The following is a 48,561-nucleotide window of genomic DNA, read 5'->3' as shown; positions in this document are numbered from 1 at the left end:
TGGGGTTGATAGGCCGGGTATGGAAGCACAGTAATGTGTGGAGTTGACTGGTACTAATACACCGATCACTCACTCAACCTTCTTTTTTGTGGGGGTTGGTGCGTGTGTCTTGATCATTCTTTTGTGGTGATGTTGAGAAAAGTGTTGTGCTGCCCCTCTTTTGTGTGGGTGGTGTGTTGCATGATTGTGTTGGTGTTCGCGTTCGCTGTGCGGTTCTTGGACCACTACCGCCTATAAACCCCTTTTTTGTGGGGTTGTGGTGGTGGTTTGTTGGTTTTGCGGTGGTGATAGTGGTGGGGAAACGCCCGGTTAACCGTTCCGATCCCGGTAGCTAAGCCCATTCGCGCTGATGGTACTGCAACTTGGTGGTTGTGGGAGAGTAGGTGACTGCCGCAATAATTTGTTGGAAGAGGGGGCATCCTGTTTGGGATGTCCCCTCTTTTTGTATTCACATTCGTGGCGTCCACATTCTGATCATTGACCCCACGTTCGTATGATCGCCGGCGTGGGTACCTGAATGGCACCAACCCCCGATTGCCGTGGATCAGCCCGCGGCGTCGCCGACCGCCTCGAGCGCGGCAGAGACGACGAGAGCGCCGAGCTCGGCGAACCTCTCATGCGGGATCCGCTCCTGTGGCCCCCAGATGCTGATCACCCCGATAGGGGAGCGCTGCCGGTCACGAATGGCCGCGGAGACGCCATGCACGCCCTGCTCGAGTTCGCCCGCTGCGATGCTGTAGCCGGATTCGCGTATCTCCTCGAGCTCGGCTTCGAGCTCATCCGTCTCCGTATGAGTGGCCTCGGTATGACCGGTCAGCGGTGCTGACAGCACCGAGCGGACTTCACTGTACGGCAGCCACGCCAACATCGCTTTGCCTGCGGAAGTCGCATGGAGTGAGACCTTGCGTCCGATCCACCGGACGGTCATGAGACTGGGCGGGACCACCTCGTCGACATAGGTGAGCCCGAGCTCGCGGGGAACGGCGAGACTGGCGGTCTCCCCGGTCTCCTGACTCAAGCGCGTGAGGATCGGGTGACACCGATTGATGAGGCGATCGATGCCGGCGCTCCTCGCAAGTCGATTGACGGCGAACCCGATCGTATAGCGGTTCGTGAAGGGATCCTTCTCCACGTAATGACTGTGCTCAAGGGTCGCCAGCAGCCGCCATGCGGTCGCACGGTTGATCCCGCAGGCATCGGCCGCCTCGGCGACGGTGGAGCCCTGTTCGGGGCCGGAGGCGATGGCCTCCATGAGCGCGATCGCCCGTTCCACGGACTGGATGCGGCCGGCAGATCCCGCGGCTTCGATGTCCGGTTGCTGAGCCATTCACACTCCCTCACGTCCAGGCGCGGCCCGCGCTCTAGCACCGTATCAGGGATGCGCTCGGACAGCGGGCATTGACAGCCCGCACGGCTGCTTCGCATAATGTGTAGTCAGATTGCAGAGTGTGCGTAAAGGAGAGCGAAACGTGACCGACGGTGCTGGGCGGATCAGAACCCCCTTCGAAGGAACGGGAAGCATGGAATGGCAGAGCGGACGTGAACTGCCTGCCCCGCTCGTGCTCTACCGGACAGACGTGCCCGGGTCCTGGGTCGACTACAACGACCACATGAGCGAATCGAGCTACCTTCTGGCATTCGGCCACAGCGCCGACGCGTTCTTCCGCTTCATCGGCATCGACGAGGACTACCGGGCTGCCGGCCATTCCCTCTTCACCGTCGAAACGCACATCCACAACATCGCGCAGGCCCGCCGAGGCGACCAGCTCGAACTCTCTTTGGCCGTCCTCGACCTCGACGCCAAACGGGTGCATATCCTGCACACCATGGACAACTGCGAAACCGGAGAGACCGTTGCCGCCGGAGAGCAGCTGCTCGTGCACGTCGACACCGGAATCGGCCGCTCGGCCGCAATGCCCGACTGGCTGGGGCGCCGACTCGAGGAGCTGTCGAAAGCCCACGCCCACCTCGAGCGCCCCGCCTTCGTCGGCCGCCCCATGGGTATCCGCCGCCGCTGAACCTGCCTCACCGACACCGCCAGGAGGACACCGGAATGGACTTCTCACTCGATATCGAACAGCAAGCGGTGGCTGACACCGTCCGACAGTTCGTCGAACGCGAACTCATGCCCTATGAAGACGAGGTCGAACGACTCGACGAACTGCCCGAAGGACTTGCCGAACAGATCCGCACCCGGGCATTGGACGCCGGACTCTATGCCGCGAACATGCCCGAGGAGATCGGCGGCGGCGGCCTCGACCCCATCAGCCTGACACTGGCCGAGCGCGAGTTCGGCAAGACGAGCTTCGCCCTGCAGATGCTCGTGGCCCGACCGAGCAATATCCTCGAAGCCTGTAAAGGCGAACAGCGCGAACGCTACCTGCTGCCGACAGTCCGCGGCGAACGCCATGACTGTCTGGCCATGACTGAACCGGGCGCGGGATCGGACGTGCGCTCTATGAGCACGCGCGCCGTCCGCGACGGCGATGACTACATCATCAACGGCACCAAGCACTTCATCAGCCACGCCGACGCCGCCGACTTCGTCATCCTCTTCGCCGCCACCGGCACTGAGGAGACCCCGCGAGGGACGCGCAACCTCATCACCGCGTTCCTCGTCGACATGGACACCCCCGGATTCGAAGTCACCCGTGGTTCGGCGAGCGTGTCCCATCGCGGATACCACCAGTGCGAGCTCTCCTTCGTCGACTGCCGCATCCCGGCGACTCAGCGGCTCGGCGAGGAGGGGCACGGCTTCGACCTCATGGACGAATGGCTGGGAGCCAGCCGGCTCAGCGTCGCGGCCACCAGCGTCGGTCGCAGCCGCCGGGTGCTCGACATGGCCACCCGTTGGGCGGCCGAACGCGAACAGTTCGGCCAGTCGATCGGACGGTTCCAAGGTGTGGGATTCCAACTGGCCGACATGGCCACCGACGTCGAAGCCGCAGAGCTGCTGACGCTGCAGGCCGCCAGCCGCCTCCAGCACGACCGCATGTCGAACCGCGACGCCGCCATGGCCAAGCTCTTCGCCTCCGAAGCCTTGGGCCGGATCACCGACCAGGCGGTGCAGATCTTCGGCGGCATGGGTCTGATGAGCGAACTGCCCATCGAACGCTTCTGGCGCGATGCGCGCGTCGAACGCATCTGGGACGGCACCAGTGAGATCCAGCGGCACATCATCTCCCGGTCCCTGCTGAGACCCCTGGGCGCATGATGGTCGACCGGACACGACTCGAACGCTGCCTCAAACCGCGCACCATCGCCGTCATCGGCGGCGCAACCGCCGCCAAAGCGATCGAACAGAGCCTGCAGATCGGTTTCGACGGACCGATCTGGCCGGTCAACCCGGGCAGGCAGACCCTCGGCGGACTTCCCTGCTATCCGTCCGTGGCGGAACTGCCCGGCACCCCGGACGCCGCTCTGGTCGCCGTGCCCGCCTCGGCGGCCCCGGGAATCGTCGCCGAACTCGCCGAGGCTGACGTCGGAGGCGCGATCTGCCACGCCTCCGGATTCGCCGAGGACGACGAGGCCGGCGCTCAGCTGCAGGCCGATCTCGTCGCCGCGGCGGGGGACATGCCGCTGATCGGACCGAACTGCATCGGCATCATCGACTACCTCGACGGAGCCGCTCTGTGGCCGGACGAACACGGTGGACGCCGCGTCGAGACCGGGGTCGCCGTGATCACGCAGAGCGGCAACATCGCACAGAACATCAGCATGCAGCGACGGGGACTGCCGCTGGCATTCCTGGCCACCCTGGGCAACAGCGCGGCGCTGTCGGCGCCCGACCTGGCCACAGGCCTACTCGCCGATGACCGGATCAGCGCCATCGGCCTGCACCTCGAAGCTCTGGGCGACATCCATGAACTCGAAGCACTGGCGATGCAGGCCCGTGAGCGCAATGTGCCGATCATCGCGCTCAAATCCGGCACCTCGGCCCTCGGCGAACAGGCGAACCTCAGCCACACGAACTCCTTCGGCAGCCCCGATGTGCTCGTCGATGCGCTCTTCGCCCGCCTCGGGATCGGTCGAGGCCCCGACCTGCCGACCTTCATCGAAACCCTCATGCTCCTCCACGTCCACGGCCCCCTGAACGCACCGACGCTGACCTCGGCCAGCTGTTCAGGAGGGGAAGCGGCGCTGCTGGCCGATGCCGCCGAGGCCGCCGGAGTGAGCATGCCCGAACTGCCTGAGAGCACCGCCCGGGGCCTGCGAGAGACTCTGGGACCGCGCGTGCACGTCCGCAACCCCTTGGACTACCAGACCTTCATCTGGGGCGACGAAGAAGCACAGCAGCGCTGCTTCGCCCACCTGCTCACGGCCGGCTCGGACCTGCACGCTCTGGCCGTGGACGTTCCCCGGCACGACCGCGCCGACCCGCAGATCTGGCGCGGGACGCTGCGCGCGTTCATCGCCGCTCACGCGCAGCGCCCCGCGCCCGCGGCCGTGATCACCTCGCTGCCCGAAGGTCTGCCGGACGAAGAGGCAGTCGAACTCATCGACCACGGCATCGCACCCCTGCACGGCGTCCGGGAGGCCATGACCGCCATTCGCATCGCAGCGGGCATCTCCGCCGCGCGTGCCAGACCCGTGCTGCCCTTGCTTCCTGCCCACCCGTCCGGTGCCTCCACCGCCGAGGCCGCCCGCCAGTCGGCGCGACATGCTCAGACCGATGAGGACAGCGCGAAGCGGATGCTCGCCGCATCCGGGGTGCCGGTTCCCGTCGGCCGGGTCGTCGACAGTGCGCGCGACGCCGCTGACGCAGCCGGCGCCCTCGGCTTCCCTGTCGCTGCGAAGGTCGTCCAGCCGGTCATGGCGCACAAATCCGACCACGGCGGCGTGCGCGTGGGCCTGATGAACGAAGACGAGGTCATCAAGGCGGTCACCGCGATGGAGGGCATCGGCACTCGGTTCCTCATCGAGCACATGGTCGCCGACGGGGTGGCCGAACTCGTCGTCGGGCTGCGCACGGACCCGATATTCGGTCCGGTGCTCACCCTCGGCGTGGGCGGCACTCTCGTCGAAGTGGTCCGCGACTTCGTCTCCCTGCTGCTGCCCGTGCGAGCAGAGGAGATCCATGCGGCCCTCCGCGCTCTGCGGCTGTGGCCCGTGCTCGACGGCGCCCGCGGCAGACCGCGAGCCGATGTCGATGCCGCCGTGCGCGCGATCACTGCCATCGTCGACTGGGCGCTGGCAGACGGCACGGTGTCCGAGCTCGAGATCAATCCGCTCATCCTCCGCGCCGCCTCAGCCGGAACCGCTGGCGCCGAAAGCCCTGAGGCCGCCAGCACCGCCGCGGCCGAGACCGCCGGCGCCGAACGAGCCGAGGCCTCCGGCGACGGAGCGGTGGCCGTCGACGTGCTCCTGCGATATGCGGGAGCCGCACAGAGACCAACCGACGAACCAGTGAGGGAACTGAGATGACAGAAGCAGTGAACATGGAGACCATCGGCACGACGGCGCTCATCACGCTCGACCGGCCGAAGGCCAACGCCGTCGATGTGGCCACCAGCCGAGCGCTGTTTGCGGCCTTCTCCGAATTCGAATCCGATCCCGAGCTGCGAGTGGCAGTGCTCACCGGCGCCGGCGGCCGCTTCTTCAGCGCCGGCTGGGATCTCAAAGCCGCAGCCGAGGGCGAAGCCGTCGACGCCGACCATGGACCGGGGGGCTTCGCGGGACTCACCGAATACTTCGATCGGACGAAGCCGATCATCGCCGCGGTCAACGGTCTGGCACTCGGCGGCGGTTTCGAACTCGCCCTGGCCGCGGACCTGATCGTCGCCTCATCGGAGGCGGAATTCGCTCTGCCCGAGGTGCAGCTGGGCATGATCGCCGACTCCGGGGGAGTCCTGCGCCTGCCCCAGCTGCTGCCGCAGGCCGTGGCCATGGAGATGCTCATGTCGGGACGCCGAATGACCGCCGCCGAGGCCGAACGCTGGGGCCTGACCAACCGCACAGTCGAGCCGGCGGAGGTCGTCAGCGCCGCTCTCGAGCTTGCCGAGCAGATCGGCCGCGGCGCGCCCCTGGCCCTGCGCGCGATCAAGGAAGTCGTATCGGCGACACAGACCCTCAGCGTCGCCGACGGCTTCGCCCTCATGCGCTCGGGCCAGCTGGACGGCTACCGGGCGATGCTGGAATCGGACGATTCGCTCGAAGGATCACGGGCCTTCGCGGAGAAGCGCGAGCCGATCTGGCAGGGGCGCTGAGGAAGCACCTCTGCTGGCCAGACACCATGTTTCTTCGCAGAGATCGCACTAATCCGCGTTGCTCATGGGTATGGTGGGCGGAACATCACTACGGAAGGTTCCGCAAATGCTTGATCGACTGCACGATGCGCTGAGACTTCGCACGAACCCGGCCATCTTCTTCTCCTCCGCCGCCGTGATCGTCCTCTTCGTCCTCGGAACGATCTTCTTCACAGATGTGCTCGACGCCGGCGTCTCTGTGGCCTCGGACTGGCTGCTGACGAACCTCGGATGGTTCTACATCCTCGGCGTCACGGTGTTCCTCGGCTTCCTCATCTACATCGCGGCCTCCCGGTACGGTCGGGCGAAGCTCGGGCCCGACGACGAACCGCCGGAGCACTCGAACGGCGCCTGGTTCGCGATGCTCTTCGCCGCCGGCATCGGCTCGATCCTCATGTTCTGGGGCGTCGCCGAACCCGTCAGCCACTTCGGAGACCCACCACGGGGCTCCCTCGGCATCGAGGCGGGCACCCCGGCCGCCGCGGTCGACGCCATGAACTTCACCTACTACCACTTCACCCTGCACACGTGGACGATCTTCACGCTGCCCGCCCTGTGCTTCGCCTACTTCATCCACAAACGGAACCTGCCCCCGCGGGTGAGCTCGATCTTCCAGCCCATCCTCGGCGAGCGGATCCACGGCCCCATCGGCAAGTTCATCGACGTCGTCGCCATCATCGGCACAGTCTTCGGCATCGCCGTCTCCATCGGACTCGGCACCCTGCAGATCAACGGCGGTCTGGCCCAGGTGATCGGGATCCCGGAGAACGCCCTGTGGCAGCTGATCATCATCGGAGTCGTCTGCGGCCTGGCCACGATCTCGGTGTCGCTGGGACTGGACAAGGGCATCAAGGTTCTCTCGAACATCAACATCGTCATGGCGGTGCTGCTGCTCATCTTCATCGTCGTCTTCGGCCCCACCCTGTTCATGGCCAAGGGCGTCTTCGAATCGCTCGGCACCTACATCCAGCAGCTGCCCGAACTGGCGCTGTGGAACGACACCTTCGCCAACACGGGCTGGCAGAACACCTGGACGGTCTTCTACTGGGCCTGGACGATCACCTGGTCGCCGTTCGTCGGCATCTTCATCGCCCGCATCTCCCGCGGCAGGACCATCCGCCAGTTCGTCATCGGCGTCCTCGCGGTCCCCTCGGCGTTCTCGATCCTGTGGTTCGGCATCTTCGGATACGCCTCGTTCGACATCGAGCTCAACAAGGGCGGAGGACTGGTCGACCGCGTCGTCAAGGAAGGTGACATCCCGGGAGCGCTCTTCGCGTTCCTCGACCACTATCCTCTGGCAGGGCCGATGTCGGTGATCGCGATCGTCCTCGTCATCATCTTCTTCGTCACCTCGGTCGACTCCGCGGCGCTGGTCGTCGACACGATGAACAACGGGCATGAGGACTTCAACCCGCTGCCGCAGAGGATCTTCTGGGCTCTGGCCGTCGCGGTCGTCACCGCCACGCTGCTGGTCTTCTCCGGAACCGGTGGACTCGAAGCGCTCCAGTCGACGATCATCCTCGTCGGTCTGCCGTTCTTCATCATCGCCTACTTCCAGATCTACGCGCTCATGCGAGCCCTGCGCGAAGATGCGGGCGTGCTGCCACGCGTGCGGATGCGCCGCTGGAAGAAGGTGCTCCCGCCCGAGGAGGTCGAGCGCCGCAGCGCCGACGATGACGACTTCAGCCACGAATACGACGAAGACGAGGAAGTCGTCACCCGCCCGCAGGCCGAGGAACCGGCGCCGGAGTTCCGCGACCCCTATATCGAGGTGCCCCGCCACCGGAGCAAGCGGCACGGCACGCTGGCCAGCCGCACCGGCAGCAGAAGCTACGCCGAGGACGACTCCGCCGGCTGACCGGCACAGAAACGCCGTAGGGGCTGATGCGAAACTCACATCAGCCCCTACGGCGTTTTCCAGGCGGCCGCCCCGGGCCAGCTCGTGTCAGGAGAGCCGCCCCGAGGCGAAGCCGTCACTGACCAGACTTGATCATCTCCGCGCACTTCTCGCCCATCATCATCACGGTGATGTTCGGGTTGACGGTGGTGATCTCCGGCATCGCCGAGGCGTCGACGACGCGCAGACGGTTCACGCCCTTGACCTTGAGCTGCGGATCCAGCGGCGACATCCTGTCCTCGGGCGCACCCATGCGGGTCGTGCCCACCGGGTGGTAGACGGTGTTGTGGGTGCGCTTGACGTAGTCGGCGATCTGCTCATCGGACTGGACGTCCTTGCCGGGGAACAGCTCCTCACCGGCCCACTCGGACATCGCGTCCTGGGAGATGATCTCGCGGGCCTTCTTGATGCCGGCGACCATGACGCGGATGTCGTGGCCTTCGGGATCGGTGAAGTAGCGGGGATCGACCTTCGGCTTGTCGCGGAAGTCCTTCGAGCGCAGACGCACGGTGCCACGCGACTTCGCATGCGTGACGTTCGGGGTCAGGCAGAACGAGTTCTCGGAGGTCTTGTATCCCTGGCGCAGCGTGTGCATGTCGAAGGGCACCGAACCGTAGTGCATCATCAGGTCCGGGCGATCGAGTCCCTCCTCGGTGGGGGAGAAGATGCCGATCTCCCACCACTGGGTCGACTCCTCGACCATCGGCTTCTTGGCCTCCCAGGAGATCACGGCCTCCGGGTGGTCGCCGAGGTGCTCGCCGACTCCCGGCGAATCCACGCGAGTGTCGATGCCCACCTCGGCGAGGTGGTCGGCCGGGCCGATCCCTGAGAGCATGAGCAGCTGCGGGGTGTTGATGGCACCGGCGGAGACGATGACTTCCCGCTTCGCCTCGATGCGGGTGGTCTTGCCGAAGGCGTTGTTGACCACGTGCACGCCCGTGCAGTTGTCGTCCTCGTCGAACTCGAGCTCCTTGGCCTGAGTGTCGGTGAGGATGGTGAGGTTCTCACGGTCGAGGATCGGGTGCAGGTAGGACACCGAGGACGACGAACGGGTGCCGTCGTCCTTGCGGTTGACCTGGAAGAAGTTCGCACCGTTGATGACGGTCTCGCCCTCGTTGAACTGCACACGGGGGATGCCCGCCTGCTCACAGGCGTCGAGGAGCGCGATGCCGCAGGGGTCGACCGCGGGCACGTTCATCAGGCGCACCGGGCCGTCGTGGCCGTGGTGGTCGCCGGGTAGCTCGTTGTTCTCGAGCTTCTTGTACAGGCCGAAGGTGTCCTTCGAACCCCAGCCGGCGGCGCCGTGCTCGGTCTCCCACTCGTCGAGGTCCTCCTTCGGCGCCCAGAAGGCGATGCAGGAGTTGTGCGAGGAGCAGCCGCCGAGGACCTTGGCCCGCGCGTGGCGCATGAACGAGTTGCCCTGCTCCTGCTCCTCGATCGGGTAGTCCCAGTCGAATCCGGATTCGAGGAGCTCCATCCAGCGGTTGAGCCGGAGGATGACGTCCTCGCCGACATCGGTGGGTCCGGCTTCGAGCAGTCCGACGCTGACCTCGGGGTCCTCGCTCAGCCGTGCGGCCACTGCGGCTCCGGCGGAGCCGCCGCCCACGACGACGTAGTCAAAGCTGTGAGTGGTCTTCACTGTCATTTCTCCTTAATTCTCGATGTGCGTCTGCGGGATCCCTCTGTCACTTCGAGTGGTCGGGGAACCAGCCGGTGACGGCCGGTTCGAGGTTCTGGTAGATGTGCTTGGCCTCCTGGTACTCGGCCAGACCGGTGGGCCCGAGTTCGCGGCCGAATCCGGACTGCTTGTAGCCGCCCCATTCGGCCTGCGGCAGGTAGGGGTGGAAGTCGTTGATCCAGATGGTGCCGTGGCGCAGGCGCTGGGCGACCAGCTGCGACTTGCCCGCATCCTGGCTCCACACGGCGCCGGCGAGTCCGTAGTAGGTGTCGTTGGCGATCTCGACCGCCTCGTCGACGGTGGAGAAGGTCTCGACGGTGACGACGGGACCGAAGGCCTCGTCGGAGACCACGGACATGCCGCGCTTGACCTGGTCGAGCACGGTCGGCAGGTAGTAGAAGCCGTCGGCCAGATCGCCCTCACCGAATTTGCCGCCGCAGCGTACGCGTGCGCCTTCGGCCACGCCCTTCTCGACATAGGCGGCGACCTTCTCGCGGTGGGCCGCGGAGATGAGCGGACCGGTCTCGGCATTCTCATCGAAGGGACCGCCGAGGCGGATCTGCTCGGCGCGTTCGACGAGGCGGTCGACGAATTCCTCGGCGATCGATTCCTCGACGATGAGCCGGGCACCGGCCGAGCACACCTGTCCGGAATGGACGAAGGCGGCGTTGAGCGCGTTGTCGAGCGCGGCGTCGAAGTCAGCATCGGCGAAGACGACATTGGGGTTCTTCCCGCCGAGCTCGAGGGCGATCTTCTTGACCGTCGCCGAGGCGTTCTTCGCCAGCAGGCGGCCGGTGACCAGACCGCCGGTGAAGGAGACCATGTCGATGTCCTCGTGCGTCGACAGGGGCGCACCCGCATCGGCACCGGCTCCGAGGATGAGGTTGCCGACGCCGGCGGGCAGACCGAGTTCCTCGAGCACCTGCATGGTCAGGATCGCGGTGTGCGGGGTGAGTTCGGCCGGTTTGAGGACGAAGGTGTTGCCTGCTGCGATGCAGGGCGCGATCTTCCACGCGGCCTGCAGCAGCGGGTAGTTCCACGGGGTGATGAGGGCGCAGACGCCGACCGGCTCGTGCACGATCTTCGAGGCGACGGTGTCGGTTCCGGCATCGACGACTCGACCGGCATCGTTTCCGGCGAGCTTGCCGAAGTAGTCGAAGCAGTTCGCGATGTCGTCCATATCGATCTGCGATTCGACGAAGCGCTTGCCGGTGTCCAGGGATTCGGCCTTCGCGAATTCGTCCTTGCGCTCACGCAGGGTGGCGGCGAACTTCAGCAGCAGATCGCCGCGTTCGCTGGCGGGCACGGAGGACCAGACGCCGGAGTCGAAGGCACGCCGGGCCGCGGCGATCGCGAGTTCGGTGTCGGCAGGGCTGGCCTCGTCCACCTCGGCGACGAAGCTGCCGTCGGCCGGATTGTTGATCTTCCGGGTTCCGCCGTTGACGGCCGAGACCCACTGGCCGTCGATGAAGAGTGTGTTGGGCACGATATCTCCTATTCCTAGCTGGTGAACGTTCTGGTGATCTGAGTTCAGCGCTGTCTGGCCATCGGGCCGACGCGGCGATCACTGCAGCTTTCGCGCTGTCGGCGGTCGCAGGTGGGCGGAATCGGCGTGGAGAGCCGTGCCCACGAGCGCGAGCGAGCGGATCGGCGAGGCTGAAGCAGACCGTCGTGGCCTCCACAATATGCGAACGGCAGGCTCGAATGCTCAATCCGATGAGACTGGTCACAATCCCAGGTGAGGACAGTCTGCGCGGTGCAGGTGATGGCAACGGGTGCGGAGGCGGGGTCCGCGGCCCTGGGGCCGGGAGCGGATGCGAGGGTGAGGGAAGCTGCAGATGCGGCTGTCGCAGCGGGCGTGGGGATCGGGAGGCGACTCGGCGCTGCACACGATGCTTCCACGTCAGTTCCCATTGATCCTCTGCTGCCTGAGGCGAAGCGACCCGATCGCTGTCGCCGAGCTGATGCAATATCCTGCTGGCCGTCTGTCCCGATTCGCCCTGATTCTAACAGAGCAGGCAGATCCTGGTCCGGGACGCCAGCGGAAGAATCATGGACAGTCGTGGTCTCGGCCACAGGGCATCGTCGATGTCAGTGCACTAGAATGGTGCGGAATCATTGAAAAGACTTCATAGGGAGAATCGTGGCCCAAGGGGATTCGCGAGGCAGCCAGGACAACCGCCGCGCAGAAGGCGGTCGCCGCTCAGATCGCGACAATAATCGCAACCGTCGACCGGAGGACCGGGACGGCCGCGGGCCACGTCATTCCGACCGCCGTGATGACCGCCGAGGCTACGGCCAGAACCGTCGCAGCGACGACGACCGTCGTGGCGGCTATCAGGGCAAGCGCCGTGATGACGACCGCCGTGGCAGCTATCAAGGCAACCGCCGCAGCGACGATGACCGTCGTGGTGGTTACGGTCAGAATCGCCGCAGCGACGATGACCGTCGTGGTGGTTACGGTCAGAATCGCCGCAACGATGATGACCGCCGTGGGGGTTACCAGGGCAAGCGCCGTGATGATGACCGCCAAGGTGGTTACGGTCAGAACCGTCGCAGCGATGATGACCGCCGTGGGGGTTACCAGGGCAGGCGCCGTGATGACGACCGCCGTGGCGGACGTGGTCGTGGCGGAGCCGGTCGCAACGATAACGATCGCCGCGCCTCGCGGAAGACCGACACCGGCGAATACGCACGCGAGCAGCGCGCACGTCGTCCCCGCATTCAGGAACCCGAGATCCCCGAAGGCGTCACGGGCCGCGAACTCGACAAGGAGATCGTCGGCCAGCTGCGCTCCCTCGACAAGGAGAACGCGGCGATGGTCGCCAAGCACCTCGTCGCCGCCGGCGGTCTGCTCGACCTCGACCCCGAGCGTGCGCATGAGCATGCGAAGGCAGCGATGGCCCGCGCCGGCCGTGTCGGCGTCGTCCGTGAGGCACTCGGCATCGCCGCCTACTACGTGGAGAAGTACGACGAAGCCGTGCGCGAGCTGCGCACCCACCGTCGCATCTCCGGATCGAACGACAACATCGCTCTCATCGCCGACGCCGAACGTGGTCGCGGCAAGCCGGAGAAGGCGCTCGAGCTGCTGAAGAGCTCCGAAGAGCTCGACCTCGACAACGAGATCCGCACCGAGCTCGTCATCGTCGCAGCCGGAGCGAAGTCCGACCTCGACGACCTCGACGGTGCGCGCAAGCTCATCGAGGCCGAGGACTTCACCCAGAAGCCCAGCGGCGCTCTGGTCCGCCTCATGGCCGCCTACGCCGAGGTGCTGCGACTCCACGGTGAGACCGAGCTCGCCGACAAGTACGAAGAGCTCTCGCGCCGGACCGCCAAGGCCACCGGAACCCTCTTCGGCGACGAAGAGCCGGACCCCAATGCCGGTGTCGAGATCGAAACCGTCGAAGAGGTCGAGAACGAACCCGCCGAGCCGACCGCAGAGGCGGACGAGGCTGCCGAGTTCTCCGAGCCCGCCGAAGCCGCGGCTGCCGAACCCTCGACCGAGTCCGCGCCGTCGACCGAGTCCGCGCCGACGACCTCGTCGGCGACGCACGTCTCGGCGAAGGAGCTGAAGTCGGTCAAGGTCAGCGATGAGGAGATCGAGTCCGAACTCGACGAGATCCTCGCCGATGCGGAAGCCGACGCCGAGGCCGACGGGGACCAGTGACTCGTTCGGCCGAGCAGGGACACACGAGAATCGGCTCCACGCCCGAGACCTCCGGCGTGCCGATCGACTGCGTCCTGTTCGACCTCGACGGCGTCGTCTACCACGGCGACCGAGCGATCGACGGAGCCGTCGACGGCATCACCTGGCTGCACGAGCACTCGATCCCTGTCAGCTATGTGACGAACAACGCCACCCGCACCGCCGAGGCGACCGCTGAGAACATCACGAGGCTGGGAATCGAGGCGACCGCGGACGAGGTGACCACCTCGGCGCAGGTCCTGGCCGAACGCCTGGCGGAGAGATTCGGCCCCGGCGCCCGCGTCCACCTGCTCGGCACGACCGGACTGCGGACCGCGCTCGAGACCGCGGGGCTGCACATCGCTGACCCCGCGGACGAGGATGCCGTGGCCCTCGCCCAGGGCCTCGACCCGGAGATCGACTACCGGAAGATCGTGCGTGCCTGTGAGATCATCCGCGCCGGAGCCGAATGGTGGGCGAGCAACCCCGACTACTCGCTCATCACCGACACAGGCAGAGTCCCGGGCAACGGAGCGTTCGTCGAGCTCATCTCCCGGCTGACCGACACCGAACCGGTCATCGTCGGCAAACCCGCTCCGAACATGATGGAATTCGCCGCCGACCGCCTCGGCGCGCACCACCCGCTCATGGTCGGCGACCGGCTCAACACGGACATCGAAGGCGGGCGTGCAGCCGGCTTCGACACCGCGCTCGTCCTCACCGGGATCCACGACATCCACGACGCCCTGCGCGCCGCCCCCGAACGCCGACCGACGTTCGTCCTGCCCAGCCTGCGCGGCCTCGAACCCCTCATCACCGGCGGGGACCGCGGTGACTGCCCCCGGATCGAAGCCGAGCTGCGCCGCGCCTGGGACGCCATCGACTCCGGCACGACCGACGCCGAGGCGATCCTGGCCGAAGGGAACCTGCCCCGCACGATCACCGAGGCGCACACAGCGCCACCACCGACCGAGGAGGAGAAGTGAGCGAGACACCGGCCCCGACACCCGCCTCGGTGAGCGGCGAAGTCCCCGTCGAGAACTGGCGGACCCAGCTCGCAGAGGCGAAGGACGCCCCGGCTCCCGAACGGCACGACCACCTCGGCTCCCTGCTCGACGCCCTCGACGCGCAGGTGGGCTCCTTGTGAGCAGACTCGACCGGGCACTCGTCGAACGCGGTCACCTGAGCTCCCGCTCCCGCGCGGCCCGCGAAATCGCCGCCGGCCGCGTCGGCGTCAACGGCCGGACCGTCACCAAGGCCTCCCACGAGGTGGCCGAGACCGACGAACTCACCGTCACCGAACCCGACCCCTGGGTGGCCCGCAGCGCGCACAAACTCCTCGGCGCCCTCGACGCCTTCGACCTCACCCGCTCCGCGATCACCGGCTTGACCGCCCTCGACGCCGGAGCCTCCACCGGCGGCTTCACTCAGGTGCTCCTCCACGCCGGCGCGGCCGAAGTCTGGGCCGTCGACGTCGGCCACGACCAGCTGGCTCCGAGCCTGCGCGAGGACCCGCGCGTGCACGTGCGCGAGGGACTGAACCTCCGCGAACTCTCCGCCTCCGACGTGCCGATCGTCGACCTCGTCGTCGCCGATGTCTCCTTCATCTCCCTGCGCCTGCTCATCGGCGAGCTTCTCCAGGCCACCTCGGCTGACGGAGAACTCCTGCTCATGGTCAAGCCCCAGTTCGAACTCGCCCGCTCGGCGCTGGACAAACACGGCGTCGTCACCTCCGCGGCCGGTCGCCGTCGGGCGCTCGACTCCGTATGTGAGGCCGTCGCCGAACACGCCGCACGCATCGTCGACATCGCACCCTCGCCTCTGCCCGGACCCAGCGGAAACAGGGAGTATTTCCTGCGTGTTCGACCGGGGCGAACCCCATTGAAGTCCGATAGGCTCAACGAGGCAGCCATCCCCGCCCACCTGGACGAGCTCATGAGAGGAGAGGCATGACCAGACACATCATGGTGCTGCTCCACCCGCAGCGCGAAGAGTCGGCCGTGGCCGCCGTCAGCGTGTTCAAGGCTCTCCTCGACGACGGCGTCACCCCCGTCGTCCTCGACGACGAGATCATCGGCATCCGCGCCCGCGAGACCGAGATGACGGACGAGGCGAGCATCCTCCGCCACTGCACCATCATCGATCCGTCCGAACTGGGGGAGTGGAAGAACGCCTGCGAACTCGTCATCGTCCTCGGCGGCGACGGCACCATCCTCCGTGCGGCCGAGCGCTTCCACGGCTCCGGCGTCCCCCTCATGGGCGTCAACCTCGGCCACGTCGGCTTCCTCGCCGAGAGCGAGAGGGAAGACCTCGCCGAGGCGGTCCACCGCGCCTCCCAGCGCGACTACCTCGTCGAGGAGCGCCTCGCCCTCGACGTGTCCGTCTGGCACGAGGGCGAGAACATCTTCAACGCGTGGGCGCTCAACGAGGCGACCATCGAGAAGACCTCGAAATCGCGGATGATCGACGTCGTCCTCGGCGTCGACGCCCGCCCTGTGTCCTCCTTCGGCTGCGACGGCGTCATCCTCGCCACCCCCACCGGCTCGACCGCCTACTCCTTCTCCGCCGGCGGTCCCATCGTCTGGCCGGAGGTCGAAGCGCTCATCCTCGTCCCGATCTCCGCCCACGCCCTGTTCGCCGAACCGCTCGTGGTCAACCCGAACTCCCGCCTCGGCGTGGAGATCTCACCGGGCAACCCGGACTTCGCCGCCGTGCTGTGGTGCGACGGTCGGCGCGCTCTCGAACTGCCTGCCGGGGCCCGCATCGAGGCGACCCGCTCGAAATCGCCGATCCGGCTCGCCCGCCTGCACACCGGTCCCTTCACCGACCGACTCGTCGCGAAATTCCGTCTGCCCGTCTCCGGCTGGCGGGGACCGATCAAGGAGGCCTGAATGATCTCCGAACTGCGGATCTCCCACCTCGGTGTCATCGCCGAGGCCGAAGTCGAACTCGACACGGGCTTCACCGTCGTCACCGGTGAGACCGGTGCCGGAAAGACGATGTTCGTCTCCGCCCTGTCGCTGCTCATGGGCCGCAAGGTCGGCTCCTCGGTCGTCCGCAGGGGAGCGGAGAAGGCCGAGGTCGAAGGCATCTTCACCGGCGTCGCCGAGCCTGTGCGCGAACGCATCGAGGAAGCCGGCGGCAGCGCCGACGACGAGGCCATCATCTCCCGCACCGTCGCGCAGAAGGGACGTGCCCGAGCCACCGCCGGCGGCCGCACCGTGCCGATCTCCGTGCTCACCGACATCTCCGCCGACCTCATCACTCTGCACGGCCAGTCCGAACAGCTGCGGCTCAAGGGCACCGCCCAGCAGCGCGAACTCCTCGACGCGGCCGGGGGAGCGGAGCTCGCCGAGGTGGCCGAGCGCTACCGTGTCGCCTTCGATGCCTGGCGCGAGACCGAGGCCCGGGTCGCCCGCATCAAGGACTCCACCGCTGCCCGCCGCGAACGCATCCTGTGGCTGCGCGGCTGCCTCGAGGCCATCGATGCCGTCCGCCCCGAACCGGGCGAGGACGAAAGCCTGGCCGCGCAGTCGGCGAAACTCGGCGCCGCGGCCGACATCACCCGCGCCGTCGGCACCGCCCACGACCTGCTGCTGGGCGGAGAGGCCGATGATGCCGGGGCCGCCGTCGACCTCGTCCACCAGGCCATCAGCGCCGTGACCGATGTCGAAGGCTCCGACAAAGACCTCGTCACCATCCGCGAAGCCCTGGGCGACGCAGTGCTGCGTCTGTCGGACTCCGCTGCCGAACTGTCCTCCTACCTCTCGGGCTTCGACGAACTCGGCGAGACCTCGCTCGAGGAGACCGAGGCCCGCCGCGCCGAGCTCGGCAGCCTCGCCCCCTACGGGCAGGACGTGGCCGAGGTGCTCGAATTCGAGACCCGGTCGGCAGCAGAACTCGCCGAACTCGAGGCCGAGGACCGCGACCTCGACGGTCTCGACGCCGAACTGGCCGAGGCTCGGGAGGCGATGGAATCCGCGGCCGCCGCGCTCACCGCGATCCGCACGCGCACGGCCGAGGAGTTCTCGGCCGCCGTGAGCGAGGAGCTGGCCGCCCTGTCGATGCCCAAGGCGAGCGTGGCGTTCGAGATCACCGAGCGCGAACCCGCCGCCCACGGCGCCGACGAGGTGCGGCTGACCTTCGCCGCCCACGAATCCTCGACCCCCGACGACATCGGCAGGGTCGCCAGCGGCGGTGAGCTCTCCCGCGTCATGCTCGCCATCGAGGTCGTGCGCGCGGCCAGCGAATCCATCCCCACCTATGTCTTCGACGAGGTCGACGCCGGCGTCGGAGGCAAGGCCGCCGTGGAGATCGGCCGCCGGCTGGCCAAGCTCGCCCGCAATGCGCAGGTCATCGTCGTCACCCACCTGCCGCAGGTCGCGGCCTGGGCCGATACGCATGTGACCATCGTCAAGGACGACGATGCGGAGACGGTGCGCTCAGGCGTCCGGGAACTGTCGGAGGACGAACGGGTCGTCGAACTCTCCCGCATGCTCGCGGGCATGGACGAGTCCGCCTCGGCGAAGGCCCACGCCGCGGAGCTGCTCGACTCGGCACGGCAGGGCAAGGACGCCGACGCCATGAGCACATGAGATGATGGGCGAACCATGAACGTGCGCAGACACCGCGAGAACCCCGCCGCACCCACCCGGTCCGGTCCGGCTCCTGCCCGGCTGGACCGACGCACGAAAGACCTCACCAAACGCCTCCAAGCAGGCGATATCGCGGTCATCAAACACTCCGACATCGACCGCATCTCCGCCGAAGCCCTCGTCGCCTGCCGCCCGGCCGCGGTGATCAACGCCGACAAATCGATCTCCGGCCGCTACCCGAACCTCGGACCGGGCATCATCGTCGACGCCGGCATCCCCCTCATCGACGCCGTCGGACCCGAGATCTTCGACGCCGTGGACGAACACGACGAGATCAGCACCGACGGCGACGCCGTCCTCCTCGACGACACCGAGATCGCCGCAGGTGTGCTGCAGACGCAGGAGACCATCGCCGAGGACATGCACGCGGCCGAGGCCGGAATGAACTCCGTGCTCGTGGACTTCATCGACAACACGATCGAATACATCCGCAAGGACTCCGACCTGCTCTCGGCCGAACTCGTCGTGCCCGAGGTGAAGACGAGCTTCACCGACCGGCACGTCCTCATCGTCGTCCGCGGCTACCACTACAAGGAGGACCTGGCGATGCTGTCCTCCTACATCCGCGAATACCGGCCGCTGCTCATCGGCGTCGACGGAGGCGCCGACGCCATCATCGAGGCCGGCTACCGTCCCGATATGATCGTCGGCGACATGGACTCCGTGTCCGACACCGCCCTGACCTCCGGAGCCGAGATCGTCGTCCACGCCTACCGCGACGGCAACGCCCCGGGCACCGAGCGCGTGAAGTCCCTCGGCGTCGACTGTGTCGCCTTCGCCGCCTCCGGCACCAGCGAGGACATCGCCATGCTGCTCGCCGACGACAAGGGAGCCGAACTCATCGTGGCCGTCGGCACCCATGACACCGTCATGGAGTTCCTCGACAAGGGACGCAAGGGCATGGCCTCGACGTTCATCACCCGGCTGCGCGTGGGGTCGAAGCTCATCGACGCCAAGGGCGTGTCCCTGCTCTACCGGCAGCGCATCTCCAGCCTGCAGCTGGCCGTGCTCATCGTCGCCGGTCTCGTCGCCCTCGGCGTCGCCCTGGCCGCGACCTCGGCCGGACAGACCTTCCTCGGCCTCATCGGCGCCCAACTCGACGGGTTCTTCGGCTGGGTCGGCTCCCTCTTCGGACCCGATCCCGCGACCACGCCGCAATCCGTCGGCTTCATCCAAGGACTGACCAGTGATTGATTTCCGATACCACCTCGTCTCCCTCGTCTCGGTGTTCCTCGCCCTCGCGGTGGGCATCGTCCTCGGTGCGGGACCGCTCAAGGAGCCGATCGGCGAGTCCCTGCAGAGCCAGGTCGACGCGCTGCGCTCCGACCGCGACAATCTGCGCTCGAACCTCGACGCGGCCAAGGGCAACATCGACAAGCAGAACGAATTCGTCACCGCCGCGGCCCCCGAACTCATCAAAGGTGCGCTCAAGGACCAGGCGGTGAGCATCATCGCCGGCCCCGAGGCCGACCCCGAACAGGTCGAAGAGGTCAGCAACCGGGTCAAGGAAGCCGACGGAACCATCGCCGGCGACGTGTCCTTCGTGCCGAACACGCTCAGTCTCGAGAACTCCGCCGACTTCCTCGAACAGCTGCGGACCATCGTGCCGGCCCTGCCGCAGGACGATTCGACCGCGATCCGCGCGGCGCTCGTCATCGCCCTGACCGGCAACGCCTCGATGCTCGAGGACGCCGACGACAGCAAGGCCGCGGAGAAGAAGTCGCCGAAGCTCTACGACGCCTTCGTCGAAGCCGACCGCCTGCGCACCGATACCGACCACAAGACGACCTCGCTGTTCATCGTCATCGACGACGAGAACTCGACCCTGGCCGAGGAGACGGAGCCCAGCCCCGAGGCGAGCGACGACAAGGCCACCCGCACCCTGGTCACCGACTTCGTCACCGCGCTGACCGCCGAAGCCGCCTCGGTGGTCGTCGCCGGCGACGCCGGATCGGCCCAGAACGGACTCGTCAACGTGCTGCGGACCGAGAAGTCCCGGGCCAGCACCGTCGACGGACTCGGCCTCGGAGCCGGTCCCGTCATCGCGGTGCGGGCGTTGGCCGCCGGTGAGGAGGGCAAGCACGGACACTTCGGATTCGCCGAGGATGCCGAGGGAATCCTGCCCGCCAAGACCTCCGAGACGAAGAAGGGCGACGCGCAATGATCCGATCCATCGTCAGCTCCGCCGTGGCCGGGCTCGCCGGCTTCGCCGCGACGAAGGCCGTGCTGCGATCCCGGCTGCGCACCCACGACAGCGTCGTGCGCACCAACCATGCCGGCCGCGAGGTCTCATTGATCGAAGGCCCGGCCGTGACCGCGGGCCTGCTGGCCGGCGGCCTGCTCATCGACGACCCCCGCCAGCGCGCGGCCACCCTGCTGGCCACCGGCGCGGCCGGCGGCCTCGGCGCCGTCGACGACTTCTGCGAATCGGGAACCTCGAAGGGCCTGCGCGGACACCTCAGCGCTTTGGCCCGCGGCGAGATCACGACGGGGGCGATCAAGGTCGCCGGGATCCCGCTGGCCTCGATCGCCGCTGCCGCGATCCTGCGCACCGGCTCGCGGAGAACCGGGCTCTTCGGCTGCGCCCGACCAGACGAGTGGATCTCCTGGGCGGCGAAGGCCTGCGACATCGTCGTCACCGGGGGAGTCATCGCCGGATCGGCGAACCTGTTCAACCTCCTCGACCTCCGTCCCGGCCGGACGCTCAAGGCCGGGCTGCTCACCGTGGCCTTCGCCGACCACGTCCACGGTGTGTCCTGGGCCCCCGCCACCGCGATCGCCGGGGCCTCGGCAGCCGCCTGGCCCGACGACCTGGCCGGGGAGGTCATGCTCGGCGATACGGGGGCGAACGCACTCGGAGCGGTCATCGGCACGATCCTGGCCGAGACCGCCGACCCCGCCGGGCGCCGCATCATCCTCGCCGTCCTCGTCGGACTCACCCTGGCCAGCGAGAAGGTGTCCTTCACCTCCGTCATCGAAGCGACCCCGGGCCTGCGCGAGATCGACTCCTTCGGCCGCGAGGACGTGTGAGCAAGCTCGTTCGAGTCTTCGCCTCCACGGCGCTGCTCGTCTCGATCATCACCCTCTTCACCCGACTGGTCGGATTCCTCCGCTGGTTGGTGTTCTCACCGACCGTCGGCGCCGGCACCGTCGGCACCGCCTACCAGAGCGCGAACCAGGTGCCGAACATCCTCTTCGAGGTCGTCGCCGGCGGTGCCCTGGCCGGAGCCGTCATCCCGCTGCTCGCGATCCCACTGGCCCGCGCGGACCGGGAGACGGCCGGTCGCATCGCCTCGGCGCTGCTGACGTGGGCCGTCTCGGTCACCCTGCCGCTGTCGATCATCCTCGCCGCCTTCGCCCCTGAGATCGCGAACCTGCTGGTCGACGCGAAGACCCCTGAATCCGCCGAGGTCCAGGCGACCGCGCAGTTCCTGCTGATGTTCGCCCCGCAGCTCGTCCTCTACGGCATCGGCGCCGTGCTCACCGGTGTGCTCCAGGCGCACCGGAAGTTCCTCTGGCCGGCCTTCACCCCGCTGCTGTCGAGCCTCGTCGTCATCGGCAGCTATATCGCCTACAGCCTCGTCGGCGGCACCGACGACAGCTGGCAGACCCACCTCGGATGGCTCGGCTGGGGCACCACGCTCGGCGTGGCGGCACTGGCCCTGCCCTTGGCGCTGCCGATGCGCTCGACCGGTCTGCGGCTGCGCCCCACCTTCGCCTTCCCACCCGGAGTCGCCCACCGTGTGCTGCGCCTGGCAGGAGCGGGAATGGCGGCGCTGCTGGCTCAGCAGGCGGCCGTGCTCGCAACCCTGACGCTGTCGAACCACTCGGGCGGCAAAGGCACCTTCGTCCTCTTCAGCTACATCAACGCCGTCTACCTCCTGCCCTATGCGGTGCTCGCCGTGCCGGTGGCGACCGTGATGTTCCCGTCCCTGTCGACCTGGGCGGGCCGGAGCAGAGCCCCCGAGTCGAGTGAGGCCGAACGTGCCGAGGCAGCGGTGCGCCTGCGCGCGCTGACCTCGACGACGACCGCGCTCATCCTCACCATCGGCGGGCTCGGCGCCGTCATCCTGCTGTCCGCGGCCGGGCCCCTGCAGACCTTCTTCACCGCCATCGACGCCGCCAAAGACGTCGCCGACGTGCCCTTCGACTCGATGGGGCGGGCGATCATGGTCATGGCCCTGGCCGTGCCCGGCTGGTCGTTCGTCGCCTGGGGCACCCGCGTGTTCTACGCTCTCGAACGCTCCCGCCATTCGGCCGCGGCGACGACGACGGGGTGGATCCTCGTCATCGTCGGCATGATCGTCGCCATCCTGGCGACGAATGCCGACGGGGATCCCGGGCTGACCCTGGTCGCCATCTGCGTCGGCTACGCGCTGGGCATGAGCGTGGCCGGCGGATTCCTGCTCGTGTCCATCCGCCGCGTGCTCGGGCCCACCGGACTCGCCTTCGTCGGTCGCCGCGGACTGCTGGCTGTGGGAGCCGCCGTCGTCGCCGGTACCGCGGGCATCGTGACCTCCCAATGGATCGGGGGAGTGCTCGACAACACTGCGAGCTCGGGCGTGATCGCCGGCATCGCCGCGGCCCTGCTGGGCTGCGTCGTCTTCGCCGTCATCGTCCTCGTCGCCGACCGCGGCTTCCTCGGCGAGATCCGCCGACTGCTCGCCGACCGCACCGAACGCACTTCGTCCGAAACCACACGAGCTGACAGTGAGGATGAGTCATGAGAATCGTCTACGCACTCGGAACCTCGACCGGGGGAGTCGGCACCCATGTGCGCGCGCTGGCCCGCGATATGGCCGCCGCCGGTCACGAGGTCGGCGTCATCGGCCCCGCCGCCACCGATGAGCACTTCGGCTTCTCCCGGCTGCCCGGGGTCCGCTTCGCCGCCCTCGAGCTGGGCGCCGGCCTCGGCGTCGGCGATGCGGCGCTGGTCAGGCGCCAACGCGCCCTGCTGCGCAGCTTCGATGCCGAGATCGTCCACGCCCACGGATTCCGCGCCGGACTCATCACCCTGCTCACCCTGCGCACACTGCGGGCCCGGCCGCGGTTCGTCCTCAGCCTCCACAACCAGGCCAGCGGGCACGGGCTGCGGGCGAAAGTCGAGACCCAGGTGGAGACGATGCTCGCCCGCGGGGCCGACCTCGTGCTCGGTGCCAGCACCGACCTCGTCGAACGGGCCCGAGAACTCGGTGCGAGCGATGCGCGCTTCCTGCCCGCCGCGGCCCCGAAGGTCGAGCAGATCAGCGCCGAGGCGGCCGGCACCGCACGTGCCCGCCTGGCCGCCGAATACTCCTTCTCCGAAGGAGCGGTCATCGTGCTCGCCGTCGGCCGCGTGGCGCGGCAGAAGAACTATCCGATGCTCGTGCGCGCACTCGGCCGCCTCGGCGAGGAACCGGGAGTCGGACACAGCCCCGCTGAGGACTCGGACGGGGACACAGACGACCCTGCGCTCGTCGTCCTCATCGCCGGTGCCGCCGACGAAGGGGTGCTCGCCGACGTCCGCGCCCAGTACGATCAGCTCAGGGCCGCCTCGGCGGTTCCCCCGCTGCACTTCCTCGGCGCCCGCGACGACATCGCCGAACTCGCCGCCGCCGCTGACATCTATGTCCTCACCAGCGTGTGGGAGGCCCGGGCACTCGTGCTCCAGGAGGCGCTGATGGCCGGCAAGGCGATCGTCGCCACCGCCACCGGCGGCAGCGCCGAACTCGTTGCCGACGCGGGCATCCTCGTGGCCGATGACGATGATCGGGCGCTGGCCGAGGCGGTCGCCGAGCTCGCCGTCGATCCCGCTCGCAGGGCCGAATTGGGCGCCCGCGCTCGGAGCCGGGGAGCCGAGCTTCCCGATGAGAGGGAAGTGGCCGACAAACTCGTGAGCCTTTACACGGAACTCCTATGAGCCCAGGTAGGCTAGAAGCAGCGTCGATCGAAAGAAGAGGATGAGGAAATGAGCGAATCCGGCGAGGTCAACCCACTGAGCGCAGACACGAGGATTCTGCACGTGCTCGCCGAAACCACAGGTCCGGTCGTCGAAGTGGCGAAGCTCGCCGTGCTCGGTCACCTCCGCGCGGGCTTCAAGGTCGCCGTCGCCGCACACCGGTCGCTGCTGGGCACGTTCGGTGTTCCCGAGGAGCTGGCCGGCGAATTCCGCGAGATCGAACTCGCCGCTCGCAGACGCTTCAGCATGGCCGATCCGAACACCGCCTTCACCCTTCACAAGTACTACCAGCACGTCGACATCGTCCACGCGCACGGACTCCACGCGGCGACGCTCGCCGGACTCGCCTTCACCGGTCTGCCCGCCCGCCTGCATCCGAAGGTCGTGGCCACGGTCGAGTCCTTCGACTCCGCGAACGTCATCGAGAAGACCGGTGCCGACATCGTCGGACGCACGGCCACCGCCGTGCTGGGAACCACCGAACCCGTCGTCGACTACTTCAGCGGCAAGGTCCCGGTCGTCGAACGCGCCGAACTCGTCCACCCGGACATCGACGTCGACCTCACCGTGCGCACCCCGCGGGCGGAAGTCCGACGCGAACTCGGCATCTCGGAAGGCACCTGGCTGGTCGCCAGCCCCATCGCCCTGCGCGACCACACGGCGCTGGCGACCGTGCTCGACGCCGCCGACCAGATCAACCGCAAGCGTCCCGGCCGACGGGTCGTCACCGTGCTCACCGGCACCGGCAAGGACCGTTCGACTGTCGCTCGCGAATTCGCCGACCGCGGCGTCATCGTCGCTCCGGCCGGTGACCTCGTCGACGTCGCCGCGGCAGCGGACGTCGTCATCGCCAGCGAGACGATGACCGGACTGAGCCACGAGGACCTCATGCAGCTGTCGAAGCCGGCCGTGTTCATCGGCAGCGGACGCCGCGCAGGCATCTGGGGCGAGGCCGCGCAGAGCGTCGAGGCAGACGACACCGACGGGCTGCTGCGTGAGATCAATCATCTTCTCGACGATCCGACGGGACGCGGAACCTCCGCTGTGGCGGCGAAGAAGCGGGTCATCGACGTCAGCAACGGTGCCGCGATCTCCGAAACGCTGCTCGATCTGTACGCCGAGGTCGACGCGGTCTCGGATTCGTGAACCGGACTTTGATAGAATCAAATCCCGTGGTGAATCGAACTGGCCCTGGTGGCACACATACGGCAAAGCACATCTTCGTCACGGGAGGCGTCGCCTCTTCGTTGGGCAAGGGACTGACGGCCTCGAGCCTCGGCCACCTGCTCACTCAGCGCGGACTCACGGTGGCCATGCAGAAGCTGGATCCCTACCTCAATGTGGATCCCGGCACGATGAATCCCTTCCAGCACGGTGAGGTCTTCGTCACCGAGGACGGTGCCGAGACCGACCTCGACATCGGCCACTACGAGCGCTTCCTCGACAACGACCTCGACGGCGCCGCGAATGTCACGACCGGACAGATCTACTCCTCGGTCATCGCGAAGGAGCGCCGCGGAGCCTATCTCGGCGACACCGTGCAGGTCATCCCGCACATCACCGACGAGATCAAGGCGCGGATGCGTGCGCAGGCCGAACGCCCCGAGGCCGAGCGTCCCGATGTCATCATCACCGAGATCGGCGGCACCGTCGGCGACATCGAATCCCAGCCCTTCCTCGAAGCGGCCCGTCAGGTCCGCCATGACATCGGTCGGGACAATGTGTTCTTCATCCACGTCTCCCTCGTGCCCTACCTCGGGCCCTCCGGAGAGCTGAAGACGAAGCCGACCCAGCACTCGGTGGCGACGCTGCGCTCGATCGGCATCCAGCCCGATGCGATCGTGCTGCGCTCCGACCGCGAACTTCCGGACTCGATCCGGTCGAAGATCGCCGGTGCCTGCGATGTCGAGACCGACGCCGTCGTCTCCTGCGTCGATGCTCCGAGCATCTACGACATCCCGAAGGTCCTCCACGACGGCGGCCTCGACGTGTTCGTCATCCGCAGCCTCAACCTGCCCTTCCGCGACGTCGACTGGACGAAGTGGGACTGGGTGCTCGAACGGGTGCACAATCCCGCCCGCGATGTCGCGATCGGCATCGTCGGCAAGTACATCGACCTGCCCGACGCCTACCTGTCGGTGACCGAGGCCCTGCGCCACGGCGGCTTCGCCAACGACGCGAAGGTGAAGATCCACTGGATCGCCTCCGACGACTGCCGCACCCCCGAGGGCGCGGAGAACGCCCTGTCCGGACTCGACGCGGTCTGCGTGCCCGGCGGCTTCGGCATCCGCGGCATCGAGGGCAAGCTCGGCGCGCTCGAGTACACGCGCACCCACCAGATTCCGACTCTGGGCTTGTGCCTGGGCCTGCAGTGCATGGTCATCGAATACGCGCGCAACGTCGTCGGCATCGAGGCGGCCTCGTCCTCCGAGTTCGACCCGGAGACCGCGGTCCCGGTCATCGCGACGATGGCCGAGCAGCTGTCCATCGTCGAGGGCGAGGGCGACCTGGGCGGCACCATGCGCCTGGGCACCTACGAGGCGAAGCTGGCCGAAGGCAGCGTCGTCGCCGGCGTCTACGGCTCGAACACGATCAATGAACGCCACCGCCACCGCTACGAGGTCAACAACACGTACCGCGAACAGCTCGCCGAGGCGGGGCTCGAGTTCTCGGGCACCTCGCCCAACGGCGAGCTCGTCGAATTCGTCGAGCTGCCGGCGGCCACGCACCCGTTCTACGTCTCGACGCAGGCTCACCCCGAACTCAAATCGCGCCCGACTCGTCCGCACCCGCTGTTCGCGGGGCTGGTGGCCGCGGCACTGGAACGCCAGTGAGCGACCGGGCGCATCAGTGAGAGACTGAGAGACCACACCATGGCACGGGAGACTCGGCAGCAGTTCGAGGACCCGGACCATCCTGGCGATGCCGTCGGCGAGAGCGCCGGCGGCATCGCCTTTCCCACCACCGTCGAAGCACCGGGAGGCAGCCGATGAGCACACTGAAGGACGAGACCTACACCCCGAACATCACCGCGTCCGAACTCGTCTACCGCGGTGCGGTCTGGGACGTCCGCCGGGAGACCTTCGACCTGCCGGAGGCCCCCGGACTCGTTCGCGACATGATGGCGCACACCGGCGCCGTGGGCGTGGCCGTGGTCGACGAGCAGCAGCGGATCCTGCTCATCCAGCAGTACCGGCACCCGGTCCGGGCCCGCCTGTGGGAGGTGCCCGCGGGGCTGCTCGATGTGACCGGTGAGGATCCGTTCGACGCGGCCAAGCGGGAGCTCGTCGAGGAGGCCGATCTGACCGCGAAGAAGTGGGAGGTCCTCAGCGACTCCTGCCTGACCCCCGGCGGCAGCAGCGAGACGATGCGCCTCTTCCTCGCCCGGGACATCAGTCTCGTCCCCGAGGCCGAGCGGCACGAGCGCAGCGAGGAGGAAGCCGGGCTCCGCTTCCGCTGGGTCGACATCGACGAGGCGCTCGACGCCGTCGTGACGGGGCGGATCACGAACGCGATCGCCCAGCTGGCGATCCTCCAGGTCTCGCGCGTGCTCCGCGCCGAGGCCGAGGGCAGCCCCGTGAGCCTGCGATCTGTCGAAGCGCCGCGCCGCCTCGTCGACGGCCGCGCCGATTTCGGCCGCGGGGCCGAAGTCATCACCGACGAGGACTGAGGGCCATGGCTCGGCACGGGGCCGAACTCCTGCCCGATGAGCTGCCCGAGGGGCTGCGGCGCGGCTTCGAGTCCTATCTCAACTCCCTGCGCTTCGAACGCGGCCTGTCACGGAACTCCATCGATGCGTACGCCCGTGACCTCGCCCGCTACGGGACCTGGCTGCACGGTGAGGGGATCGGCCGCCTCGGCGAGGTGGATCGGGGACGGGTCGAGGACTACGGACTGCATCTGCTCGACACCGGCCTCGCTCCGCGGACCCGGGCCCGCGCGCTCGTGGCGGTGCGTCGTTTCCACACCTTCGCCTTCGCCGAGAACCTCGCCCCCACCGACCCGGCCTCCGAGGTCAGCCCGCCGCAGGAAGGACTGCGGCTGCCCAAGGCGCTCTCGCTCGAGGAGATCGAGGCGATGCTGGCGACCGCGGCCGGTGAGGAACCCGTGCAGATCCGGGCCGCGGCCCTCCTCGAACTCCTCTACGCCACGGGCGCACGCATCTCCGAGGCCGTCGGGGTCGATCTCGACGACCTCGACCTCGACTCCGGACTCGTCCGTGTCTACGGCAAGGGGGGCAAGGAGAGGATCGTGCCCTTCGGCTCCCATGCGGCACGCGCCCTGGGCAGCTGGGTGTCGCGAGTGAGGCCGACGATGGCGGCGAAGGCGAAGACGAGTTCGCCGGCGGGAGCGCTGTTCCTCAACGCCCGGGGGACTCGCCTGTCGCGGCAGAGCGCCTGGCAGATCGTCAAGACCGCGGGCGAACACGCCGGACTCGAGGTCGAAGTGTCGCCGCACACCTTCCGCCACTCCTTCGCCACGCATCTGCTCGAGGGCGGGGCGGACATCCGCGTCGTCCAGGAGCTGCTCGGGCATGCCTCGGTGACGACGACGCAGATCTACACGAAGGTCACCGAGGAGACACTGCGGGAAGTGTACGCGACCTCGCACCCCCGGGCGCGGTAGGGTTGGACGAAGAGCAACGAAAGGTGGCCATCCGAGTGATGAATACGCAAGAGGCGTTGGATATTCCCCAGCAGAGGTCCGCAGCATCCGAGCCCCAGGATTTCCCGGAGCCGGCCCCCTTGAGTTCGCACGGGCCCGCCCGCATCATCGCCATGGTCAACCAGAAGGGCGGAGTCGGGAAGACGACCTCGTCGATCAACCTCGGCGCCGCTCTGGCCGCTTACGGACGCAAGATGCTGCTCGTCGACTTCGATCCGCAGGGCGCCCTGTCCGTAGGGCTCGGTCTCAACCCCTATGACCTCGACATCAGCGTCTACAATCTGCTGATGAACCCGCGGTTGGACCCGCACGAGGTGATCGTCGGCACGGACTTCGAGGACATCGACATCCTGCCCGCGAACATCGACCTCTCCGCCGCCGAGGTCCAGCTCGTCGGGGAGGTCGCCCGCGAGCAGGTGCTGGCCCGAGCGCTGGCGAAGGTCGCCGACGAATACGATGTCATCCTCATCGACTGCCAGCCCTCGCTCGGCCTGCTCACCGTCAATGCGCTCACCGCGGCCCACGGGGTCGTCATCCCGCTCGAAACCGAGTTCTTCGCTCTCCGCGGTGTCGCCCTGCTCGTCGAGACCATCGAGAAGGTCCAGGATCGGCTCAACCCCTCGCTCGAGATCGACGGGATCCTCGCGACGATGTTCGACTCGCGGACCCTGCACTCGAAGGAAGTCATGTCGCGTGTCACCGAGGCCTTCGGCGACAAGGTCTTCGAGACCGTCATCAACCGCACCGTGAAGTTCCCCGACGCCTCCGTGGCCGCCGAGCCGATCACGAGCTTCGCGCCCAAGCACGCGGGTTCGGAGGCCTACCGGCGTCTGGCCCGGGAGCTCATCGCCCGCGGAGGCGCACCCTGAACGACGCCGCAGTGCATGAGGCCGCGCAGGGATTCCAGGTGGAGCTGGAGAACTTCTCCGGCCCCTTCGACCTGCTGCTCGGGCTGATCTCGAAACGCCGGCTCGACGTCACCGAGATCGCGCTGGCCGAGGTGACCGACGAGTTCATCGCCTACACCGCCGAGCTCAAGGACAAGGCGAGCCTCGCCGAGATCTCGCAGTTCCTCCTCGTCGCGGCCACGCTGCTCGACCTCAAGACCGCGCGTCTGCTCCCGCACGAAGAGGGCGAGGAGGTGCTCGACCTCGAACTGCTCGAGGCCAGGGACCTCCTCTTCGCCCGACTTCTCCAGTACAAGGCGTACAAGTCCGTGTCCGGCTACCTCGCCGAGGCGATGGCCGCCGGATCGATCCGGGCGCCCCGCGACGTCGGCCTCGAGGCCGAGTTCCAGGACGTGCTGCCTCCGCTGCAGCTGAACATCGGCCCCGGGGAGTTGGCCGGCATCTTCGCCACCGTGCTCCAACGCGACCACACCCCGCCGAGCGTGGCCGTCGACCACATCCATCTGCCGCTGGTCAGCGTGTCCGAGCAGCGCGGACACATCCTGTCGCTGCTGCGCGGCGGCGAGGTCGACTTCGCCGATCTCATGGACACGGCCGAGAACACTCTGGTCGTCGTCGCCCGCTTCCTCGCCCTGCTGGAGCTGTTCAAGGTCGGGCTGTGCGACTTCGATCAGCCCGAACCGCTCGGACGCCTCCTCATCCACCGCACCGAGATGAGCGAGGACGGCGTCGACCTGCGCACCGAAGGCGCCTGGAGCGCCGACGAGGACGAGGCCGGCGCCGGCACGGAATCAGCGCACGAGGGCTCCGCAGGGGATACGGGAGCCGATGAGGACGAGGACTCCGCAAACGATTTGGAAGAGGACGAATGATCGACGACGAGATCCTCGCCGGCATCGAGGCCGTGCTCATGATCACCGATGCGGCCGTCGGCGCCGGGGAGCTCGCCGCCTCGCTCGGCCTCGACGAGGACACAGTGCTCGAAGCCATCGCCGTGCTCAAGGCCGACTATGACGGCGACGAGGACCGTCGGCAGCGCGGGTTCGAGATCCGCCACGTCGCCGGCGGCTTCCGCATCTTCTCCCGCGGCGACTACCACGACGTCGTCAAGGACTTCCTCACCGCAGATCAGAGCACGAAGCTGTCCCAGGCGGCGCTCGAGACGCTGGCCGTCATCGCCTACCGGCAGCCGATCTCACGACCGCGCATCGCCGCGATCCGCGGCGTCAGCGTCGACGGGGTGATCCGGACCCTGCTGCTGCGCGGACTCATCGTCGAAGCGGGGAAGGAGGCGTCGACCTCGGCGCTGCTCTATGCGACGACGCGTGAGTTCCTCGACACCATGGGGATGAATTCGATCGACGATCTGCCGGACATCGCCCCCTACCTGCCCGAGGACGCCGACGTCGCCGAACTCGGCTCGGAAGACACCGAGGTGCTCGCCGAGATCGGCTCGGACGATATCGCCGATGAGAGCGTCGAGATGTCACGAGCAGCCGATTGATTTGAGAGAATGGAAGTATGAGTCCCTACCGTGATCCCCGTGCGCCCGGCGGGCGCCAGAACCGACCGAGTCGAAAACAGCGCGCAGCAACGAATTCCAAGGCCTCCCGGAAGCCTGCTTCGGGGACCGGCCAGACATCGGATGCCCATGTCAGCGGTGGTGTGCGGCTGCAGAAGGTGCTCGCCGAGGCGGGCCTGGGCTCACGTCGGGCGTGCGAGCAGCTCATCGTCGACGGGCGCGTCGAGGTCGACGGCTCCGTCGTGACCGAGCTGGGCACCCGGATCGACCCCGAGACGCAGTCCGTGCATGTCGATACGGTGAGAATTTCGACACAGACCAAGAAGGTCTACCTCGTGCTCAACAAGCCGGCCGGTGTCGTGTCGACGATGAGCGACCCCGAGGGGCGCCCCTGCCTGGCCGACTACGTGCGCAACAACAACGAGCGCCTCTTCCACGTCGGTCGTCTCGACACCGAGACCGAGGGGCTCATCCTGCTGACCAACGACGGAGAGCTGAGCAACCGCCTGGCCCATCCGCGCTACGAGATCCCGAAGACCTACCTCGCGAAGGTCAAGGGGCAGCTGGCCAAGGACGCCGGCGCGATCCTCAAGGCCGGCATCGACCTCGAGGACGGCTTCGTCAAGGTCGACGACTTCAGGCTCGTCGACTCGACGCCGGGCAAGTCCGTCGTCGAACTCACCCTGCACTCGGGCCGCAACCGGATCGTGCGCCGACTCCTCGCCGAGATCGGCCATCCGGTGGAGCGGCTCGTGCGCTTGAGGTTCGGACCGATCGTGCTCGACGAGCAGAAGCAGGGTAAGATCCGCCCGCTGCGCTCCGATGAGGTCGGTGCCCTCTTCGAGGCCGTCGGGTTGTGAGAGTCCACATCATCGGCACCGGCCTGCTCGGTGCCAGCTTGGGGCTGGCGCTGAGCGAGAAGGGCCATCAGGTGACCCTCGAGGACGCCTCGCCGACCGCTCAGCAGCTCGCCGCCGACCTCGGCGCCGGACGGGTGCTCGCCCAGGCCGACGCTGACGCATCTGCGTCCGCCGGCTCCGCCGCCGACCCGGACATCGTCGTCGTCGCGACCCCGCCCGATGTCGCGGCACGCGTCATCGCCTCGGCGCTCGAGACCTACCCGGACGCGACGGTCACGGACGTCGCCAGCGTCAAGACCCGTCTCCTCGAGTCGGTGACGGCGCTCGTCACGCATGCCCAGCTCGATCGCTACATCGGCTGCCATCCGATGGCCGGCCGGGAGAAGTCCGGCGCCATCGCCGCGCAGTCCGATCTCTTCACGGCCCGGCCGTGGGTGATCTGCTCGGATGCGGACACACCGTCCGACCGCCTCGGCGAGGTCATCGCCATGGCCGAGGACACGGGTGCCTCGGTGCTGCACCTCGATCCGCGCATCCATGATGCCGCGGTCGCGAAGGTCTCACACGTGCCGCAAGTCGTCGCCTCTCTGGTGGCCTCCCAGCTGCGGCACGCACCGTTGGAGGAGATCGCCCTGGCCGGACAGGGGCTGCGCGATGTCACGCGCATCGCCGCCAGCGACCCGGGCCTGTGGACGCAGATACTGTCCGGGAACGCCGAAGAGGTCCGGTCCGTGCTCGTGGATCTGCGGAGCGAACTCGACGAGGTCATCGGCGCGCTCGAACTCGGTCCCGGTTCGACCGGGCTGCTCGCGAAGGCGATCGCTCTGGGCAATGAGGGACACGACCGGATTCCCGGCAAGCACGGGCAGCCGCCCACCACCTATGCTGTTGTCACGATCCTGGTTCCGGACACGCCCGGGACCCTGGCCCGGCTGTTCAAGGACATCGGCGACCTCGGCGTCAATGTCGAGGACTTCCGCATGGATCACGCCTCCGGTCGGAAGCTCGGCATGGTCGACGTGTCCGTGGTTCCGGCCATCCAGCAGGAGCTGGAGATCGGATTGCTGTCGAAGGGATGGCAGATCCCCGAATCCGCCATCGAGAAAGAAGGAACTGCATGAGCGTCGTAGCCATTGACGGACCATCCGGAGTGGGGAAGTCGAGCACCGCCAAGGAGGTGGCGCGTCGGATGGGATACCAGTACCTCGACACCGGTGCGATGTATCGCGCAATGGCGTGGCTGTGCCTCAACCGCGGGGTCACCGATCCCGTCGACGTCCTCGAGCAGGTGCGCGGGGCCGATCTCGAGATCTCGCTGAGCCCCGACGAGTTCTTCGTCTCCGTCGACGACATCGACGTCACCGAGGAGATCCGTGGCACGGACGTGTCGGCGAATGTGCAGACGGTCTCCGGCGTCGTCGACGCCCGCGAGGAGCTCATCGAGATGCAGCGCGAATACATCGCCGCCGCACCCGAGGGCATCGTCGTCGAGGGCCGGGACATCACGACCGTGGTGGCACCCGACGCCGAGGTGCGCATCCTCATGACCGCCCGTGACGAGGTGCGGGTGGCCCGCCGTGCGAAGGAAGTGCACGGAAACACCGAGGCCGAGGCGATCGCCGCCACCGAAGACCTGGTCACCGGCCGTGACGCGAAGGACTCCGCCACGACGAGCTTCACAGAGGCCGCCGACGGAGTGTACACACTCGATACCAGCGACATCGACTTCGACCAGGTGGTCGAGACGGTGCTGCAGCTGGTGAAGGACTCACAATGAGCGAATCCGAATTCCACGAAACACCCGATGAGGACCTGGTCGACCGGGTCGAGAGCATCAGCGACGAGGAGGCCGAACAGCGGGCGACCGCACTCGAGGCCGGGCTCGAGAGCTACGAGCTCGAGGACGAGGACCGTGCCCTGCTGAGGGTTCACGGCTTCGAGGTCGAGGAAGAGGACGTGCTCGGGGCCGCCCCCGTGCTCGCCGTCGTCGGACGCCCGAACGTCGGCAAGTCGACGCTGGTCAACCGGATCCTCGGCCGTCGCGAGGCCGTCGTCGAGGATGTTCCCGGCGTCACCCGTGACCGGGTGAGCTACCGGGCGGAGTGGAACACGAAGGCATTCACCCTCGTCGACACCGGCGGCTGGGATTCGGATTCGAAGGGCATGGCCTCGCGGATCGCGATCCAGTCGGAGATCGCTGTGGACATGGCCGATGCCGTCGTGCTCGTCGTCGATGCGACCACCGGGCCGACTTCGACCGATGAGATGATCGTGCAGATGCTGCGGAGGAAGAAGAAGCCCGTCATCCTCGCGGCGAACAAGGTCGATGACGAACGCGGCGAGCTCATGGCCGCCGAACTCTGGGGCCTGGGCATGGGGCAGCCGTGGACGGTCTCGGCCCTGCACGGGCGCGGAGTGGCCGACCTGCTCGACGAGGTCCTCACCGTCCTGCCGGAGGTCTCCGCCGTCGACACCCGCATCGAAGAGGGCGGGCCGCGCCGTGTGGCTCTCGTGGGGCGGCCGAACGTCGGCAAGTCCTCCCTGCTCAACCAGCTCCTGGGCACCGACCGTGTGCTTGTGGACAATGTCGCCGGCACCACTCGTGACCCCGTCGACGAACTCATCGAGCTCGGCGGCAAGCAGTGGCGCTTCGTCGACACCGCAGGAATCCGGCGGCGTGCACATCAGGCCAGCGGCGCGGACTTCTACGCCGCGCTGCGCACCCAGACCGCGCTCGAGCGCGCCGAGGTGGCCGTCGTCCTCCTCGAGGTCCAGGAACCCCTGAGCGAACAGGATGTGCGCATCGTGACCACGGCCGCCGAGGCCGGTCGAGCCGTGGTGCTCGCGTTCAACAAGTGGGACCTCCTCGACGACGAACGCCGCTACTACCTCGAGAGAGAGATCGAGAGGGACCTCTCGCATGTGGCCTGGGCGCCGCGGGTGAACATCTCCGCGAAGACCGGTCGGCACGCCGAGAAGCTCGTGCCCGCGATGGAGACGGCACTCGAGGGCTGGGACACCCGCATTCCCACGGGTCGGCTCAACGCGTTCCTCGGCGAGCTGGTCGCGGCCAATCCGCATCCCGTGCGCGGCGGCAAGCAGCCTCGCATCCTCTTCGGCACCCAGGCGCAGTCGCGTCCGCCGAAGTTCGTGCTGTTCACGACCGGCTTCCTCGATCCCGGCTACCGTCGGTTCATCACTCGACGTCTGCGTGAGACCTTCGGTTTCAAGGGCACGCCGATCGAGGTGTCGATGCGCATTCGAGAGAAGCGGCGGAGGCGCTGAATGAACGAGGACGAGCAGCCAGAGGGCACGGGCGTCGACGACGCCGTCGGCACGTCCGGCGAGCATGCCCGCCCTGCCGCGCCTGCTCCGTCCTCGAGTTCGGACCCGCGGCCGGATTCGGCCTCGGCGACAGTCGGGTCCGCGCATTCGACGGGGGCTGAACCGACCTCCGTGCACTCGGCACCAGCGGGGGACGGGGCCAGTGGGACCGCCTCGGCGTGGGACGGGTCCGGCGGGCCCGCCTCGGCGGGGGACTCTGTCACCTCTGTCTCAGCCGGAGCGGAAGCCGAGGCGCGGCCCTGGTTCTCGCGCTCACCCGCGCGTGCTCTCATGATCGCCTTGACGATCGCGGGACTTGCCTATGCGCTGTCGTTCTTCCGCGGGCTCCAGGACATCGTGGCCCCTGTGTTCCTGGCGCTGAACTTCTACATCGTCGTCTACCCCGTGCAGAGGATTCTCACCAGACTGAAGATCCCGCGCGCGATCGGCGCCTGCATCTCGGTCGTCCTCGTGCTGTGCATGATCTTCGCGTTCTTCGGGCTCACAGCCTGGTCCGTGGCCGAGCTCGTCATCCTCATCCCCAGCTACAGCAACCAGCTCGCGGCCACCTATCAGAGCACGCTGGCGATGCTCTCGGACATCGGGGTGACGTCCTCGGTGATCCAGGAACAGCTCAAGGCCTTCGACGTCCGCTCGGTCCTCGACGCCATCTATCCTCTGCTGTCGAACGCGTCATCGGTCGCCGGTCTGCTGACCACCGTCATCATGGCTGTGTTCTTCGTAGCGATGGATTCGATGGGCATCGACAAGCGGATGCGGATGCTCCTCGACGTCAAGCCGTCCCTGTCGGCCTCCCTCGGCGATTTCGCCGGCGGTGTGCGACGCTACTGGGTGGTGGCGACGATCTTCGGCCTCATCGTCGCGTTCCTCGACGTCATCGCCCTGGCCATCATCGATGTGCCGCTCATCTGGGTGTGGGGCGTGCTCGCTTTCCTGACGAACTACATTCCGAACATCGGATTCGTCATCGGCCTCGTCCCGCCCGCGCTGCTCGCCCTCGTTGACAGCGGATGGCAGGCCGCGCTCTGGGTGGTCATCGCCTACAGCGTTCTCAACTTCGTCATCCAGGCGATCATCCAGCCGAAGTTCACCGGCGAATCGGTCGGAGTGACACCGCTGATCTCCTTCCTCTCGCTGCTGTTCTGGGTGTGGGTGCTCGGCTGGCTCGGAGCCCTGCTGGCCCTGCCTGCGACCCTGCTGCTCAAGGCGCTGCTCGTCGACGCGGACCCGCGGTCACGGTGGGTGAATATCCTCCTGGCCTCGGACCCCGACATCGGGAGAGTCGCTGCGAGACCCTCGCCCTCAGCGGTCTGAGTGGTTAGCATGAAGTATGGCGACACTACTGAATATCCATCCGGAGAACCCACAGAACCGACTGATCGAGAAGGCCGCTGAGTCCTTGAGAAGCGGAGGGCTGATCGCCTATCCCACGGACTCCTGCTACGCGCTCGGCTGCGCCTTGGACAACAAGGAGGGCATCGAGCGGATCACCCGCATCCGCCACCTCGGCTCGAAGCACCACTTCACACTGATGTGCCACGACTTCGCCCAGCTGGGACAGTTCGTCATCGTCGGCAATGCGGACTTCCGAGCCATCAAATCGATGACGCCCGGTCCGTACACGTTCATCATGAAGGCGACGAAGGAGGTCCCGCGCCGGATGATGCATCCGAAGAAGCATTCGGTCGGAGCTCGAATCCCGCAGAACGTCACCGCCCTGTCCCTCGTCGAGGCGATGGGCGAGCCGATCCTGTCATCGACCCTGCTGCTGCCCGGCGATGAGGACCCGCTCACCCACGCCGAGGATGTGATGGACCAGCTCGGCAACGATCTCGATGTCGTCATCGAATCCGGAGTTCCCGGTGTCGTGCCGACCTCGGTCATCGACTTCACCGGCAAATTCCCTGAAGTGGCCCGCGTCGGTGCTGGTGACGTCTCGCGTTTCCTCGACGAATGAGAGGTCTGCCGCAGAGCCCCAGATCGGGGAGTCGGGGGACCACCTCGGCGAGGCCGATCGGAATTCACAGCCCGAGGTAGGCGGCCTGGACGTCGGGATTGTCCAGCAGCCGAGAAGCGTCATCGGCGAGGACGACCCGTCCTTCAGCGAGGACATAGCCGCGGTGAGCGATCGCGAGCGATGCCTTCGCGTTCTGCTCACTGAGGAGGACTCCGATGCCTCGGTCGTTGATCTGCGCCACAGAGGCGAGCACTTGTTCGACGATGATCGGTGCCAGGCCCATCGAAGGCTCGTCGAGGATGAGCAGACTCGGATCCGACATCAGCGCTCTTCCGATGGCGACCATCTGCTGCTGACCGCCCGAGAGCGAACCGGCGGGCTGCTTCGCCTTCTCGCCCAGAATCGGGAACAGTTCGAGCACCTGAGCGTAGATCTCCTCTGTGCGGGAACTGTTCCGATGAGGGTAGGACCCCAAGCGCAGATTCTTCTCCACCGACATCTTCCCGAACAGGTGGCGTCCTTCGGGACAGTGAGCGATCCCCGCTTTGACGATCGCATTCGGTCGAGCACGGTGGAGCTTGCGCCCCTCGTAGTCGACAGAGCCGGATCGGACCGGCATGAGACCGCTGATCGTCTTGAACAGGGTCGTCTTCCCTGATCCGTTGGCACCGAGGATGACTGTGAGCTCGCCGGGGCGGGCAGTGATGCTCACGCCGTGAAGAACATCGGTGGCGTCGTATCCCGTGCTGACGTTGTCGAGGGTGAGCATCAGTTCTCCTCATCTGTCGAAGATCCGAGATAGGCGCGGATCACGTCCGGGTTCGACTGAATCTCCGCCGGCGTTCCGAGCGCGAGCTTCTGCCCGTGATCGAGAACGAGGATCGTGTCCGCGAGGCCCATGATCATGGTCATCTTGTGTTCGACGAGAAGGACGGAGACCCCTTGTCCCGGCAGAGAGCGGATGAGGTCGCCGAAGTCCGCTGTCTCCTCCTCGGGTATGCCTCCGGCCGGCTCATCGAGCAGGAGCAGCTCGGGCTCGGTGGCCAGAGCCATCGCGACTGCCGTCCGCTTCTGCACTTCCTGGGGAACATTGGAGGCCAGGTCGTGGCGATGTTCGGCGATCCCGCAGTATTCGAGGGCCTCCATCGCCTTGTCCTCGTTGACCCGCGACTCACGACGATGACGCGGCGTGTGAAAGACCGCATCGAAGATGGTGGATTTCGACCGTACGATCCGGCCGGCCAGGACGTTCTCCAATACGGTGCTGTCTTCGAACAGGTTCGTCGTCTGAAAGGTGCGAGCGATTCCTCCGGCCACCGTCCGGTGCGGGGAGGAATGCGTTATGTCATCGCCCCTGAACGTGACCGTTCCGGCCGTGGGGTGATAGAAGCCGTGGATGAGGTTGAACAGAGTCGATTTGCCCGCTCCGTTGGGGCCGATCACCGCAGTGATCCTGCCTTCATCCACATCGAGGTCGACGCTTTTGACCGCGTCGAGCCCGCCGAAGCGTTTGCCGAGTCCGCGTACTTCGAGCAGTGTCATTTCGTCTCCTCGGACGTCGTTCCGGCGCCGGACTCTGTCATGGTCTCCGCAGTCGGTGCAGCAGATCGTCCATCCGGCCCGGTTTCTTTCGGCGATCGCCGCATGCCTGCGAGCCGTCTGCGCCGATTGCGTCTGTCGATGAATTCGCCGAGGTAGCCGATGATCCCACGGGGCGCGAAGATGACGAGAGCTACGATGATCGGTCCCAGCACGATGAAGCGATAGGCCTGGAAATCCTGGAAGAGTTCGAACAGGAACGTCACGATCATGCTCCCCAAGAGGGGGCCCGCGACCGTTCCCATTCCGCCGACGAGGATGAACATGAGGAACTCGAAGGTCTTGTCGATCGAGGCGGCATCGGGACCGATGAAGCCGACGACCGTGGCGTAGAGCCCGCCGCCGATGCCTCCGAAGACCGCCGAGGCTGCGAACGCGAGCTGCTTGCTGAAGCCGACCCGCACGCCGATCGCATCGGCGAGATCCTCGCTGGTCCTGATCGTCAACAGGGTCCTGCCCACACTCGAGCGGCGGATCGCATGGGTGATGTAGATGCAGATGAGCAGGACGAGGAAGACGAGATAGAACATCGCGATCGGCGAGCTGAAATCGACGATCCCCGCACCCTCGGGGAATTTGACGTTGTTGACCCCCGAATGCGCATGAGTGACGGCTTCCCAACGGCTGATGACCAGGAAGATGATGAAGCCGATGGCCATCGTGAATATGGCGAAGTACTCGTCCTTCGTGCGCAGCGCGATGAGACCGCACAGGTAGCCGATGACGGCTGTGCCGATGACCGAAACGAAGAACGCTGACCAGAACGACCAGTCGTAGTCGGTGGTGAGCAGCCCGACCCCGTACGCGCCGATGCCGAAGAATCCGCCTTGCGCCAATGACAGCTGTCCGGTGAAGCCGAGGATGATGTTGAGACCGTAGACAGCGATCGCGGCGCACATTCCGACGGTGATGACTCGCATGGCGTAGTTCTCTCCGGCGAAGACCGCCGGCGCCGCGCCGATGAGGACGACGACGGCGAAAGTGCCGAGGAGACGAGGGTTCTTCAACGCGTTCATCGTTGCACCGCCTTCGTGAACAGGCCCGTGGGTTTGATGGCCAGGACTGCGACCAACACGATGAATGCGACTGCCTCTCCGACGGCCGAGGAAATATAGGTCGCTGTCATCGTCTCGGCGAGGGCAAGGGCGAAGCCTCCGACGATGGCGCCGGGCAGGGAGCCGAGCCCACCGAGGATGATGATCGCGAAGACCTTGAGGTTGAGGGCATCGCCCATGGTCGGCGAGAGCAGGTTGATCGGGGCGACCAGGCCGGCCGCGACGGTCGCCAGGAGGGCGGAGAGCCCCAAGGTCAGCATCGAGACCATCGAAGGGCTGATTCCGACGAGGGACGCGCCGATCCGGTCCTGTTCGATCGCCTCGATCGTCTGGCCGTGAATGGAACGCTTGATGAACCAGGCCAGAAGCGCCAGCACGATCACCGCGGTCACGATGATCACGATCCGCTGAGCGGAGATCTCCGCGCCGAGGATGTCCAATCCACCTGTGATCGGTGTCTTCATCCGACGGAAATCAGCTCCCCAGATCGCTTGGGCCAGAGCTTGGAAGAAGAACATCGCGCCGACCGCGGCGATCATGTGGTGAGTGTGCGGAGAGTTGCGCAGTGGATGGAAGACGAGACGCTCGAGCCCGACGCCGACGACGAAGAGCAGCAGCGCCGCGATGCCGATGGCGGCGATGTAGGGAACACCGAGCGTCGTCAGGAAGAAGTAAGTGATGTAGGCACCGAGCATATACAGTGCTCCGTGAGCCAGGTTGGGAATGCGCAGCACTCCGAATACCAGTGTCAGGCCGATCGCGGCGAGACAGTAGACGCCGCCCAGCGCGAGGCCGTTGAAGAGCTGTTGGATGAAGAGAGTCATGAAGATCTGGGTCCTCTGCAAGCATGAGGGCAGCGAAGGCGGGGCACAGCCGGTATGCCCCGCCCTCAGGCGTGCCGCAGGTGAAGGTCACTTATTGTCGGAGACCTGTTCGATGGGCACCTTCGTGTACTTGCCCTCATCATCGAGGTAGGTGGCTTCCAGGTTGGGGTTGAGCAGATGTCCCTGTTCGGTGATCTCCTCCGGGAAGCCGTTGACCTTGTACTTGTCGTCGACCTCGGGCAGCGCATCGGAGATGGCTGCGCGGATCTTCTCCGGATCGTCGACCGAGCCTGAGACCTCCATGGCTTTGGCGATGATCGCGATGCCTTGGTAGTTCAGAGCGGTTTCGCTGGTCGGGACCTTCTTGTCTCCGGCCTTATCGGCGTACTTCTTGAGGAAGTCCGCGGTACCTGGGTCCTCGTACTCCGAGACCGGCAGCACCCCGACCGAGTTCTTGAGGTTGTCGAGCTTCGTCACAGTTGCCATCTCATCGAGTTTGGCCTGATCCATGACGAGGAAACTGCCCTCGAAACCCTGCTTGCGAGCTTCTTCCATGATCAGCGCGGTCGGCTGCGAAGGCCCTCCGACGAAGATCGCATCTGGCTTCTCGGCCAGGGCCTTGGACACCGGACCGGCGAAGTCGGACACGGTGGCGTAGTCGACGCTGTTGTCCCCACCGATCTTCCCTCCCGCGTCCTTCCACGCATCAGTGATCGACTCGGTCCACTGCTGGCCGTACTCGCTTTGGGTCCCGAGCAGAGCGAGCTTCTTCCCTCCGTGCTTCATCGCTGTCTCGGTGAACTCGGCTGCGTAGGATTCGAAGTTCGGAGGAATCATCATCGTCAGGGGGTTGTCCGACTGCACGATGGCCGGATCGGATGTGTAGGCAGAGATCAGGAAGTTCGACCGTCCGCTGTTGATCTGCTGGATCGCTTTGATCGCTCCGGCATTGGGAGAGACGACGACAGGAGCTTTGTCCTGATCGGCCAGGCGCTGGGCATTGCTTGCAGCTGTCGACGGAGCGTACTTGTCGTCAAGGGACTTCAGTTCGAGAGTGACGGGTTCGCCATCGACTTCGACTCCGTCCGCGTTGAGATCGTCGATGGCCATCTCGAGGCCGATCTGCACGTTCTCGCCATAGGCGGCGCCGCCGCCGCTGAGTGGGCCGGTATAGCCGATGACAACGGTGTCTCCATCGCCACTTCCTCCACCACCGCAGGCGGCCATCGACAATGCGAGTGTGCCTATTGCTGCGGATGCCAGAAGCCTATGACGGCGGCTTCGCGGGACAGAGTTCATCTTTTCTCCTTTGAAAAGCTCCTGGAGCGAGACCGCTCCGCACAGTGCCCGAGACGTCATCGGTGACGGTTCCCGGAGTCGTGGTCGACACGAAATTGACTGCGACTGATTTGAACCATCCCAAATCCATTTTGCTAAGTCAATGGTTTTGCACGAGATTTCTGAACGTTCGATAATCTGCGCGATTGAGCTGGCCGGGCGGACAAAAGCCGAGGTCTGGCGCTTGGAGAACCTCTGCGTGGTGAGGCGCGATGGATCTTCGACGCTGGGGGCGAACCGAACTGCCCATACTCTGAGCAATCAATCGTTCAGCGCGTTCTGTGGTCTAGAGTGGGAGCAGTTGCGCAAGAGATCTCGGTCACACCTGCAGCGGAGCAATCGTGGACAGCGGCCGATGGCGCGATGTGAAACGGACACTTGAGACCACCCTCGTGAGGAGCACGAATATGACTCGGACAGCAATCGTCACCGGCGGCGGACGCGGCATCGGCGCCGCAATCGCCAAGCGCCTCGGCGCTGACGGACTCAAGGTCGCCGTTCTCGACATGGGGCCGACCGACGACACCGTCGCGGCGATCAAGGCCGACGGGGGAGAGGCGCTCGGTCTCGAGGCCGACGTCTCCGACGAGGAATCGGTCAATGCTGCGGTCAAGCAGGTCGCAGACACCCTGGGCGCTCCGACGGTGCTGGTCAACAACGCCGGCGTCCTGCGCGACAATCTCCTCTTCAAGATGACGCACGAGGAGTTCAACAAGGTCCTCTCCGTCCACCTCGGCGGGGCTTTCCTCATGGCCAAGGCGGTGCAGTCGTACATGGTCGAGGAGAAGTTCGGGCGCATCATCTCGATGTCCTCGACGTCGGCGCTCGGCAATCGGGGGCAGACGAACTATTCCGCTGCCAAGGCCGGCATTCAGGGAATCACGAAGACCTGGGCGATCGAGCTCGGCAAGTTCGGCGTCACAGCGAACGCCATCGCTCCAGGCTTCATCGAGACCGATATGACCAAGGCGACCGCTGAGCGCGTGGGGATGAGCTTCGACGATTTCGTCGCCGCCGCTGCCAAGGAGATTCCCGTTGCACGGTCGGGCAAGCCCGAGGACATCGCCCATACGGCCTCTTTCCTCGCATCCGAGGGTGCCGGTTTCGTCTCCGGCCAGGTCATCTACGTCGCCGGCGGCCCGAAGGACTGACTCGGGCGAATGAGCCGTTTCCTCCTGCATGGAGGACGCACCACCCACGAACTTCGGACACGGAGTCCGAGAACATTGAAAGGTTTGACCCATGAGAGAAGCAGTCATCGTCTCGACGGCCCGCACGCCGATCGGCAAGGCCTACCGCGGTGCGTTCAACGACACTCAGGCGCAGGAGTTGGCAGGGCACGCAGTCAAGCATGCCGTCGAACGTGCCGGTTTGGAGGGCGGGGAGGTCGAGGATGTCATCCTCGGTGCCGCCCTTCAGCAGGGCAGCCAGGGCACGAATGTCGCCAGGCAGGCCGTACTGCGCGCCGGACTGCCGGTCACTGTACCCGGCATGTCGATCGATCGACAGTGCTCCTCGGGGCTGATGGCGATCGCCACCGCCGCGAAGCAGATCCTCTTCGACGGGCAGGAGATCGCCGTCGGCGGAGGCGTCGAGTCGGTATCGCTGGTGCAGAACGACAAGATGAACACGTTCAGGGCGAAGGATCCCTGGCTCGAGGAGCACGTTCCAGGCATCTACTATCCGATGCTGGCCACCGCCGAGGTGGTCGCTGAACGCTATGGCGTCAGTCGTGAGGCGCAGGACGAGTATTCGCTGACCTCCCAGCGGCGCACCGCGGCCGCGCAGGAGGCCGGTCGCTTCGATGAGGAGATCGTGCCGCTGCCGACCACGAAGGTCGCGGTCGACAAGGAGACGAAGGAGACCTCGCGACAGGACGTCACGCTCGAGGCCGATGAGGGCAATCGCCCGACCACGACGCTGGAGAGCCTGGCCGGCCTCAATCCGGTGCTCGAGCCCGGTGTGGCGTCGAAGGTTCCGAGCATCACCGCCGGCAACGCTTCGCAGCTCTCCGACGGTGCTTCGGCCTCGGTGCTCATGTCGAGCGAGGAAGCCAGCAGGCGTGGTCTCGAGCCGATGGGCATCTACCGCGGGATGGCAGTGGCCGGATGCGAACCGGATGAGATGGGCATCGGCCCTGTCTTCGCCATCCCGAAGCTGCTGAAGACACATGGGCTGTCCATCGATGACATCGATCTGTGGGAGCTCAACGAGGCATTCGCGGTGCAGACCCTGTACTGCCGTGACCGACTCGGAATCGATCCGGAGAAGTACAACGTCGACGGCGGGGGCATCTCGGTCGGGCACCCCTACGGGATGACCGGAGCTCGTCTCGTCGGGCACGCTCTCATCGAGGGCCGTCGCCGTGGCGCGAAATACGTCGTGGTCACGATGTGCATCGGCGGCGGGCAGGGCGCGGCAGGACTGTTCGAAGTCTGCTGACCTCAGGATGATGTCGGCGAGGCGGTTCACGCCGACTGCCGGTGCCTGTGTTCCTGCCGGGGAGATGCAGGTCAAAGCCGGTGGCATTCGGCTCTGTTCAGAGTCGAATGCCACCGGCTTGTGTCGTATGTGTGGCCATATGCCACCGGCTTGTGTCGTACCGTCTGGCCATTGCCGCATGGTCATTGCCTCAGAACGGTGGGGGCTCGCCGGAGTCCCAGAACCAGTCACGGAGTTCGGCTGAGTCATCGCAGGCCGGGGCAGTGTCGCCGAATCCGTTGGCGAAGCCGGGCACGGCCTCCTTCCATCCCGGCTGCCCGTGCGCGGCGGCCGGTTCGGGGCATTCACGGGCTTTCCTTCGCGCTCCTGGCGAAGGCGGTTCCGCTTTCGCAGCGGGGTCAGGAGAAGGCGCGGGTGCACGATTCGGCCGAGGCAGCGCACTGCCGAAGCGTTCGAGGAACAGCCGGGCGTGTTCGACGTTGAGAGGATTGTCAGGTGCTTCCACTTCGACGGCGACACCGCGGCGGAACACATATTCCAGGTGGCCGGGCGCGGTCATCCTGACGTCGAACTTCCCGTCGGTCTTCGCCTGGTGGTGCTGCTTGCAGAGACAGTGCAGGTTACCGAAGCGTGTGAGGCCTCCCCGGCTGGGTTCGTCGTGGTCGAAGGGGTCTATATGGTCGACCTCGGCGGTCTCGGCGGGCAGAGTGCACCCTGGGAACGTGCAGGACACATACTGCGCGATGAGGGTCTTTCGAATGCTTTCGGGGATCGTGTAGCTCAATGCCTTCGCATCGACTGGAGTGCCGGTTGCCGGGTCGGTGAGCAAGCGAGTCCAGGTGCTGGCGTAGCCCGCGACCCTGCGCGCCATGTCGGCAGGGATCGGTGAACCGTCCGGCAGCGTGCCGGCAAGATCGCACACTTCCTGAGAGGTCAGATTCTTCGTGGTCGGTGGCGGGGGCACGGTGCGTCCGCGTGGTGGGCCATCGCTCTCACAGGCTGGAGGATCAGGTTCGTATGGAGGATCGGATCCGTGTGGAGGATCGCCTGCCCTCCCGCAGATGCACCTGCCGCAATGGCAAGCTGTGCGGCGGCCGTCGGTGCCGGGTGGTCCGGCTGACAACTGGGCTTCCTCGCCATCGGCTTCCGAAAGGTACTGGCTCAGCAGTGTGAGCATCGGGACGGTGATGAACGTACGTGCTTGATTCGACAGCCAGTACTCATTCGTCGGCATGTCGAGGAGGAGCTCGTAGCTGATTCTTCCTCCGCCTTCGCTGCGGATGGGGGTTCCGAAGGCGTCCGTGGCTCCGACCACCGTTTCGTCGGCTCCTGCCGTGCGGGGCCGTGCTCCCGCAGCGCGAGTTCCGACCAGCGAAGAGAATGCGTTATGCATATCGCTGCCTGCCACGCGGCCCGTCGAGGTGCGGCTGCTGAGAAGGGCCTCGAGGATCTGTGACTCGAAGGTGCGGTCCCCTGCGGTTCCTGACATCGATTCCGCGGTTTCCGGTTCGGCCTGCGTGGGGTCCATCTCCGGCCCTGGGGACTCGAGCGTCGAGTCTGGGGCGTATCGGCTCCTGTCCATCTCGTCGAAGACGCGTTCGATGTAGTCGAGCAGTGACTCCCCGTGGTGCATCGGAACGCCGTCCGGACCTGCGAAGAGTCCATCGAGCGGGAATTCGGTGCTCGTCGGTTCGCTGTCGGTGTCGCCGGTGCTGATGATACGCAGCTTCAGCTGCGGCCTCGTGCGGGTGAGGATGTCGAACATCAGTGCCGAGATCGTGCGATCGTCGTCGAAGCAGTCTCCCGCTTTCAACTGATCGGAGAATGCGCCGGTATTGCTCTTGCAGACGGAGCGTGCGAACGCCTCGATCCGTTTGTAGCACGCCTGGAGCTCGGGCGCGGGGCCGGTCAGGGTGAGGTAGGCAGTTCCGTCATCACCGGTGCTGATGTCGACTCGGCGGCGAAAGGCGACGTTCTCCAGACTGCCCTCGGGCGGCTGCGTCGCGGCGAGCTTGAGTGCGACCGAACGTTTGAACGTCTCGATCGTGATATCGGCACGTCTGTTGTCCAAGAAGTCGTCGATGACGGGAAGGTGCTCGAAGCGGAGGTCACGACAACGGCGGGTCACATAGTCGACGTGTTCGATGGTGAAGTCCCCGTCGAGGCAACGACGCAGAAATTTCGGAAGACCGTGAGCGAGCGTGACCGAGGCGGTCAGATGTTTGAGCGAATTGCTCGTCGTGGCCCCGAGCAGACTCGAGTACACCCCGACCTCGGTCGTTTCGATATTGCCGCGGAGCCACGTGAAGAAGGTCAGCTTCGGGTCGTAACCGGGGAAGTCGGGCAGGGGAGGCGGGTTGTCGAGAAGCTCCTGGACCTGCTTCCGCGCGCGGCGAACGCGTCGGCCTGCTGCCCGGTCCTTCTTCCGTCCTCTGCCGCGGCGCCGGGATGTGGTTCGGGATTCGGCCTCTGTCTGAGCCAGAGCGTCCTCCCAGGCGCGAGCCTCCGCATCGGGGCGGAGTACAGGTGAATCGGGGGAGCCAGCACTGGCGCCGGATGTGACAGGCTCGGGATTTCGATATCGAGCGACAGTCTCTGTGAAAGAGGCGAACGCATAGTTGCGGTCTGGGGCGCCCTTCTTGAGACCACGGACATAGGCGACGTCTTGAACGACGATCTCGCTGGACGCGATGAGGGACTTGATCTGAGCGAGGCTGCTGTCCGCATACACGCGGAGCAGGTCGACGAGGTCGTTCTCTTCCGCGATCTCCAGCCGCCGGCCGTGCGCTCTGCGGTACTGGGACGGAGAAGAAGCACTCGCGGCATCCCGCGAAGCACTGTGCAGGTTCGATGTCGCATCGTCCGCATTGCCGATGTTCTTCATCGGTGCTTCTCCTCTCCACGTCTCTGTGGAAGCTGGCCCTCGAGAAAAATCCTTGACTCAATTATACAATCAAACGCCTGATATGAATGTCACAATACGATTACAAATAGAACGAAACACTCTAACGAACATGATTAGTATGTTCCATGACCGTCTCCAAGCCCTCGGTGCGTTTGATCATCAACGGTACTCTGCGCCACTGACACGAGACCGCTCCTGCCACTGACACGAGACCGCTCCTGCCACTGACACGAGACCGCTCCTGCCACTGACACGAGACCGCCTCGGCCACTCACCAAAGAAAGGGATTCGCACCGGGACCGGGGGATCTCGCGCTCCACAGTCTCGCGACCGCCGGGCGCCGGTCTCGGGTTTGTCGAGGTCCTCGCCGGTTTCGTTAGACTCGACCTGTGGCTGCGATCGACAAGGACATTCTCCGTTTGGCCCTTCCCGCACTCGGAGCACTGATCGCCGAACCCATTTTCCTGCTCTCGGACACGGCCATGGTCGGCCACGTCGGCGCGGGTGCGCTGGGATCGCTGGCGATCGCATCGACGATCCTGCAGACGGTCCTCGGCCTGATGATCTTCCTCGCCTATGCCACGACTCCTCGGGTCGCGAAGCGGATGGGATCCGGTGACCGAGCAGGAGCGATCACGGCGGGCTTCGATGGGATCTGGCTGGCGCTGTGCACCTCGGTGCTGCTCATCATCATCGGCCTCCCACTGCTGGACACGGCGATCGCGGCCTTCGACCCAGGACCGGGAATCACCGACGGCGCCCACTCCTATCTGGCGATCTCGTGGTGGGGTCTGCCTTTCATGCTCATAGTCATCGCGGCCACCGGACTCCTGCGCGGACTGCAGGACACGAAGACTCCGCTGATCGTCGCTGCGGCGGGATGTGTGGCGAACATCGGCCTCAACGCCCTCTTCATCTACGGGCTCGATATGGGTGTGGCGGGCTCGGCGATGGGCACGGTCATCGCGCAGGCCGGTATGTGCACGGTCTATCTCGTGATCTCCGTCCGCGCGGCCAGGAGTCTGCATGCCACTGTGCGACCG

42 protein-coding genes and 1 rRNA gene (1 of these 43 running past the window's edge) are annotated in these 48,561 nt (G+C 66.4%); 33 read left to right on the top strand and 10 right to left on the bottom strand.

Going from position 1 to position 48,561, the window contains the following annotated elements:
* Positions 1-277: 277 nt before the first annotated feature.
* Positions 278-396, top strand: a 5S ribosomal RNA gene (gene rrf, locus IHE57_RS09400).
* Positions 397-544: 148 nt separating this feature from the next.
* On the opposite strand, the gene IHE57_RS09395 is transcribed toward rrf, so the two are convergent.
* Complete coding sequence (locus IHE57_RS09395; RefSeq protein WP_209372670.1) at positions 545-1,327, bottom strand: IclR family transcriptional regulator; 783 nt, start codon at positions 1,325-1,327, stop codon at positions 545-547.
* Positions 1,328-1,520: 193 nt separating this feature from the next.
* Here IHE57_RS09395 and IHE57_RS09390 point away from each other — a divergent pair, with 193 nt between their 5' ends.
* The 5 genes from IHE57_RS09390 (at position 1,521) to IHE57_RS09370 (ending at position 8,103) form a co-directional block, all read left to right on the top strand.
* A complete protein-coding gene (locus IHE57_RS09390) occupies positions 1,521-2,018 on the top strand; it encodes a thioesterase family protein (protein ID WP_209372668.1) in 498 nt (165 codons plus the stop codon).
* Positions 2,019-2,053: 35 nt separating this feature from the next.
* Positions 2,054-3,214 carry an acyl-CoA dehydrogenase family protein gene (locus tag IHE57_RS09385; RefSeq protein WP_209372667.1) on the top strand — a complete coding sequence of 387 codons (1,161 nt, stop codon included), beginning with the start codon at positions 2,054-2,056 and terminating at the stop codon, positions 3,212-3,214.
* Entirely contained in the window at positions 3,211-5,424 is a 2,214-nt protein-coding gene (locus IHE57_RS09380) for an acetate--CoA ligase family protein (RefSeq protein ID WP_209372665.1), read from the top strand. The genes IHE57_RS09385 and IHE57_RS09380 overlap by 4 nt, the downstream gene beginning before the upstream one ends.
* Positions 5,421-6,206, top strand: coding sequence for an enoyl-CoA hydratase-related protein (locus IHE57_RS09375; RefSeq protein WP_209372663.1), 786 nt, complete (start codon positions 5,421-5,423; stop codon positions 6,204-6,206). The genes IHE57_RS09380 and IHE57_RS09375 overlap by 4 nt, the downstream gene beginning before the upstream one ends.
* 106 nt (positions 6,207-6,312) lie before the next feature.
* Positions 6,313-8,103 carry a BCCT family transporter gene (locus tag IHE57_RS09370; protein WP_209324632.1) on the top strand — a complete coding sequence of 597 codons (1,791 nt, stop codon included), beginning with the start codon at positions 6,313-6,315 and terminating at the stop codon, positions 8,101-8,103.
* 115 nt (positions 8,104-8,218) lie between these two features.
* Here the strand turns inward: IHE57_RS09370 and IHE57_RS09365 are convergent, their stop codons facing one another.
* From IHE57_RS09365 to IHE57_RS09355, 3 genes are all read right to left on the bottom strand, one after another.
* Positions 8,219-9,787 carry a GMC family oxidoreductase gene (locus IHE57_RS09365; protein ID WP_209372661.1) on the bottom strand — a complete coding sequence of 523 codons (1,569 nt, stop codon included), beginning with the start codon at positions 9,785-9,787 and terminating at the stop codon, positions 8,219-8,221.
* A 40-nt stretch (positions 9,788-9,827) separates the two neighbouring features.
* On the bottom strand, positions 9,828-11,306 hold the full coding sequence (locus IHE57_RS09360; RefSeq protein ID WP_209372659.1) for an aldehyde dehydrogenase family protein: 1,479 nt from the start codon (positions 11,304-11,306) through the stop codon (positions 9,828-9,830).
* Positions 11,307-12,023: 717 nt separating this feature from the next.
* Complete coding sequence (locus IHE57_RS09355) at positions 12,024-12,707, bottom strand: hypothetical protein (protein WP_209372657.1); 684 nt, start codon at positions 12,705-12,707, stop codon at positions 12,024-12,026.
* On the opposite strand from IHE57_RS09355, the gene IHE57_RS09350 reads away from it, so the two are divergent.
* The 24 genes from IHE57_RS09350 to IHE57_RS09235 all read left to right on the top strand — a co-directional run bounded on the left by IHE57_RS09350 (position 12,639) and on the right by IHE57_RS09235 (position 37,355).
* On the top strand, positions 12,639-13,487 hold the full coding sequence (locus tag IHE57_RS09350; protein ID WP_253720104.1) for a hypothetical protein: 849 nt from the start codon (positions 12,639-12,641) through the stop codon (positions 13,485-13,487). The two genes, IHE57_RS09355 and IHE57_RS09350, sit on opposite strands and share 69 nt — an antisense overlap.
* The gene (locus IHE57_RS09345; protein WP_366933915.1) at positions 13,484-14,491 is read left to right on the top strand and encodes an HAD-IIA family hydrolase; all 1,008 of its coding nucleotides are present in this window, start codon (positions 13,484-13,486) and stop codon (positions 14,489-14,491) included. The genes IHE57_RS09350 and IHE57_RS09345 overlap by 4 nt, the downstream gene beginning before the upstream one ends.
* The gene (locus tag IHE57_RS16365) at positions 14,488-14,652 is read left to right on the top strand and encodes a hypothetical protein (protein WP_209372655.1); all 165 of its coding nucleotides are present in this window, start codon (positions 14,488-14,490) and stop codon (positions 14,650-14,652) included. The genes IHE57_RS09345 and IHE57_RS16365 overlap by 4 nt, the downstream gene beginning before the upstream one ends.
* Entirely contained in the window at positions 14,649-15,458 is an 810-nt protein-coding gene (locus IHE57_RS09335; RefSeq protein ID WP_209372652.1) for a TlyA family RNA methyltransferase, read from the top strand. Before IHE57_RS16365 ends, IHE57_RS09335 begins: the two co-directional genes overlap by 4 nt.
* Positions 15,455-16,396, top strand: a complete 942-nt coding sequence (locus tag IHE57_RS09330) for an NAD kinase (protein WP_209372650.1) — start codon at positions 15,455-15,457, stop codon at positions 16,394-16,396. The genes IHE57_RS09335 and IHE57_RS09330 overlap by 4 nt, the downstream gene beginning before the upstream one ends.
* Positions 16,397-18,100: a DNA repair protein RecN gene (gene recN, locus IHE57_RS09325; RefSeq protein WP_209372648.1), complete on the top strand. Its 1,704-nt coding sequence runs from the start codon at positions 16,397-16,399 to the stop codon at positions 18,098-18,100.
* A 15-nt stretch (positions 18,101-18,115) separates the two neighbouring features.
* Positions 18,116-19,354 carry a putative cytokinetic ring protein SteA gene (gene steA, locus IHE57_RS09320; protein WP_209372646.1) on the top strand — a complete coding sequence of 413 codons (1,239 nt, stop codon included), beginning with the start codon at positions 18,116-18,118 and terminating at the stop codon, positions 19,352-19,354.
* Entirely contained in the window at positions 19,347-20,324 is a 978-nt protein-coding gene (locus IHE57_RS09315) for a copper transporter (RefSeq protein WP_209324641.1), read from the top strand. Before steA ends, IHE57_RS09315 begins: the two co-directional genes overlap by 8 nt.
* The gene (locus IHE57_RS09310; RefSeq protein WP_209372644.1) at positions 20,321-21,190 is read left to right on the top strand and encodes a hypothetical protein; all 870 of its coding nucleotides are present in this window, start codon (positions 20,321-20,323) and stop codon (positions 21,188-21,190) included. The genes IHE57_RS09315 and IHE57_RS09310 overlap by 4 nt, the downstream gene beginning before the upstream one ends.
* Positions 21,187-22,887, top strand: coding sequence for a murein biosynthesis integral membrane protein MurJ (murJ, locus tag IHE57_RS09305; RefSeq protein WP_209372643.1), 1,701 nt, complete (start codon positions 21,187-21,189; stop codon positions 22,885-22,887). The genes IHE57_RS09310 and murJ overlap by 4 nt, the downstream gene beginning before the upstream one ends.
* A complete protein-coding gene (locus IHE57_RS09300) occupies positions 22,884-24,059 on the top strand; it encodes a glycosyltransferase family 4 protein (RefSeq protein ID WP_209372641.1) in 1,176 nt (391 codons plus the stop codon). The genes murJ and IHE57_RS09300 overlap by 4 nt, the downstream gene beginning before the upstream one ends.
* 48 nt (positions 24,060-24,107) lie before the next feature.
* Complete coding sequence (locus tag IHE57_RS09295) at positions 24,108-25,244, top strand: glycosyltransferase family protein (protein WP_209372639.1); 1,137 nt, start codon at positions 24,108-24,110, stop codon at positions 25,242-25,244.
* Between the two features lie 26 nt (positions 25,245-25,270).
* Positions 25,271-26,932 (top strand): CTP synthase, encoded by a 1,662-nt coding sequence (gene pyrG / locus IHE57_RS09290; protein ID WP_209372636.1) that lies wholly within the window; start codon positions 25,271-25,273, stop codon positions 26,930-26,932.
* A 155-nt stretch (positions 26,933-27,087) separates the two neighbouring features.
* Entirely contained in the window at positions 27,088-27,768 is a 681-nt protein-coding gene (locus tag IHE57_RS09285; protein ID WP_209372628.1) for an NUDIX domain-containing protein, read from the top strand.
* A gap of 5 nt (positions 27,769-27,773) precedes the next feature.
* On the top strand, positions 27,774-28,724 hold the full coding sequence (gene xerD / locus IHE57_RS09280) for a site-specific tyrosine recombinase XerD (RefSeq protein WP_209372625.1): 951 nt from the start codon (positions 27,774-27,776) through the stop codon (positions 28,722-28,724).
* A 38-nt stretch (positions 28,725-28,762) separates the two neighbouring features.
* Positions 28,763-29,632 carry a ParA family protein gene (locus tag IHE57_RS09275; protein ID WP_209324910.1) on the top strand — a complete coding sequence of 290 codons (870 nt, stop codon included), beginning with the start codon at positions 28,763-28,765 and terminating at the stop codon, positions 29,630-29,632.
* An 11-nt stretch (positions 29,633-29,643) separates the two neighbouring features.
* Positions 29,644-30,543: a segregation and condensation protein A gene (locus IHE57_RS09270; RefSeq protein WP_209372623.1), complete on the top strand. Its 900-nt coding sequence runs from the start codon at positions 29,644-29,646 to the stop codon at positions 30,541-30,543.
* The gene (scpB, locus tag IHE57_RS09265; RefSeq protein WP_209324649.1) at positions 30,540-31,175 is read left to right on the top strand and encodes an SMC-Scp complex subunit ScpB; all 636 of its coding nucleotides are present in this window, start codon (positions 30,540-30,542) and stop codon (positions 31,173-31,175) included. Before IHE57_RS09270 ends, scpB begins: the two co-directional genes overlap by 4 nt.
* Positions 31,176-31,192: 17 nt before the next feature.
* Positions 31,193-32,053 carry a pseudouridine synthase gene (locus tag IHE57_RS09260; protein WP_209372621.1) on the top strand — a complete coding sequence of 287 codons (861 nt, stop codon included), beginning with the start codon at positions 31,193-31,195 and terminating at the stop codon, positions 32,051-32,053.
* Positions 32,050-33,174 (top strand): prephenate dehydrogenase, encoded by a 1,125-nt coding sequence (locus IHE57_RS09255; protein WP_209324651.1) that lies wholly within the window; start codon positions 32,050-32,052, stop codon positions 33,172-33,174. The genes IHE57_RS09260 and IHE57_RS09255 overlap by 4 nt, the downstream gene beginning before the upstream one ends.
* Positions 33,171-33,830 carry a (d)CMP kinase gene (cmk, locus tag IHE57_RS09250; RefSeq protein ID WP_209324652.1) on the top strand — a complete coding sequence of 220 codons (660 nt, stop codon included), beginning with the start codon at positions 33,171-33,173 and terminating at the stop codon, positions 33,828-33,830. Before IHE57_RS09255 ends, cmk begins: the two co-directional genes overlap by 4 nt.
* Positions 33,827-35,338 carry a ribosome biogenesis GTPase Der gene (gene der, locus IHE57_RS09245; protein ID WP_209324653.1) on the top strand — a complete coding sequence of 504 codons (1,512 nt, stop codon included), beginning with the start codon at positions 33,827-33,829 and terminating at the stop codon, positions 35,336-35,338. Before cmk ends, der begins: the two co-directional genes overlap by 4 nt.
* Positions 35,339-36,712 carry an AI-2E family transporter gene (locus tag IHE57_RS09240; RefSeq protein ID WP_253720102.1) on the top strand — a complete coding sequence of 458 codons (1,374 nt, stop codon included), beginning with the start codon at positions 35,339-35,341 and terminating at the stop codon, positions 36,710-36,712.
* Positions 36,713-36,728: 16 nt separating this feature from the next.
* Positions 36,729-37,355 (top strand): L-threonylcarbamoyladenylate synthase, encoded by a 627-nt coding sequence (locus tag IHE57_RS09235; protein ID WP_209324654.1) that lies wholly within the window; start codon positions 36,729-36,731, stop codon positions 37,353-37,355.
* Between the two features lie 64 nt (positions 37,356-37,419).
* Here IHE57_RS09235 and IHE57_RS09230 read toward each other — a convergent pair whose 3' ends face one another.
* The 5 genes from IHE57_RS09230 to IHE57_RS09210 all read right to left on the bottom strand — a co-directional run bounded on the left by IHE57_RS09230 (position 37,420) and on the right by IHE57_RS09210 (position 42,132).
* The gene (locus IHE57_RS09230) at positions 37,420-38,124 is read right to left on the bottom strand and encodes an ABC transporter ATP-binding protein (RefSeq protein WP_209324655.1); all 705 of its coding nucleotides are present in this window, start codon (positions 38,122-38,124) and stop codon (positions 37,420-37,422) included.
* Positions 38,124-38,897: an ABC transporter ATP-binding protein gene (locus IHE57_RS09225; protein ID WP_209372619.1), complete on the bottom strand. Its 774-nt coding sequence runs from the start codon at positions 38,895-38,897 to the stop codon at positions 38,124-38,126. Before IHE57_RS09225 ends, IHE57_RS09230 begins: the two co-directional genes overlap by 1 nt.
* Positions 38,894-39,970 carry a branched-chain amino acid ABC transporter permease gene (locus IHE57_RS09220; RefSeq protein ID WP_209372612.1) on the bottom strand — a complete coding sequence of 359 codons (1,077 nt, stop codon included), beginning with the start codon at positions 39,968-39,970 and terminating at the stop codon, positions 38,894-38,896. The genes IHE57_RS09225 and IHE57_RS09220 overlap by 4 nt, the downstream gene beginning before the upstream one ends.
* On the bottom strand, positions 39,967-40,833 hold the full coding sequence (locus IHE57_RS09215) for a branched-chain amino acid ABC transporter permease (protein ID WP_209324658.1): 867 nt from the start codon (positions 40,831-40,833) through the stop codon (positions 39,967-39,969). The genes IHE57_RS09220 and IHE57_RS09215 overlap by 4 nt, the downstream gene beginning before the upstream one ends.
* A gap of 87 nt (positions 40,834-40,920) precedes the next feature.
* Positions 40,921-42,132: an ABC transporter substrate-binding protein gene (locus tag IHE57_RS09210; protein WP_209372610.1), complete on the bottom strand. Its 1,212-nt coding sequence runs from the start codon at positions 42,130-42,132 to the stop codon at positions 40,921-40,923.
* 446 nt (positions 42,133-42,578) lie between these two features.
* On the opposite strand from IHE57_RS09210, the gene IHE57_RS09205 reads away from it, so the two are divergent.
* On the top strand, positions 42,579-43,322 hold the full coding sequence (locus tag IHE57_RS09205; protein ID WP_209324660.1) for an SDR family oxidoreductase: 744 nt from the start codon (positions 42,579-42,581) through the stop codon (positions 43,320-43,322).
* A 91-nt stretch (positions 43,323-43,413) separates the two neighbouring features.
* Positions 43,414-44,613 (top strand): acetyl-CoA C-acyltransferase, encoded by a 1,200-nt coding sequence (locus IHE57_RS09200; RefSeq protein ID WP_209372608.1) that lies wholly within the window; start codon positions 43,414-43,416, stop codon positions 44,611-44,613.
* Positions 44,614-44,803: 190 nt separating this feature from the next.
* Here the strand turns inward: IHE57_RS09200 and IHE57_RS16360 are convergent, their stop codons facing one another.
* Positions 44,804-47,497 (bottom strand): HNH endonuclease signature motif containing protein, encoded by a 2,694-nt coding sequence (locus tag IHE57_RS16360; RefSeq protein ID WP_253720100.1) that lies wholly within the window; start codon positions 47,495-47,497, stop codon positions 44,804-44,806.
* 410 nt (positions 47,498-47,907) lie between these two features.
* Here IHE57_RS16360 and IHE57_RS09190 point away from each other — a divergent pair, with 410 nt between their 5' ends.
* Positions 47,908-48,561 carry the 5' portion of an MATE family efflux transporter gene (locus tag IHE57_RS09190; protein WP_209372606.1) on the top strand. 663 nt of this gene lie beyond the right edge of the window, so only the first 654 of its 1,317 coding nucleotides appear in the window; it begins with the start codon at positions 47,908-47,910; its stop codon lies off the right edge, out of view.

The organism is Brevibacterium renqingii, from assembly GCF_017808105.1.
In the GTDB taxonomy this organism is placed as follows: domain Bacteria; phylum Actinomycetota; class Actinomycetes; order Actinomycetales; family Brevibacteriaceae; genus Brevibacterium; species Brevibacterium renqingii.
This window is presented reverse-complemented; position numbering and strand designations above follow the sequence as displayed.

Bases quoted from the DNA above. Each gene is read 5' to 3' on its own strand.
- IHE57_RS09395 (WP_209372670.1), bottom strand. From the start codon at position 1,327: ATGGCTCAGCAACCGGACATCGAAGCCGCGGGATCTGCCGGCCGCATC.
- IHE57_RS09390 (WP_209372668.1), top strand. From the start codon at position 1,521: ATGGAATGGCAGAGCGGACGTGAACTGCCTGCCCCGCTCGTGCTCTAC.
- IHE57_RS09385 (WP_209372667.1), top strand. From the start codon at position 2,054: ATGGACTTCTCACTCGATATCGAACAGCAAGCGGTGGCTGACACCGTC.
- IHE57_RS09380 (WP_209372665.1), top strand. From the start codon at position 3,211: ATGATGGTCGACCGGACACGACTCGAACGCTGCCTCAAACCGCGCACC.
- IHE57_RS09375 (WP_209372663.1), top strand. From the start codon at position 5,421: ATGACAGAAGCAGTGAACATGGAGACCATCGGCACGACGGCGCTCATC.
- IHE57_RS09370 (WP_209324632.1), top strand. From the start codon at position 6,313: ATGCTTGATCGACTGCACGATGCGCTGAGACTTCGCACGAACCCGGCC.
- IHE57_RS09365 (WP_209372661.1), bottom strand. From the start codon at position 9,787: ATGACAGTGAAGACCACTCACAGCTTTGACTACGTCGTCGTGGGCGGC.
- IHE57_RS09350 (WP_253720104.1), top strand. From the start codon at position 12,639: ATGGTCGCCAAGCACCTCGTCGCCGCCGGCGGTCTGCTCGACCTCGAC.
- IHE57_RS09355 (WP_209372657.1), bottom strand. From the start codon at position 12,707: ATGCTCATGCGCACGCTCGGGGTCGAGGTCGAGCAGACCGCCGGCGGC.
- IHE57_RS09330 (WP_209372650.1), top strand. From the start codon at position 15,455: ATGACCAGACACATCATGGTGCTGCTCCACCCGCAGCGCGAAGAGTCG.
- recN (WP_209372648.1), top strand. From the start codon at position 16,397: ATGATCTCCGAACTGCGGATCTCCCACCTCGGTGTCATCGCCGAGGCC.
- steA (WP_209372646.1), top strand. From the start codon at position 18,116: ATGAACGTGCGCAGACACCGCGAGAACCCCGCCGCACCCACCCGGTCC.
- IHE57_RS09310 (WP_209372644.1), top strand. From the start codon at position 20,321: ATGATCCGATCCATCGTCAGCTCCGCCGTGGCCGGGCTCGCCGGCTTC.
- IHE57_RS09300 (WP_209372641.1), top strand. From the start codon at position 22,884: ATGAGAATCGTCTACGCACTCGGAACCTCGACCGGGGGAGTCGGCACC.
- IHE57_RS09295 (WP_209372639.1), top strand. From the start codon at position 24,108: ATGAGCGAATCCGGCGAGGTCAACCCACTGAGCGCAGACACGAGGATT.
- IHE57_RS09285 (WP_209372628.1), top strand. From the start codon at position 27,088: ATGAGCACACTGAAGGACGAGACCTACACCCCGAACATCACCGCGTCC.
- xerD (WP_209372625.1), top strand. From the start codon at position 27,774: ATGGCTCGGCACGGGGCCGAACTCCTGCCCGATGAGCTGCCCGAGGGG.
- IHE57_RS09275 (WP_209324910.1), top strand. From the start codon at position 28,763: ATGAATACGCAAGAGGCGTTGGATATTCCCCAGCAGAGGTCCGCAGCA.
- scpB (WP_209324649.1), top strand. From the start codon at position 30,540: ATGATCGACGACGAGATCCTCGCCGGCATCGAGGCCGTGCTCATGATC.
- IHE57_RS09260 (WP_209372621.1), top strand. From the start codon at position 31,193: ATGAGTCCCTACCGTGATCCCCGTGCGCCCGGCGGGCGCCAGAACCGA.
- cmk (WP_209324652.1), top strand. From the start codon at position 33,171: ATGAGCGTCGTAGCCATTGACGGACCATCCGGAGTGGGGAAGTCGAGC.
- der (WP_209324653.1), top strand. From the start codon at position 33,827: ATGAGCGAATCCGAATTCCACGAAACACCCGATGAGGACCTGGTCGAC.
- IHE57_RS09240 (WP_253720102.1), top strand. From the start codon at position 35,339: ATGAACGAGGACGAGCAGCCAGAGGGCACGGGCGTCGACGACGCCGTC.
- IHE57_RS09235 (WP_209324654.1), top strand. From the start codon at position 36,729: ATGGCGACACTACTGAATATCCATCCGGAGAACCCACAGAACCGACTG.
- IHE57_RS09230 (WP_209324655.1), bottom strand. From the start codon at position 38,124: ATGCTCACCCTCGACAACGTCAGCACGGGATACGACGCCACCGATGTT.
- IHE57_RS09225 (WP_209372619.1), bottom strand. From the start codon at position 38,897: ATGACACTGCTCGAAGTACGCGGACTCGGCAAACGCTTCGGCGGGCTC.
- IHE57_RS09220 (WP_209372612.1), bottom strand. From the start codon at position 39,970: ATGAACGCGTTGAAGAACCCTCGTCTCCTCGGCACTTTCGCCGTCGTC.
- IHE57_RS09215 (WP_209324658.1), bottom strand. From the start codon at position 40,833: ATGACTCTCTTCATCCAACAGCTCTTCAACGGCCTCGCGCTGGGCGGC.
- IHE57_RS09210 (WP_209372610.1), bottom strand. From the start codon at position 42,132: ATGAACTCTGTCCCGCGAAGCCGCCGTCATAGGCTTCTGGCATCCGCA.
- IHE57_RS09205 (WP_209324660.1), top strand. From the start codon at position 42,579: ATGACTCGGACAGCAATCGTCACCGGCGGCGGACGCGGCATCGGCGCC.
- IHE57_RS09200 (WP_209372608.1), top strand. From the start codon at position 43,414: ATGAGAGAAGCAGTCATCGTCTCGACGGCCCGCACGCCGATCGGCAAG.
- IHE57_RS16360 (WP_253720100.1), bottom strand. From the start codon at position 47,497: ATGAAGAACATCGGCAATGCGGACGATGCGACATCGAACCTGCACAGT.